43 protein-coding genes, 1 pseudogene and 3 riboswitches (2 of these 47 cut by a window edge) are annotated in these 57,671 nt (G+C 41.3%); of the genes and pseudogenes, 37 read left to right on the top strand and 7 right to left on the bottom strand.

Features of this window, described 5'->3' with window-relative positions:
• From HNQ41_RS03645 to HNQ41_RS03630, 4 genes are all read left to right on the top strand, one after another.
• On the top strand, positions 1–927 hold the 3' portion of the coding sequence (locus HNQ41_RS03645; RefSeq protein WP_184663048.1) for a CobW family GTP-binding protein. The gene continues 57 nt to the left of window position 1, outside the view; 927 of the gene's 984 nt are visible here — the last part of the coding sequence; its start codon lies off the left edge, out of view; its stop codon occupies positions 925–927.
• 133 nt (positions 928–1,060) lie between these two features.
• On the top strand, positions 1,061–2,062 hold the full coding sequence (locus tag HNQ41_RS03640) for a permease (protein WP_184663047.1): 1,002 nt from the start codon (positions 1,061–1,063) through the stop codon (positions 2,060–2,062).
• A 12-nt stretch (positions 2,063–2,074) separates the two neighbouring features.
• Positions 2,075–2,887 (top strand): TIGR03943 family putative permease subunit, encoded by an 813-nt coding sequence (locus tag HNQ41_RS03635; RefSeq protein ID WP_184663046.1) that lies wholly within the window; start codon positions 2,075–2,077, stop codon positions 2,885–2,887.
• A gap of 223 nt (positions 2,888–3,110) precedes the next feature.
• On the top strand, positions 3,111–4,283 hold the full coding sequence (locus tag HNQ41_RS03630; RefSeq protein WP_221301834.1) for an FAD/NAD(P)-binding protein: 1,173 nt from the start codon (positions 3,111–3,113) through the stop codon (positions 4,281–4,283).
• 206 nt (positions 4,284–4,489) lie between these two features.
• Here the strand turns inward: HNQ41_RS03630 and katG are convergent, their stop codons facing one another.
• Positions 4,490–6,709, bottom strand: a complete 2,220-nt coding sequence (gene katG, locus HNQ41_RS03625; protein WP_184663045.1) for a catalase/peroxidase HPI — start codon at positions 6,707–6,709, stop codon at positions 4,490–4,492.
• A 688-nt stretch (positions 6,710–7,397) separates the two neighbouring features.
• Between katG and HNQ41_RS03620 the strand changes: the two genes are divergently transcribed.
• Entirely contained in the window at positions 7,398–7,904 is a 507-nt protein-coding gene (locus HNQ41_RS03620; RefSeq protein ID WP_184663044.1) for a polysaccharide pyruvyl transferase family protein, read from the top strand.
• 199 nt (positions 7,905–8,103) lie between these two features.
• Here HNQ41_RS03620 and HNQ41_RS03615 read toward each other — a convergent pair whose 3' ends face one another.
• Entirely contained in the window at positions 8,104–9,666 is a 1,563-nt protein-coding gene (locus HNQ41_RS03615) for a BCCT family transporter (protein WP_184663043.1), read from the bottom strand.
• A gap of 279 nt (positions 9,667–9,945) precedes the next feature.
• Here HNQ41_RS03615 and HNQ41_RS03610 point away from each other — a divergent pair, with 279 nt between their 5' ends.
• The 3 genes from HNQ41_RS03610 to HNQ41_RS03600 all read left to right on the top strand — a co-directional run bounded on the left by HNQ41_RS03610 (position 9,946) and on the right by HNQ41_RS03600 (position 12,957).
• The gene (locus HNQ41_RS03610) at positions 9,946–10,506 is read left to right on the top strand and encodes a DoxX family protein (protein WP_184663042.1); all 561 of its coding nucleotides are present in this window, start codon (positions 9,946–9,948) and stop codon (positions 10,504–10,506) included.
• A gap of 165 nt (positions 10,507–10,671) precedes the next feature.
• Positions 10,672–12,366 (top strand): dihydroxy-acid dehydratase, encoded by a 1,695-nt coding sequence (gene ilvD, locus HNQ41_RS03605; RefSeq protein WP_184663041.1) that lies wholly within the window; start codon positions 10,672–10,674, stop codon positions 12,364–12,366.
• Positions 12,367–12,522: 156 nt separating this feature from the next.
• Positions 12,523–12,957 carry a DUF2500 domain-containing protein gene (locus tag HNQ41_RS03600; RefSeq protein ID WP_184663040.1) on the top strand — a complete coding sequence of 145 codons (435 nt, stop codon included), beginning with the start codon at positions 12,523–12,525 and terminating at the stop codon, positions 12,955–12,957.
• Between the two features lie 168 nt (positions 12,958–13,125).
• Here the strand turns inward: HNQ41_RS03600 and HNQ41_RS03595 are convergent, their stop codons facing one another.
• Positions 13,126–14,802 (bottom strand): SLC13 family permease, encoded by a 1,677-nt coding sequence (locus HNQ41_RS03595; RefSeq protein WP_425506949.1) that lies wholly within the window; start codon positions 14,800–14,802, stop codon positions 13,126–13,128.
• Between the two features lie 326 nt (positions 14,803–15,128).
• Between HNQ41_RS03595 and HNQ41_RS03590 the strand changes: the two genes are divergently transcribed.
• Complete coding sequence (locus HNQ41_RS03590) at positions 15,129–16,262, top strand: YeiH family protein (protein ID WP_343043317.1); 1,134 nt, start codon at positions 15,129–15,131, stop codon at positions 16,260–16,262.
• A 76-nt stretch (positions 16,263–16,338) separates the two neighbouring features.
• Entirely contained in the window at positions 16,339–16,575 is a 237-nt protein-coding gene (locus HNQ41_RS03585; RefSeq protein ID WP_184663039.1) for a LysR family transcriptional regulator, read from the top strand.
• Positions 16,576–16,965: 390 nt separating this feature from the next.
• Here the strand turns inward: HNQ41_RS03585 and HNQ41_RS03580 are convergent, their stop codons facing one another.
• Positions 16,966–18,378 carry an alanine/glycine:cation symporter family protein gene (locus HNQ41_RS03580; RefSeq protein WP_184663038.1) on the bottom strand — a complete coding sequence of 471 codons (1,413 nt, stop codon included), beginning with the start codon at positions 18,376–18,378 and terminating at the stop codon, positions 16,966–16,968.
• A gap of 210 nt (positions 18,379–18,588) precedes the next feature.
• On the opposite strand from HNQ41_RS03580, the gene HNQ41_RS03575 reads away from it, so the two are divergent.
• From HNQ41_RS03575 to HNQ41_RS03545, 7 genes and pseudogenes are all read left to right on the top strand, one after another.
• Positions 18,589–19,833 carry a PucR family transcriptional regulator gene (locus HNQ41_RS03575; RefSeq protein ID WP_184663037.1) on the top strand — a complete coding sequence of 415 codons (1,245 nt, stop codon included), beginning with the start codon at positions 18,589–18,591 and terminating at the stop codon, positions 19,831–19,833.
• A gap of 117 nt (positions 19,834–19,950) precedes the next feature.
• On the top strand, positions 19,951–21,081 hold the full coding sequence (ald, locus tag HNQ41_RS03570) for an alanine dehydrogenase (protein ID WP_184663036.1): 1,131 nt from the start codon (positions 19,951–19,953) through the stop codon (positions 21,079–21,081).
• 126 nt (positions 21,082–21,207) lie between these two features.
• Positions 21,208–22,386 (top strand): alanine racemase, encoded by a 1,179-nt coding sequence (gene alr, locus HNQ41_RS03565; RefSeq protein ID WP_184663035.1) that lies wholly within the window; start codon positions 21,208–21,210, stop codon positions 22,384–22,386.
• Positions 22,387–22,543: 157 nt separating this feature from the next.
• Positions 22,544–23,241 (top strand): annotated as a pseudogene (locus HNQ41_RS03560) (YeiH family protein).
• A 77-nt stretch (positions 23,242–23,318) separates the two neighbouring features.
• Positions 23,319–24,212: a selenium metabolism-associated LysR family transcriptional regulator gene (locus tag HNQ41_RS03555; RefSeq protein ID WP_184663034.1), complete on the top strand. Its 894-nt coding sequence runs from the start codon at positions 23,319–23,321 to the stop codon at positions 24,210–24,212.
• A gap of 234 nt (positions 24,213–24,446) precedes the next feature.
• On the top strand, positions 24,447–25,073 hold the full coding sequence (locus tag HNQ41_RS03550; protein ID WP_184663033.1) for a hypothetical protein: 627 nt from the start codon (positions 24,447–24,449) through the stop codon (positions 25,071–25,073).
• Positions 25,066–26,775, top strand: a complete 1,710-nt coding sequence (locus HNQ41_RS03545; RefSeq protein WP_184663032.1) for a GMC family oxidoreductase N-terminal domain-containing protein — start codon at positions 25,066–25,068, stop codon at positions 26,773–26,775. The genes HNQ41_RS03550 and HNQ41_RS03545 overlap by 8 nt, the downstream gene beginning before the upstream one ends.
• Before the next feature lie 65 nt (positions 26,776–26,840).
• Here the strand turns inward: HNQ41_RS03545 and HNQ41_RS03540 are convergent, their stop codons facing one another.
• On the bottom strand, positions 26,841–28,547 hold the full coding sequence (locus HNQ41_RS03540; RefSeq protein ID WP_184663031.1) for a S8 family peptidase: 1,707 nt from the start codon (positions 28,545–28,547) through the stop codon (positions 26,841–26,843).
• A 152-nt stretch (positions 28,548–28,699) separates the two neighbouring features.
• On the opposite strand from HNQ41_RS03540, the gene HNQ41_RS03535 reads away from it, so the two are divergent.
• Positions 28,700–29,062 carry a DUF488 family protein, N3 subclade gene (locus HNQ41_RS03535; RefSeq protein WP_184663030.1) on the top strand — a complete coding sequence of 121 codons (363 nt, stop codon included), beginning with the start codon at positions 28,700–28,702 and terminating at the stop codon, positions 29,060–29,062.
• Between the two features lie 48 nt (positions 29,063–29,110).
• Here the strand turns inward: HNQ41_RS03535 and HNQ41_RS03530 are convergent, their stop codons facing one another.
• Positions 29,111–29,935 carry a squalene/phytoene synthase family protein gene (locus HNQ41_RS03530; protein WP_184663029.1) on the bottom strand — a complete coding sequence of 275 codons (825 nt, stop codon included), beginning with the start codon at positions 29,933–29,935 and terminating at the stop codon, positions 29,111–29,113.
• Positions 29,936–30,533: 598 nt separating this feature from the next.
• Here HNQ41_RS03530 and cydD point away from each other — a divergent pair.
• Positions 30,534–32,267: a thiol reductant ABC exporter subunit CydD gene (gene cydD, locus HNQ41_RS03525; protein ID WP_184663028.1), complete on the top strand. Its 1,734-nt coding sequence runs from the start codon at positions 30,534–30,536 to the stop codon at positions 32,265–32,267.
• A complete protein-coding gene (cydC, locus tag HNQ41_RS03520) occupies positions 32,264–33,985 on the top strand; it encodes a thiol reductant ABC exporter subunit CydC (RefSeq protein ID WP_184663027.1) in 1,722 nt (573 codons plus the stop codon). The genes cydD and cydC overlap by 4 nt, the downstream gene beginning before the upstream one ends.
• 131 nt (positions 33,986–34,116) lie before the next feature.
• On the opposite strand, the gene HNQ41_RS03515 is transcribed toward cydC, so the two are convergent.
• The gene (locus HNQ41_RS03515; RefSeq protein ID WP_184663026.1) at positions 34,117–36,627 is read right to left on the bottom strand and encodes a sensor domain-containing diguanylate cyclase; all 2,511 of its coding nucleotides are present in this window, start codon (positions 36,625–36,627) and stop codon (positions 34,117–34,119) included.
• 210 nt (positions 36,628–36,837) lie between these two features.
• Between HNQ41_RS03515 and HNQ41_RS03510 the strand changes: the two genes are divergently transcribed.
• From HNQ41_RS03510 to purF, 17 genes are all read left to right on the top strand, one after another.
• Positions 36,838–38,331, top strand: a complete 1,494-nt coding sequence (locus tag HNQ41_RS03510; RefSeq protein ID WP_184663025.1) for an amidase — start codon at positions 36,838–36,840, stop codon at positions 38,329–38,331.
• A 211-nt stretch (positions 38,332–38,542) separates the two neighbouring features.
• The gene (locus HNQ41_RS03505) at positions 38,543–39,493 is read left to right on the top strand and encodes an AAA family ATPase (RefSeq protein WP_184663098.1); all 951 of its coding nucleotides are present in this window, start codon (positions 38,543–38,545) and stop codon (positions 39,491–39,493) included.
• Entirely contained in the window at positions 39,493–40,737 is a 1,245-nt protein-coding gene (locus HNQ41_RS03500) for a DUF58 domain-containing protein (protein WP_184663024.1), read from the top strand. Before HNQ41_RS03505 ends, HNQ41_RS03500 begins: the two co-directional genes overlap by 1 nt.
• Positions 40,721–43,003 carry a transglutaminase TgpA family protein gene (locus HNQ41_RS03495; RefSeq protein WP_184663023.1) on the top strand — a complete coding sequence of 761 codons (2,283 nt, stop codon included), beginning with the start codon at positions 40,721–40,723 and terminating at the stop codon, positions 43,001–43,003. The genes HNQ41_RS03500 and HNQ41_RS03495 overlap by 17 nt, the downstream gene beginning before the upstream one ends.
• Positions 43,004–43,040: 37 nt before the next feature.
• A riboswitch (purine riboswitch) is annotated at positions 43,041–43,142 on the top strand.
• A 146-nt stretch (positions 43,143–43,288) separates the two neighbouring features.
• Positions 43,289–44,827 (top strand): glutamine-hydrolyzing GMP synthase, encoded by a 1,539-nt coding sequence (guaA, locus tag HNQ41_RS03490; RefSeq protein ID WP_184663022.1) that lies wholly within the window; start codon positions 43,289–43,291, stop codon positions 44,825–44,827.
• A gap of 1,000 nt (positions 44,828–45,827) precedes the next feature.
• Positions 45,828–45,929, top strand: a riboswitch (purine riboswitch).
• Between the two features lie 214 nt (positions 45,930–46,143).
• The gene (locus HNQ41_RS03485) at positions 46,144–47,451 is read left to right on the top strand and encodes an NCS2 family permease (protein WP_184663021.1); all 1,308 of its coding nucleotides are present in this window, start codon (positions 46,144–46,146) and stop codon (positions 47,449–47,451) included.
• A 189-nt stretch (positions 47,452–47,640) separates the two neighbouring features.
• Entirely contained in the window at positions 47,641–48,738 is a 1,098-nt protein-coding gene (locus tag HNQ41_RS03480; protein ID WP_184663020.1) for a type III polyketide synthase, read from the top strand.
• Complete coding sequence (locus HNQ41_RS03475) at positions 48,735–49,295, top strand: isoprenylcysteine carboxyl methyltransferase family protein (RefSeq protein WP_184663019.1); 561 nt, start codon at positions 48,735–48,737, stop codon at positions 49,293–49,295. The genes HNQ41_RS03480 and HNQ41_RS03475 overlap by 4 nt, the downstream gene beginning before the upstream one ends.
• A gap of 108 nt (positions 49,296–49,403) precedes the next feature.
• Positions 49,404–49,607, top strand: coding sequence for an NETI motif-containing protein (locus HNQ41_RS03470; RefSeq protein WP_184663018.1), 204 nt, complete (start codon positions 49,404–49,406; stop codon positions 49,605–49,607).
• A gap of 112 nt (positions 49,608–49,719) precedes the next feature.
• A riboswitch (purine riboswitch) is annotated at positions 49,720–49,821 on the top strand.
• 201 nt (positions 49,822–50,022) lie between these two features.
• The gene (purE, locus tag HNQ41_RS03465; protein ID WP_184663017.1) at positions 50,023–50,511 is read left to right on the top strand and encodes a 5-(carboxyamino)imidazole ribonucleotide mutase; all 489 of its coding nucleotides are present in this window, start codon (positions 50,023–50,025) and stop codon (positions 50,509–50,511) included.
• The gene (purK, locus tag HNQ41_RS03460; RefSeq protein ID WP_184663016.1) at positions 50,508–51,668 is read left to right on the top strand and encodes a 5-(carboxyamino)imidazole ribonucleotide synthase; all 1,161 of its coding nucleotides are present in this window, start codon (positions 50,508–50,510) and stop codon (positions 51,666–51,668) included. The genes purE and purK overlap by 4 nt, the downstream gene beginning before the upstream one ends.
• Positions 51,665–52,960, top strand: a complete 1,296-nt coding sequence (gene purB, locus HNQ41_RS03455; RefSeq protein ID WP_184663015.1) for an adenylosuccinate lyase — start codon at positions 51,665–51,667, stop codon at positions 52,958–52,960. Before purK ends, purB begins: the two co-directional genes overlap by 4 nt.
• 77 nt (positions 52,961–53,037) lie before the next feature.
• Positions 53,038–53,748 carry a phosphoribosylaminoimidazolesuccinocarboxamide synthase gene (gene purC / locus HNQ41_RS03450; protein WP_184663014.1) on the top strand — a complete coding sequence of 237 codons (711 nt, stop codon included), beginning with the start codon at positions 53,038–53,040 and terminating at the stop codon, positions 53,746–53,748.
• A complete protein-coding gene (purS, locus tag HNQ41_RS03445) occupies positions 53,745–54,005 on the top strand; it encodes a phosphoribosylformylglycinamidine synthase subunit PurS (protein WP_184663013.1) in 261 nt (86 codons plus the stop codon). The genes purC and purS overlap by 4 nt, the downstream gene beginning before the upstream one ends.
• Complete coding sequence (purQ, locus tag HNQ41_RS03440; RefSeq protein ID WP_184663012.1) at positions 54,002–54,685, top strand: phosphoribosylformylglycinamidine synthase subunit PurQ; 684 nt, start codon at positions 54,002–54,004, stop codon at positions 54,683–54,685. Before purS ends, purQ begins: the two co-directional genes overlap by 4 nt.
• Entirely contained in the window at positions 54,669–56,897 is a 2,229-nt protein-coding gene (purL, locus tag HNQ41_RS03435; RefSeq protein WP_184663011.1) for a phosphoribosylformylglycinamidine synthase subunit PurL, read from the top strand. Before purQ ends, purL begins: the two co-directional genes overlap by 17 nt.
• Positions 56,873–57,671: the 5' portion of an amidophosphoribosyltransferase gene (gene purF / locus HNQ41_RS03430; protein WP_184663010.1), read on the top strand. It continues 614 nt past the right edge of the window; the window shows 799 of its 1,413 coding nt (coding positions 1–799); it begins with the start codon at positions 56,873–56,875; its stop codon lies off the right edge, out of view. Before purL ends, purF begins: the two co-directional genes overlap by 25 nt.

The following is a 57,671-nucleotide window of genomic DNA, read 5'->3' as shown; positions in this document are numbered from 1 at the left end:
CTTTTAAAGCAATTACTCAGAAGATGTGATGAGAAGGGAGTTGCTCCTGCTGTCTTAATGAATGAGATAGGGGAGGCAGATATGGATGGAGAGATTATTCTCGAAAAAAATCAACAACAAATCATGGAAAAGTTATTGGATGGTTGTATTTGCTGCAGTAAAAAAAGTGAAGTTTCCGATTCGATCAAAAAGCTCCTTGAAAATAAGCCAGATGTAATTTTTATTGAATTGACCGGAGTGGCAAATCCGGAAGAAGTAGTAGATTCTTTGACTGAACCAGAACTAATCGATTGCCTTTATTTAGAAAAAGTAATAACTGTCCTAGATGGCGAGAATATTCTTGAGTATAACAGTATTTTTGAGTCCGTTCGAGAACTAGTTCAAACAACCCGAAGACAAATAGAAGTTGCTGATATATTAATATTGAATAAAGTAGATTTGATTTCAGCGTCTCATAAGGAGAAAGTAAAGAAAGTAATTAAGAAACAAAATGCAGAATCACCTGTTTATTTTACTTCTTATAGTGAAGTCGATTTAGACATCTTGTTAGAAAATGTAAATGTGATCGATAATAAAATATCATTACACAAAAATAACTATACACATTCTCAACGCGAAAATAAGCATCATCACAACCATGAACATAAACATCACCGATCCTATTCACGAATAAATACCATTATATTGGAATTTAATCAACACACGAAACAAGCTAAAGTGGATAAATTCTTAAAGAAGTGGCAACCAAATTTGTTAAGGGCAAAAGGATACATCCCTTTAAAGGATAGGTGCTACTTACTACAACACGTAATGAAAAGAACTTACTTGGAACCGGCAGAATATAAAGGAAGACATTACTTAGTGATGATTGGTATAGACTTAGATACTAATGAAGTAGAAAGTGAATGGGCAAAATTGAATGTATAAGAATAGAAGACAACAAAAGAATTTTCTTTTGTTGTTTTTTATCGGAGGTAAACCGTAATTATTTCGATTTAATGTCATAGCCGTTGCTTGTCTTCCATATGTTTTCAGTAAATATAAAAAGTTGGAGGATCAAATGATACGGCGTATTGAACAAAACTTAGCAGAAATAACAGGTTTTATGATTTTAGTTTCCGTATTTTATCTTGTGGTTGTCAATGAACGTTGGACGATAAAAATGATATTATTGCCAGATTCTCTGTTAGCCTTTAATACGATTTTTCTTAGTATATTAATTGAGGCTATTCCCTTTGTTTTGATTGGTGTTTTTATAGCGGGTATTATACAAGTTTTTGTTACAGAAGAGCATATTAAAAAGCTAATTCCTAAAAATAGAATTATGGCTGTAGGGATGAGTTGTATGTTGGGAGCGTTATTTCCAGCATGTGAATGTGGCATCGTTCCTATTGTAAGAAGACTCGTATACAAGGGAGTTCCTATATTTGCAGGGGTAGGATTTCTGTTGACTGGCCCTCTTATTAACCCTATCGTTATTGCGTCCACCTATATGGCTTTCGGTCAGGATTTAAGAATAGCATTATTGAGAATGGGAGTTGGACTACTAATTGCGCTTGTTATTTCCGCGATCATTAGTTATCTCTTTAAGGAAAATCAATTGAAAAAATCAACTAGTACGCTTGAATTGGATCAATCTACATACCGTTTTCCCCTTTCATTAAGAATAAAAGCCATGTTTATCCATTCTGTAGATGAGTTTTTCGATGTGGCTAAGTATCTAATAATCGGGGCCATGTTAGCTGCATTTGTTCAAACATATGTATCAACAAATTACTTAGTAGGGTTAGGGGACGGGATTATATTTTCTACAGCAATGATGATGGGGCTTGCTTATCTTTTATCCCTTTGCTCGGAAGCTGATGCCTTTATCGGCGCTTCCTTTCGTCATGTGTTTCCTGAGACTTCTTTATTAGGGTTTCTTATTTATGGTCCTATGCTTGATTTGAAAAATACAATGATGATGCTGTCTGTGTTTAAGCTTCGTTTTGTATTAGTTTTAATGATTATTATCACATTAAGTGTCTTTGGTGTACTGATGTTTGTTCACCCTTGGATATAAGGAGGTATGACGTTGTATTTTCATGCTCAGGAAGCAATTAAAGCAATCATTTTATTAATGTTTTCCGGGTTTATTTTTATGCTCCATCATACAGGAGAGATTATTAAATTTATTAATCTTGAATATACAGGATTTAGCCAGGTTGCCTCAGTTATTTTCTTAATTCTATTTTTTATTCAAGTTCCTAGGATCTTTATCTCAAGAGAGCAAGCAGAGGATCATAATTACTGTATGATTTTAGGGTGTAATCATGAAATGGATAAAGCAAGAAAGGTGCCCTTGAAAAGTGTTGTAGTATACGCAATTATTATTCTTCCACTAGTAACAGGTATGTTTCTACCATATAAAGATCTAGGTGCAGCAGAGGCTGTTAAGAGGGGAATATGTTATACGCCAAACGAGCAGGATTTAAGTCATTCTGATGAATTAGTTAAACCTAATAAAGATCTTCAAGAAATGTTGGAAAGTCCTGATCTTATTTTGGATCATGTGAATTTCTCGACATATGTGAGCAATATTCTTACGTATCCAGAGTTTTTAAAGGGGAAATCTATAGAATTAGAGGGATTTATTTTAGCGGCTGATTCAAACTCACATGATCATCCAATTTTGGGAAGGCTTTTAGTTACGCACTGCGTTGCTGACGCTCATGTCATAGGGTTGCTGTTATCCAGCGATGATAACAGACTGGGAAATGTTAATGATTGGGTGAAAGTTAACGGAGAAATCAATATTATGGAAGATGATGGTCAATCATTGCCGGTTATTGAAGTGAAAGAATGGAAAGAAACGAATCAGCCGGAAGCGCCATATATTTATCCATGAAGTTATATATAGAAAAAAGGTCGTTGTTTTGAAAGTTTTAACTAGGATTTGTACCACCTAAAGAATTAACCACTGTTCTTTACGTTTGTAATGTAATGTAGACGTACCACGATTGACTGCTCGTTAAACAAGCAACGATAAGTTATATTTGCATTTATTTATGGCTTAATATACACTTCAAAACGTAATGATTACGATTTGTTGACTGGAGGTAGAATAGATCTTGTTTGAATGGATAATTATAGGTGGGGGCATACATGGGTGTACGATTGCCAATTATTTAATTAAAAGTGGTAAAACAAAAAGCGATAACTTGAGAATAGTAGATCCAAATCCAGAGCCTTTATTTGAATGGAAGCGTAAAACTGAATTAATTGGAATGGAATTTCTACGATCCCCATCTGTCCACCATATTGATATAGATCCATTTTCTTTGAAAAAATATGCTAAATATCGTGATAAGAAAAGTTTTTATGGCCCATATGATAGACCTTCCTTACACTTATTTAAAGAACATTGTAACAATACGATAAACGAGGTAGATTTACACAATTCTTGGGTTCAAGGGAAAGTGAATAATGTAACAAAAGAAACGAAGAGTTGGAGGGTACAAACGACAAACGACAAAGAAATTTATGGTGAAAATATTGTTATTGCTATTAGTATGAATCATCAACTTCATTTACCTGATTGGGTAGAGTCATTAAATACCGAAACGGAACAAGAACAAATTTACCATGTTTTTGATGAAAGATTGACAGACATAAACAAACTTTCACCGCCTGTAACGGTTGTAGGCGGGGGAATAACGGCTGCACACACAACCATTAAATTGTCGAGTTTATACCCTGGTCAAGTTACATTACTTAAAAGGCATCCGTTTCGAATTAATTCATTCGATAGTGATCCAGGATGGTTAGGACCAAAATATATGTCATCTTTTCAAAAAGTAAAGGATTTTGACAAACGTCGCCAATTAATAAATCAAGCAAGAAATAAAGGGTCTTTACCTCGAGAACTATATCGTAAGTTAATACGATTAGAGAAAAACAAACTTATCTCTATTATAGATAGAGAAGTTGTATCAGGAAACGTAATAAATGGTGAAGGAGTAAAATTAGATTTAAAAGGTGGTAATATTCTTTTTACTCAATCAGTTTTATTAGCTACTGGGTTTATTGCATCATTACCGAAAGAAAAATGGCTGACTAAACTTATAGATGAAAAAGGTCTACAATGTGCAAAATGTGGATACCCAATTGTAAAACCGTCTTTAGAGTGGTGTAATCATTTATATGTTTCAGGGCCATTAAGTGAATTAGAAATAGGACCAGTTGCGAGAAATATATCAGGTGCAAGGAAAGTTGCTGAGCGAATAGTATCAAATTTAAATTAAAAAGGACGATGGTTGAAATAAATCTGAAACAACGGCGAGAATTGAAGGTTGGATCGGTCTTAAAAACGAATAAAAGGTAACGGACCAAGCCAAAGTAGGTGAAAGTAGTTGAAGCAGGAGCCCAATTGAGGAGTCCTGCTTCATGTTATTCTATTTATAGAGTGGAGAACAGATCGTGAGTTTTAATTCGAATGTGTCTGTTACACTTATTTGCTTGCGACTTGAGTTTTTGTAAGGTCTTGCGCCTTAAGGTCGAAGCGGTCTGCATTCATTACCTTGACCCATACATTGATGAAGTCACGCACAAACTTTTCTTTGTTATCATCTTGCGCATACACTTCTGAAAGGGCACGTAGAACGGAGTTTGAACCAAACACTAAGTCAACTCTTGTTGCTGTGCGGACGACTTCACCAGTTTTGCGATCACGACCAACATAGTAACCTTCGTCTTCAACAGGCTTCCATTCAATACCCATGTCAAGTAAGTTTACAAAGAAGTCGTTTGTGAGTGTGCCTACTTGCTCGGTGAATACACCGTGTTGTGTGCCGCCATGGTTTGTACCCAGAGCACGCATACCGCCAATAAGTGCAGTCATTTCTGGCGCAGTAAGGTTTAAGAGCTGTGCCTTGTCAATGAGGAGCTCTTCTGAACTTACAGCATACTGCTTCTTCTGATAGTTACGGAACCCATCAGAGACAGGCTCTAATACTTCAAAGTTTTCAACATCTGTTTGCTCTTGTGTTGCATCGCCACGTCCTGGAGCAAATGGAACAGTAACATTGAAGCCTGCATCTTGTGCAGCTTTTTCTACTGCGGCACTACCACCTAATACGATTAAGTCAGCAAGGCTGATGTCTTGTTCTAGATTACTTTGAATGTTTTCTAATACATTTAGTACTTTTTCAAGTTGTTCCGGCTCGTTCGCTTCCCAATCTTTCTGTGGAGCTAGACGGATGCGGGCACCATTTGCACCACCACGATGGTCTGATCCGCGGTAAGTACTTGCAGAATCCCAAGCCGTTGAAACGAGCTCGCTTATAGTAAGTCCTGAGTTTAGGATCTTTTCTTTAATCTCTGCAATTTCTGCTTCTGTTAAATCATAATTGCCAGCTGGTACTGGGTCTTGCCAAATAAACTCTTCTTCTGGAACCTCTGGACCTAGATATCTTGCTTTTGGACCCATGTCACGGTGTAATAATTTGAACCATGCACGAGCAAAGACATCAGCGAATTCATCTGGGTTCTCATGGAAACGGCGTGAAATCTTCTCGTATGCTGGATCATGACGTAAAGCGAGGTCCGAAGTCATCATCATCGTTTCTACACGTTTTGATGGATCTTCTGCATCTGGAGCGAGATCCTCCTCTTTAGGGTCTACAGCAAGCCACTGCCACGCACCTGCAGGACTCTTTGTGAGCCACCATTCATATCCAAACAACAGGTCAAAGTATCCGTTATCCCACTGTGTCGGATTAGCGGTCCATGCACCTTCAATACCGCTCGTGATTGTGTCACGACCTTTACCACTACCGTATGAACTTTGCCAGCCTAAGCCTTGTTGTTCAATAGGAGCAGCCTCAGGATCTGGTCCAACATGAGATGCATCACCAGCACCGTGTGACTTACCGAAAGTATGGCCGCCCGCTATGAGTGCCACGGTTTCTTCATCGTTCATGCCCATACGTGCAAAGGTTTCGCGAATGTCGTGAGCACTCTTAAGTGGATCTGGTTTACCATCTGGACCTTCTGGGTTCACATAGATGAGTCCCATTTGAACAGCAGCAAGTGGATTCTCGAGCTCACGGTCACCGGAGTAACGATTGTCACCAAGCCATTCTGTTTCCGTTCCCCAATAGATGTCTTCCTCTGGATGCCAAATGTCTGGACGTCCTGCGCCAAAGCCAATTGTTGGACCGCCCATGTCTTCAATCGCAACATTACCTGCCATAACGAGTAAGTCTGCCCAGGAGATTTTGTTACCGTACTTTTGCTTAATAGGCCATAGGAGCCGTCGAGCTTTATCCAAGCTAGCGTTGTCCGGCCAGCTGTTAAGGGGCGCAAAACGTTGGTTACCAGTATTGCCACCTCCACGACCATCGCCTACACGGTATGTACCTGCAGCGTGCCAAGACATACGAATAAAGAATGGACCATAATGTCCATAGTCAGCAGGCCACCAATCTTGACTATCTGTCATAAGGTCACGAAGGTCTTGCTTAAGCGCATCGTAGTCTAGCTTTTGAAATTCTTCAGCATAATCAAAGTCTTCTTCCATAGGATTAGATTTCGTGTCATGCTGACGTAAAATATTCAGATTTAATGCGTTTGGCCACCAGTCTTGATTATTCGTGCCACTGGATTTGTTACTCGTCGCCCCACCATGAAACGGGCATCCTTCGATGTTACCATTATGTTTAGTGTCCATATTTGTTCTCCCCTTCCGTAAAATGAAGTATCAATGAGATATGTTGATTATGACTCTAGCTGTGAGGCTTTAAAAACTAAAAGCCATCATTATTAATGAAGTGTAAATAAGTAGATCTAGAGATTATCTGATTATTACTTACCCGTTCGAAGGAGGAAAGAAACTTTAATCGTTAAATCGATTTTCCACTAGATCTCGTATAGCCTACAGTGAGATTTCTGAAAAGACGGGATCGCCAATGTCATCATCTCCTAGAGGGTAGTTACAACAAATCGGTGATAACGATTATCATTATCGCTTTGTAATTAATATAATAAAAGGTCTTAGCAAGGAAGTCAACAGTTCTTCATGAACGTGTATAAAGAGGTGAAGGAAAACATCAATCTTGTAAAAGATCTCCATTTTATGTTGACATAATTTTTTCGTAAGTGGCTGTGCTTCATGTGAAAAATTATCGAAAATTAATGATTTGAGCAAAAGTAAGTTAAGCAGTGTTTTTTTAGGGGTTTTAGTTGTGGTTGTGATGAAAAAAGTATGGATTTTCATTGTTATAGTACTTGGTGTAACAATTTTTCAACTCACCTTATATCTGATTAGCTAACTTAATATTTAGGGCTTACAAACATTTTATTTAGAACTTCGCTTGATTATGTCTGTTGCAATACGTGAACCTAAGCGTTTATCTATAATGAAGAAATTAGGCGTGAAAGCGCCAGGAAGTTTTGATTCATTGCCTGTTTACATTCAAGGGCGTTTTCCTGAAGGGATGAGAAAGGATACAAAAAGGGTTGTATTTTCAGGATCTGCGTTCGGTAAAAGTAGACGTAAAGATCGTATTGTGAATCAACAAGTTCATTACATTCAATTTTTGCAAGATCAAGGTTATGAAGTCGTTTTCTTAACAGGTGCAAAAAGTAATCCGGCAAAAGATGATGAGGAGTTTATTGACTTATTAAGGGAGCAGTTACCGAACCTCCCAGTGGTAGAAGCTAAGTCTCTTGATGAATGGTTAACGGTCATTGGCCGAGCAGGGTTACTTGTCTCTGCACGTTTTCATCATACGATTGCAGCGGCTTGTTTGGGAACGCCATTTATTACTTTAAATAGTAATACGCCAAAAATTAATGGCATTATGGAAATGTTTCAGGAGCACAAACCAATCAAGTATGATGTCCCCGACCTTGAAGGTCAATAAAAAGAAAGAACCATGGAAGTATTGAATGAGGAGATGATGAGTGAAGTTTCCGTAAGAAAAGGTTAAATGAACTTTGTCAGTTAGCGATGAAGAACTTTGAACGATTAGGTAGGAAAGATCGTGTTTAAAAACGTTGTTATGAAAATTCAGCCGTACATAGCATGTTTAGCTAGTGTACGGCTTTTTATGCTAAGACGGGTCATTCACTATCTTCAGGATAAATATAATATTTCGTTCCAAATGTTTTAGGCATATCTTGTTTAATCGCTCGTTTAAAAGACACCCCTAGCATAATCATGATAAAAATAAGTGGAAATCCACCAACAATACTGGCTGTTTGTAAAGTTTCTAGTCCGCCGAGATACATTAAAATCAAAGATGGAGCGGCCAGAATAATTGCCCAAAACATCCGGTTCCAACGAAGCGGTTCATCGCCAACTTCTTTTTGCGTTACAGAGGCGAGAATGTACGAACCTGAGTCAAATGTTGTTGCTAGGAACACAAGTGCAAGAATGACAAAGATCGTCACGAATATTGGACTAGCAGGTAGTTGATCGATCGTTCCAATGATGGCGGCTTCGGGGCTGACATTGTTCATCGTATCAATCACAGAATATTGTCCGCTAAGTTCTAAATATAAGCCGAAGTTCCCGAGAATACCGAAGAACAATAAACAACCTACCGTACCGTAAACAAGGGTGCCGACAACCATTTCACGAAGAGTTCTTCCTTTAGAAATCCGGGCAACAAAAAGGCCGACAAATGGTGCATACACGAGCCACCAAGCCCAATAGAAAATCGTCCAATCTTCTACGAATCCTGTTTGCTCAAATGGACCTAAATCACTAAAAGGCTCGGTCCACATGCTCATTCGAAAGAAGTTATCAATTAACAAACCGATACTGTTCAGCATTGTGCGACTTAAAAACATCGTAGGTCCGACAATAAATACAAATGCCAATAAGACAACCGAGAGTACTAAGTTGACATTACTTAATATTTTAATCCCTTTCTTAAGGCCTGTATAAGAACTGATCGCAAAAATGACTGTAGCGATCACGACGACGATTGTATATAAAACCATACCTGGTTCAATTCCTGTGAAATGGCTGACACCTTGTCCAATTAACGGTGTAGCAAGGGCCATTGTTGTGCCAGCTCCACCAAGCAAGCCGAACATAAATAAGATATCAACAATCGTTCCTACAGGTCCGTCTGAATATTTTTTTAAGACCGGTCTACATGCTTCACTAACTTTGAGAACAGGTCTTTTTCTTACATAGAAAAAATAAGAAATTGGTAAGGCTGGCAAGCAGTATATGGCCCAAGCGATGGGACCCCAATGGAAAATACCGTATGTAACAGTCCATTCAATGGCTTCTGTTGAACCTGGCTCGGCATTAAAGGGAGGCCATTGGTAGTAATATGCCCATTCAATCGTCCCCCAATAAAGGACGCTAGACCCAATGCCTGCAGCGAAAAGCATCGCTGCCCACGTGATGGTATTAAATTCTGGCTTCGCTCCTCTATTTCCAAGAACGATTCGTCCATATTGACTAAAAGCGATTGTAACTAAGAAGATAAATAGACCAATACCAGCTAGTAAGTAAAGGACACCGAAGTTATATGTAATGAACTCGTTTGCAGCAGACACAGCCAACTCACCAAATTCGGGTACGATAATAAGAGGAAGTGAAACGGCTAACAAGATAATTAGAGCGCCAATAAATGTAGGCCAATCAATGAAATTTTTGTTATTCATAAACAACCTCCTTGGGTATGGTTCTTTTTATTTAAATGGATATTAGTCGTACGTTTATCTTGCGTAGACTGTATTATGTATGATGAGAGAATTATCTATTCAAAATGTAGATAATGAAATGAGGTTGTTGGAAACGTAAAAATGAGTAGGCTTGCTGAGGAAAGTTTACATAAATCATTAATTTCTAACATTCAAAATGATGTTTAGTTATTATTCGTTTTTGGAAAATACATAGTGTGATTGCTTTTGTATATATTAATAATGAAATGAGGTGTTTTTATGACAAATGTGAATCGTGGAGACAAAGGAAATGAAATTATTGTTGAAGAAAATCCCGTTTCCAGGTTTTTATTTTCTAATACAAGATCGGCATGGATTTGGTTGATTTTACGCCTTTACCTTGGGTATTCGTGGTTAGAAGCTGGATGGGGAAAAGTTGGTGCTGAGGGTTGGACAGGTGAAAATGCAGGCGCAGCGATCGAGGGCTATATGGGTGGAGCTTTAGCAAGGGCGGCCGAAGGAGATGTAGCCACTTGGTATGCATGGTTCCTTGAACAGGTAGTCATTCCAAATGCAACGCCTTTTGCTTATATGGTTGCATGGGGAGAAGTACTAGTAGGTCTAGGCTTAATTGTTGGTTTTCTAACTGGTATTGCTGCATTCTTCGGAGCTTTAATGAATATGTCGTTTTTGCTTGCGGGGACGGTTAGTACTAACCCTGTTATGCTTATGATCGCAATCTTTCTTATATTAGCTTGGAAAGTTGCAGGGTGGTATGGTGTTGATAGATGGGCACTTCCATACTTAGGAACACCATGGAAACGAAAACAAAAGGAATAATGGTAAAAGACGTTGGTTCAGTAATGATGAACCAGCGTCTTTTACATTCTACTAGGACTAAGTTTAGCGTGAGCTTTGCGTCAACTCCTTTCTCCTAGTATTATAATTAATAGAAAGACTAGTTTTAAATTTCAGATAAATAAATTGCTGAGGAAGGGTGTAAATATGGGAACCAACGAAAAAGATTTGCGAATCCGCAGTAAAGTGATCAGTGAAAGTGCAAACCGTGCCCCAAACCGAGCGATGCTTCGTGCAGTCGGCTTTGAAGATGAGGATTTCAAAAAGCCGATGATTGGTGTGGCAAGTACGTGGAGTGAAGTGACACCGTGTAATATACATATAGACCAACTGGCTCGTGAAGCCAAAACAGGTGCCTCAGAAAATGGTGGCGCACCAATGATTTTTAATACGATCACTGTTGCCGACGGAATCGCAATGGGCCATGAAGGGATGAATTATTCCTTGCCGAGCCGTGAAGTCATTGCTGATTCAATCGAAACCGTAGTCGGTGCTGAACGCTTAGATGGTTATGTAGCCATCGGTGGCTGTGATAAAACGACCCCAGGGTGTCTAATGACAATAGGAAGAATGAACCTACCTTCTGTTTACATATATGGTGGAACGATACAACCAGGTAAATTAGACGGTCAGGACATTGACATCGTTTCTTCGTTTGAAGCTGTAGGAAAACATCAGCAAGGAGAAATGAATGATGAGGGTCTTCATAAAGTAGAATGTAACGCTTGTCCTGGTCCTGGTGCTTGCGGTGGTATGTATACAGCCAACACGATGGCGGCTGCTGTAGAAGCGCTAGGGATGAGTATTCCTGGCTCGTCATCTACGCCAGCGATTTATGATTACAAAGAGGAAGAATGTCGTCAGGCTGGGGCGATGGTTTTGGAATTATTGAAAAAAGACATCTATCCTCGTGATATTATGACGAAGGAAGCTTTTGAAAATGCAATCACAGTCGTGATGGCATTAGGAGGTTCCACAAATGCGTTTTTACACCTATTAGCCATTGCCCAAAGTGCAGAAGTTGATTTATCTTATGATGACTTCGAAAGAGTTCGTCAGAATGTTCCACATATTGCAGACTTAAAGCCGAGTGGAAAATATGTGATGCAAGACCTTTATGAGGTTGGTGGGGTACCGGCAGTCATGAAAACATTGCTTGAAGAAGGCCTACTTCACGGTGATTGCCTTACTGTAACGGGCAAAACCCTTGCTGAAAATCTAGCAGAAGCACCTGATTTAAAAGAAGGACAAGAGATTATAAAGCCATTAAGTGAACCGATCAAAGAAAGTGGTCCACTTGTCGTTCTTAAAGGAAATCTTGCTCCTGAGGGAGCGGTTGCGAAAATGTCCGGTCAAAAAATCAGTCGTTTTGAAGGGCCGGCGAAAGTTTATGATAGTGAAGCAGAAGCAACAACAGCAATCGAAGGTGGAGAAATCCAAGAAGGAGATGTTTTAGTCATTCGTAATGTTGGTCCAAAAGGTGGACCAGGAATGCCTGAAATGCTTTCGATCACAGCAATGATTGTTGGCCGTGGCTTAGGAGGAAAAGTGGCACTTATTACAGATGGTCGTTTTTCTGGCGGTTCGCACGGCTTTGTGATTGGTCACCTTGCTCCAGAAGCTGCCGCTGGTGGTCCGATTTCACTATTAAAAACAGGAGATAAGATCACAATCGATAGTGATACACAAGAAATTAACTTCGACGTATCCAGTGAAGAATTAGATAAACGAGCAGAAGAGCATCAGCCATTTGAACCTCGTTATAAAAAGGGGTCACTCGCAAAGTATGCCAAGCTCGTTTCGTCCAGTGCAAAAGGGGCAGTGACAGACGATTTATCATAAAAAGTAAGAGAAGGGGATGGTCACTTAGGTTCGAAAGGTGAGACCGTCCCTTTTTCGTTTTCACTACCAAAAAGTATATTAGTGTATTTCACATGTTCCCCGCCCGTTTTATAATTAGGTAGTGTTAGTCGGTCTCGTAGAATAGGAGGGTTTGTGATGCAGCTGTTCGAAATCATCACGTTCATTGTTCCGGTTATTTTCATGATAATCTTAGGATTCACGTTATTTTCGATGGTTCGAAGTCTTTTAGAATGGATTGAAAACAATAATAAAGCCGTTCAGACAGATAAAGCAAAGGTGACATCGAAGCGAGCAGATGTACAAAAGCGGCGAACAGGTAAAGTCGGCCAACAAAGAGTTGGCGGAGTAAATGTTGGAGGTGTCAACGTCGGAGGTGTAAGAACAAGGGGCGTACAATTAGGTCCAAACCATAAGACGAAATATTTCGTCACATTCGAATTTGAAAATGGTGACCGCCATGAATTTAAGGTCAAAGGAAATGAATACGGAATGCTTACTGAAGGCGACGTTGGTCACATTACATTTCAGGGAACTCGTTATAAAGGGTTTGAACGTGTGGGAACAGTTTAAGCGTAGGATCTTGGAGCATGCGCGCTTTATAGTTTAAAGCAATAAAAAATGTCCCTATCCATGTTGCACATGATGGGGACATTTTTCAGAAGTTTGTTAAACGGGTTAAACGTTTTCGAAATCATGTTATATGATCGACTTATTTTTAGGCTTTCCAACTACCTACAATTAAAACCTCAAACTCTCTGGAAACGTTGTTAAGTCGATGTTAAACACTAATGGTAAGAGCAACATAACAAACGATACCAGGGCGATAATAGCAAATACATTCATCCAAAAACCTGCTTTGACCATGTCGGACATCCGTAAATAACCAGATCCGAAAACAACCGCGTTCGGTGGCGTCGCGACAGGAAGCATGAAGGCACATGAAGCTGCAACCGCTGCAGGGACCATCATCGCAAATGGGTGTACGTCAATTGCGTAAGCTAGTGAAGCCATGATCGGCATGAGCATTGTTGCAGATGCTGTATTGGATGTAATTTCAGTTAAGAAGACGACAAGTAAGGAAACGGCAATAACGATTACGATGAATTCAATGCCAACAAGGACTGCAAGTTGTTCCCCGATCCAAATATCGAGACCGGTCTCTTGGAAAGAACCTGCAATGGCAAGTCCACCACCAAACAAGATTAATATGCCCCAAGGTACATTTTTTGCGGTATCCCAATTCATTAATTTTACACCTTGATACTTAAAAGATGGAATTAGAAAGAGCAAGAATGCGCCAGTAATCGCAATTAATGTATCATCAATGTTCGGGTGTACATATTCCTGAAGAATGTGAGAGCGACTGACCCAGGCGAGGGCTGTAAGAGTAAAAATGGTCATGACCATTTTTTCATCTGGACTCATAGCTCCTAGTGCTTGTTGTTCTTCTCGAATAACCTTTTGTCCTCCAGGGAGTTCTTTTAATTGCATAGGAAAAGCAAAATTGACCAAGTAGAACCAGGATAAAAGTAATAATACTAAAGCTAATGGGACACCGAAAAGCATCCAATCAAGAAACGAAAGGTCAATCCCAAAAAGTTCGTTTAATTGACCAGCTAATATTGTGTTCGGGGGTGTCCCGATGATTGTCCCGAGTCCACCTATTGAAGCTGAGAATGCAATGGCAATCATTAAACCTTTCGCAAATTGCTCTTCTTGATGTTTTGCATTTGGCACAGAGTCTTCATCAATCAGATGTGATAATTGATAAATAATAGCGCTTCCGATTGGGACCATCATCATAGCTGTTGCTGTATTTGAAATCCACATGGAAAGGAATCCAGTTGCAACCATAAAACCAAGAAAAATCCGCTTCGTGCTTGTACCGATTGCATTGATAATAAATAAAGCGATTCGTTTGTGCAAATTCCACCGTTCGAGTGCGAGTGCAATGATGAACCCGCCAAGAAAGAGAAAAACGATATTGTCACCATAGTTTGGGGTAACTTCGCCAACTCCCATATTCGTAACGAGTGGAAATAGAATAACCGGTAAAAGAGAGGTAACTGGAATGGGGATGGCTTCGGTAATCCACCATGTAGCAATCCATGTCGTTCCGGCAAGAACCCCTCTGGCTTCAGGCGAGAGGCCTTCTACCTGAAAGAAAAACAATATAAAAACGAAAAGTAGAGGACCGAGAATTAAGCCAATCCATTGTTTACGAGAGAAGTCTTTTTTGTCAGGTGACGGTTGACGGTAAGTACCTGTCATTTTTCCTGACGCAGTTGCCATACGGTTGTTGTACTGATTTGGTGGCTGTCCCTCCCGTTTTGCAACAAAAAATGAGAATAAATCTTTGACGCGATGATGGCTTTCCCATGCTTTATTCCACCACTTTTTCATTATGGTTTCCAAAATGACCATCCCCTTCCCTTTTTAAAGTGTTATACTTTATACAAATTGTGACATAATATATTAAAGTTTTGAAAGTTTAATATAGTGAAATTAACTTTCAATTTCTTTAATTCCCTTTCAAATACTTCCACAAACTCCTTTTTAATAATATTTTTAAAAAATAGAAAAATGTGAAATGTTAGCGTTTTTTGTTGTGGGGGTAAAAGTGCTTACCTGTAATGATTAAGTTTTGTAATCGTTCGTTTCTGAAATTTCGATAACTGGACTTGGATGGATTCTCTTATAATGAAGGAGGTAAATATGATAGACGTTCGGAGGTTATTTAGGTGGAAAAAGGAAAATATATAAATGTAATTCCAGGGATATTTCTCTGTTTTGTCGTGATGATCGCGGCAATGTATATAGCTGATTGGTTAGGTGTGTGGGTGAACCAACTACAAGGTCTACCGAAAGAAAGTGGTAGTCCGATTTCCTCGATTTTTATTGCGATTGTGGTAGGGTTAATCATTCGTAATTTTTTGGGGTTGAAAGAGGCGTTTGTAGATGGTGTTCATTTTTCAGTAAAAGTGATTTTAAAAGCGGGAATTATTTTATTAGGTATTCGTCTCAGTTTTTTGGATGTAGTGACATTAGGTGCATGGGGCATACCAATTATTTTTATTTGTGTAACGACAGGCTTAATCGTCACATTATGGTTTACGACAAAAATGCAACAGTCTCATCGTCTCGGTACATTAACAGCTGTTGGAACAGGAATTTGTGGTGTGACAGCAATTGTCGGGACAGCACCAGGTATAAAAGCTAATGATGAAGAGGTTGCCTATGCGGTAGGGAATATCACGTTATTTGGTATTTTGGCAATGTTTATCTATCCTTATTTAGCAAACTTCCTTTTTGCTGGGGATCCTATTCGTGCCGGTTTATTTTTAGGTACGTCCATTCATGAAACGGCCCAAGTAGCCGGTGCTGCATTGATTTACGATCAATTATACCAAATTAATAAAGTTGTCGATGTGGCAACGATTACAAAACTAACAAGAAACACGCTTTTAATTGCCGTCGTCCCAGTTATGTCTTACTTTTATTTAAAAAATAAGCATGGTGGCGATGGTGAAAGTGTTCAAGCGAAGAAATGGTATCAACTCATCCCTTTATTTGTGGTTGGTTTTTTAATCATGGCCGGTGTACGCACAATAGGGGATTCTGGTATCGAAAGTAGAGAGAGAGCTCTTGGTCTTTTTTCTCCCGAGCAGTGGAACGCGCTCACCGAATCACTCAATACTTTAGGTTCGACATACTTTTTAGGCATTGCCATGGCCGCTGTGGGATTATCGACCAATCTTAGATTATTTAAAAACCAAGGTATCAAACCTTTTTATATTGGTATGATTGCGGCTCTCACTGTTACGGTAGTGAGTTTAGGCATGGTATATTTGCTAGGTGGTTTGATCGAATATTAGTATAGCTACAGTGTTGATTCCTGCCCATATTTGTGGGGCATTTACTAAACGGGGTTAATAGGAAAAGGGTGGGACTATGAATCAAGACCATTTAAAAACGTTCGTTACTGTAGCAAATAACAGAAGCTTTTCAGAGGCTGCAAGGATTCTGTTCTTGTCGCAACCAACGATTACCTCGCAAATTAAATCATTGGAAAGGTCGTTAAATGTTTCTTTACTAAATAGAACAAGCAAGTACGTTGAATTGACACCTGCCGGGAACATTTTGTACTCATACGCTAAAGACATTCTCGATTTAAGTCGCACATCATAATTATTTCCCTTCTGATCAGCGTACGGTGAAGCTAGACGAGCTAACCTCGCTTCCTATTGTGCTACGAGAACGGGGGTCCGGTACAAGAACCGTCACTCATCAGCACTTAGGTAAGCAAGATATTGATCCAGCGTCTTTGAACATTGTACAACTGAAAAATTCGCAAAATTGATCATGAATCAAAATTGGATGGATTAAGTAATTTTGAAAGTGTATATGTCAAATGGTAAGCAACCTCATCTCTCGTTGTATCAATTGGATTGAGTGTGATAAATGTATTACTATGGCCGAGTTTCATGTAACTTTATACTTGAGTTAGAGAATAAAAATTCGGACGGTTAGTTAAAAACCGCCCGAATTTTTATTTTACTTAATGTTAGAAACTGTTTTTTAACTTGTTTTTTTGATGGTTGCAGCAGCTTTGTAGTGGTTTTCAAAATAGTCATTCGTTTCATGCACAACAACCTTACTTAAAAGAACGAGCGCAATAAGGTTTGGAATCATCATTAATGCGTTAGCCATATCCGCAAATGCCCAAACTGTTGTTAGGTTTGCTAGAGCACCTATAGCACACGCAGAAATGTATATAAGTCTATAAGTAGTTTGTCCTTTTGTACCTACGAGATACTCAAAACATTTTGAACCATAAACGTACCATCCAATAATGGTGGAAAAGCCGAAGAAAATGACAGAGATGGATACGATATACTCTCCGATAGAGCCTAATGCTGAGCCAAATGCAGCACTAGTTAGTGCTCCTCCATCGAGGGTTGCGTCATGAGTTACACCAGAAATTTGACCACCCGATGGATCCCAAAATCCAGTGATGACAAGAACAAGACCAGTCATTGTACAAACGATGATTGTAACGATGAAGGTACCAGTCATCGCAACAAGAGCTTGTTTAACAGGGTGATCTGTTTTTGCATTTCCTGCGATCAAAGCTGCAGTACCTAAACCTGATTCGTTGGTGAAAACACCGCGTGCCACACCGTTTCGTATGACTTCGGAAACGACGATTCCAACAAAGCCACCTGTAGCAGCAACTGGGTTAAATGCATAATAGAAAATCATTTCAAAAGCAGGGATAATCTGATCATAATTAATAAAAAGAATAAGAAGAGAACCAAAAATGTAAAGCATAGCCATAAGAGGCACGAAAAAACTTGTTACTGTACTAATTCTTTGCAGCCCACCAAAAATAATAATACCAGCTAAGAGTGATAGAACAATAGCAGTTACAATATTAGGCGTACCAAAGGAAGTATCCATGACATCGGCTACGGTGTTAGATTGAACACTATTTCCAATCCCTAATGCAGCGAATGCTCCAAAAATGGCGAATGCTATTGCTAACCATTTGAAATTTTTCCCCAAACCCCGTTCAATGTAATACATTGGGCCACTTGAGTACTCACCTAGGTCGTTTTTCACTCGATACTTCATTGCTAAAAGTGCTTCGGCATATTTTGTAGCCATTCCCAATAGGCCAACGATCCACATCCAAAAGAGTGCTCCAGGACCTCCTAATGTAATAGCTGTTGCAACCCCTGCAACATTACCGTTACCTATCGTTCCAGCTAATGTTGTCATTAAGGCTTTAAAATTACTAACGTCCCCCTCATCGTTCGATTCAGCTTGTCCTTCTTTTGTAAATGCAAGTTTGAAAGCATAAATTAATCTTCTAAATTGAAGACCTTTCAACATGATCGTAAGAAGCACCCCGGTACCAAATAAAAGAAATAAACTAGGCCAACCCCAAAGTACTTTGTTGATGCTTTCCAATATTGGTAGTACGTCCATATTTCCTCCCCCTTTGAATTGTTAGCGCTTTCATGTTACTTTTAAATTGTAACATTTTTACGAACAAATACTTTTGTGAAATTACAAAAATGTGAACTTCTAGTTTTGTTGATTAGGCCAAATGTGCAGAAAATTAAGAAAAGTTAGTGCGTTATATTAAAATACTAATTTTGGAACATTGTTTTCACACGCTTTATAGGGGGAGTTTTGATGGGAGTAACGATGTTAAATGAGAACCCTTTCCGATCTTCGGCAAACAGTTTGGAAAGTTTAGTTGATGAGATGAACGAAATGCTTGGGTATCCTATCACGATAGAGGATGCGAACCATCGTTTGTTAGCTTATAGTTCTCATGATGATCAAACGGACCCGGCTAGAGTTGCGACGATTATGAGAAGAGGGGTACCAGAAAAAATTGTCAATTGTTTATGGAAAGAAGGAGTCATGTTAAAGATAAACCAAAGTGATCACCCGGTACATATATCAGGTATTCAAGAAATTGGTTTAGGTAGTCGTACAGTAATGGCAATTAGTACAAAAAAAGAAATACTAGGTTATATATGGATCCATGGAAACGGCGATCGACTTTCAGATGATGAGTTGGAACTTTTAAAAAAAGCATCTCATGTAGCAAAAAATCAATTATTATCATTAAACAGCCAAAAGAAACAGAGGGAGAAATGCCGAAAGGAAATGTTTTGGCAAATACTAACGGGTGCTTTGCAATCTCATGAAGATATTAAAAAGCATTTTGAATACGCCAATGTTTCGGTACCGTCATTTGTGTCAGTTGTAGTATTTCAGTTCGAAAAAGACATCACTTCAAGTATTGAGCGAGAAGCATCATACATGATTAAAACGTTAGAAGAGGTTAGCGGCGTTTTTTATGTTGTTGATGAAAGAAAACTCATTTTATTATGCAACATACCGACAAGTGAAAAGGCTGAGTCGCTACTTTCTAAGTTTATAGGTCAATTTATTGCACATATGAATGCTCGCATTAAAGAAGGAGAGGTAATTGGGGGATTCGGAAATATTTATAAAAGATATTGCCAGATTATATCGAGTTATCAAGAAGCATTAACAGTTTTACAATTAAAACATCAGTTTCCGGGAAAAATAAAAGACATTTGTGGATATAAACAACTAGGAATCTATCGGTATTTGAATCTTATTCACGAAAAAAATGAAGCAGATGGATACGAAAATGTTTCATTACAAAAGCTGCTAGAGTATGATCAAATTCAAAATACCGATTTAGTTGATACACTTGAGGCTTTTCTAAATAACGATTGTAATGTAAACGAAGCAGCTAAGGAAATTCATGTACACACAAACACAATGAATTATCGTCTTAAAAGAATTTCAGAAATAGGAGACATCAACTTGAGATGTATGAATGAAAAATTAACTTTGTTTCTCGATATAAAATCTAAGAAATTAAAACAAGAATGACTTTTGTAAAATTCCACAAATAGACTTACATCCTTTTTCTCTTTCAAACAAAGAAAAACTTTTATTTTATGGTTATACTTCAATTGTGAGCTTATAGAGACAAAGGAGGAGATTATTATGATGATCGGGGTACCTAAAGAAATTAAAAATAATGAAAATCGCGTTGCGCTTACACCAGCAGGGGTAGATGCTTTAGTACAGGCAGGACACAATGTATATGTTGAAACAACGGCTGGATTTGGAAGCGGTTTCTCGGATGAGGATTATATTCATGCAGGTGCAAAAATTGTTAATACACCAGCAGAAGCTTGGGCAAGTGAAATGGTCATGAAAGTGAAAGAACCTTTGTCTGAAGAGTACGATTACTTTAGAGAAGGACTCATTTTGTTTACATATTTACACTTAGCAGCAGAGCCAGAGTTAGCTAAAGCGCTAACTGAAAAAGGCGTTACGGCGATTGCTTATGAGACCATTGAATCGAATGGCACATTACCACTATTAACACCGATGAGTGAAGTGGCAGGTCGAATGTCAACACAAATGGGTGCTCAGTTTCTACAAAAGACAAATGGTGGAAAAGGGGTATTGTTAGCTGGAATTCCTGGTGTGCAACGAGGTAAAGTAACCGTTATTGGCGGTGGTGTTGTTGGTACGAATGCTGCCAAAATGGCTATGGGTCTTGGTGCGCAAGTGACAATGATCGACTTAAGTGCTCAGCGACTTCGTGAATTAGATGATATTTTTGGTGACAGAGTCCAAACGTTAATGTCCAATCCTTCAAATATTGCAGAAGCAGTTGCAGATTCTGATTTGGTAGTCGGCGCTGTTCTAATACCAGGAGCTAAAGCACCTAAGCTTGTTACCGATGAAATGATTCAAAATATGTCACCAGGGTCGGTCGTTGTAGATGTAGCAATTGACCAAGGTGGAATTTTTGAGACGGTTGATCATATTACCACACATGATAACCCAACTTACGAAAGACACGGTGTTGTTCACTACGCAGTAGCGAATATGCCAGGAGCTGTTCCGCGTACTTCAACGATTGGTCTAACAAATGTGACTGTTCCGTATGCATTACAAATCGCCAATAAGGGCGTAAAAAAGGCGGTTTCTGATAACCCAACACTTCAACCAGGTGTAAATACGCTTGCAGGGGCGGTTACTTATGAAGCTGTAGCCAAAGACTTAGGTTATGATTATGTTTCTGTAGATGAAGCGCTTGAAAAAGAACATCATTTAGTATAAAAACTCAAATGAGTATCCCCTCATCGATTCAAGCTTTGAGGGGATGTTTTTTTCTAATATTTGTTGAATTTGACGCTTTTTAAAAAGGTAGCGGGTTTCACTTTTTATTTGATAAGGGGAATCAGTATGAATACAATCAGTTACCGACACACATGGGCAGAGATCGATCTTGACGCCATTTACCATAATACACAAGTATTTAAAAAACATCTTTCGCACCAAACCAAGCTTATGACGGTTGTTAAAGCAGATGGGTACGGACATGGTGCCTATGAAGTCGCCCAAAGTGCTATTGAAGCAGGGGCCGATTACTTAGGTGTAGCATTTTTAGATGAGGCACTTGATTTAAGACAAAAAGGGATTCAAGGTCCCATCCTTGTGCTGGGTTATACACCACCTGAATCAGTTCAGGAAGCTGTGAAAAATGATATTGCGTTAACGGTTTGTTCAGAAGATGTGATTGATCGTATCATTGAAGTTACGGAACGTCATCAAAAGAGTGCGACTGTTCACTTAAAAATCGATACAGGAATGGGTAGATTAGGCGTTCGGTCGAGAGAAGATGCGCTACATCAATCTCAAAAACTGTCGTCATCTTCATTTATTTTTCTCGAAGGTGTATTTACGCACTTTGCTAATGCTGATACACAAGATCCAACTTTAACGAAAGAGCAGTTTCAAAAGTTTAATGTGATTGTAGATCATCTTTTAAATCATGGAATCCATATCTCCATCAAGCATTGTTGTAACAGTGCAGGAACGATAAATTATCCAGATATGCATCTAGACATGGTTCGTGTAGGCATTAGTCTATATGGTTTACAACCATCACATGAGGTAGATATTTCTTGCTTGGGCTTAAAGCAAGCAATGCACTTTAAAACGAAATTATCTGCTTTAAAAGAAGTTGAACCAGGTGAGGGAATTAGTTATGGCTATACTTTCCATACAGAAAAAACAACTTCGATTGGGACAATTCCTGTCGGATATGCAGATGGCTTTTCGCGATTATTATCTAATAAAGGAGATGTGTTAATTAGAGGAATACGTGTTCCAATCATTGGGAATATTTGCATGGATCAATCAATGATTGACTTAACTGGATTAGAAAACGTCCATATAGGTGAAGAAGTCACACTTTTTGGTAGGGATAATCAGGCGTTCCTATCAGTTGCGGAATTTGCTGGCTTCATGGGTAAAGTTAATTATGAAGTGGTTTGCCTTATTGGAAAAAGGGTGCCTCGAGTTTATATAAAGAATCAGGAAATAAGAGCTTATCGAAATTGTCTGGTAGAAACGTGCTAAATGAAAAAGAGAGGGGAGAGCTTTCGTGCTCTCCCCTAAAAACTACGTTATTCAAAATAAGGTGCTGCCCGTTCTAACATGACGCTCATCTGTGCACGTGTAATCGCGCCAGTAGGGTCAAATGTCGTTGGGCTGACACCCGGCTGTTGGAACGGGAATTTGTGGTGTAACAGCCATTATCGGGACAGCGCCTGGTATAAAAGCTAATGATGAAGAGGTTGCCTATGCAGTTGGAAATATAACGGTATTCGGTATATTAGCGATGTTTATGTACCCTTACTTAGCTATGTCGCTGTTTGCAGAGGATCCTGTTCGAGCAGGATTATTTTTGGTACACCTATACATGAAACGGCCCAAGTAGCCGGTGCTGTATTGATTTACGATCAATTATATCAAGCGAACCATGTTGTCGATGTAGCAACAATTACAAAATTAACGAGAAATACCCTCATGATCGCTGTCGTACCGATCGTGTCATACTATTATTTAAAGAGTAAGGGTGGAGAGGAACGCGTTCAAACGAAGAAATGGTATCAATTGATCCCTCTATTTGTCGTAGGTTTTCTTATCATGGCAGGGGTAAGAACAATTGGCGATTCAGGTATGGAAAACACACAAACAGCATTCGGGCTTTTTTCACCAGAACAATGGAAATTTGTCACGGAATCATTGAATACATTCGGTTCTACGTACTTATTAGGGATTGCTATGGCAGATGTAGGTTTGTCAACGAATCTGAAACTATTTAAAAACCATGGTTTAAAGCCGTTTTGTATTGGTATGATCGCGGCCGTGACCGTTACGTTGGTGAGTTTGGTTATGGTTTATTTACTTGGGGGGATGATTAAATATTAAGGCAGCTGCAAACTTGATTCCCTTTCAGCATTGTGCGACAGTAAATAAGACACTGTTTACAAGAAAAGGGTGGGACCATGAACCATGAACATTTAAAAACATTCGTTACTGTTGCAAATCACAAAAGCTTTTCAGAAGCTGCCCGAATTCTTTTCTTGTCACAACCAACGATCACTTCACAAATAAAGTCACTAGAAAGGTCATTGAATACTTCGCTATTCAATAGAACGAGTAAATACGTGGAGATGACCCCTGCAGCTAAAATATTATATTCATATGCACAAGAAATTCTCGACTTACAAGTTAAAGCGCAAAATGAAATAGATGAATTGTTAGAGGATTTACATGGAAAACTTATCGTCGCCAGCAGTTTAACGATTGGTGAGCATCTACTTCCTATGTTTTTATACGATTTTAAAAAGAAGTATCCAAAGGTAGACTTAAGCACAGATATTACCAATAGTCAGCATATTGTAGATATGGTGAAAAGTGATGAATTAGAGATTGGTTTAATTGAAGCAGCGTTAGATGATCCACTGTTACATGTAGTTCCATTCATGTCGGATGAGCTTGTTTTAGTTGCATACCGTGACTTTTTTTCGTCAGACCGACAAGAGGTTAAATTAACAGAATTACGTTCGCTTCCGATCGTCTTACGTGAGCGTGGGTCCGGTACGAGAACGGTTGCTCACCAACACTTAGGCGAACATGATGTTCATCCGGATTCATTGAATGTGGTTTTAGAATTAGGTAGTACAGAATCAGTGAAAACAGCTGTTGAGGCAGGGCTAGGTGTGTCCATTTTATCGAAGAGTGCTATTCGAAAGGAACTAGACGCTGGGTTATTCAAAACCTATCCGATTGAAAATGTCGAGTTAAAGCGATCTTTTTATGTAGTGTATAAAAAGAAAAAGACGTTGTCGTTAATTTCTCAAAAATTCACATCGTTAATATTGGAGAAGAATGATTGAATGATCCGCTAGTTTTAAGTGAGAAGTCTCTTCGCTTGTTTTCGATTTTCTCATGGATACGAGCAACTTTTTGCTTGTAGCTCTAACTTGAACCAATCACGTGCCTTCACAAGTTTTTAACTTGTTGAGGGCTTTTTATTGGCAGAATCAGAAATCAAGGCCTTCGGAACATAATAGTATCAGTGTCTGAATAGGGATGCGGTAGATACAGCAAACAGAAGGGGGGATTGACACTTGCAGACATATTATACAAGGGCGACATTTCAGTCTTTGTTAGATGCCATGATTCCTCCAACTTTTACAACAGATACATGTGGTATCACCCGATCTCTTGGCGCTGTTGATATAAGGTTAGAAGACTATGTTCTTTGGGTTTTAGATGATAAGCTTGCCCCCCGCTTAGGGCTGAATGAAATGCCTTTTAACTTGTCTGATTCAACTGCATACGTCCTAGATATTGCCGCAAATCAACTTATACAAAACAACCAAGCAATCATGGTTCATAATGACCCTATTTTTCCTGGTGGATGGTTCACGACGTTATCAAGAAGAGATCGATTAAAAGCGGTTATGATATTGGAAGGCCTGAAAGTGAATGTTGAAAATTTACCCTTTCCATATACGAATAACCCTGGTTTTTTATTAAATATGATGGATGGGTTGAATCGCCTCATTTTATTTGGGTTCTATTCAGAGTGGATAGGATATGGTGAGGCACGATTTCATCCAACGACTTATCAATTAGCGTTTCTTCCACCAAGCTGGCTACAGGTTGGGTATCCTGGCCCTTCGTTTGGCTATCGTGATTTTCGTGGCTATTTATTAAAAATGGATCATCAAGGAGGCGTTTCTTATGCCTAACCCTGATGTCATTGTGATTGGAGCTGGTGGAGGCGGCCCTGTCATTGCGAAAGAACTAGGAGAATTAGGGTTAAAGGTAACTGTTCTCGAGGCAGGCCCTTGGTATGGCAATAAACAATGGCCGATGCCTAATAAAGATCGCGGCTCGCTGAGTAGTTCAAATGTAGATGATTTAGACATTGGTTTATATAGAGCGCAATTTAATAAATATGAAAATGATATGAACGATTTAACAAATGGGAAGTTACGGTGGGGGCCAGCAAATCGTGAAACTCCTCCTTGGGTTAGAAACATCCAACATCGGGGATTGGCTTGGCAAAATGCAGGCGTTGGTGGTACAACGCTTCATTACCTTGCGAATTCACCTAGAGCCTTTCCTTCAGCGATCGATGGAATTTGGCCCCTTTCTTATCGTGAGTTGATCCCATACTACGAGAAAGTAGAAGCTACTTTACCCGTTCAGTTTGCTCCAACAACAACTAAAGAAGAGTTATTTTACTATGGTGCCCAAAAGGCAGGCTGGCCGTTAATTCCAACTTTGGATGTTACGACTTCAGGGTATCGGCCACAACCGAATGCCATTTTACCTGTAAATGAACACATAAAGAATCCTTATGTTTCTTTGGAGCAATTATCGTGGATGGAAGGTTGTACGCTTTGCGGACATTGCGTAAAGGGTTGCCCTCATGGCCCTTCGGTGGATAAAGTAGCGAAACGTTCTACAGATGTAAGTTATGTTCCGTTAGCCTTAAAAACGGGAAATGTTACGATTCGGCCAAATGCTTTTGTGATAAAAGTTTTAACGGAAGAGGATCCTGCTGAAGGAATAAGAACAACAGGGGTTAGGATACGAGATACTTGGACAGGGGAAATTGAGGAATTAAAAGCTCAATGCGTTGTAATGGCTGCAGGGTGCGTAGAAACCCCACGACTTTGGTTAAACTCTGGGTTACCGACCAACCCGTGGGTCGGTCGTGGACTTGTCAATCATTATATAGATTGGGTTTCTGGCGTCTTTGATGAACAAGATTTACAGAGCATTTTAGGTACTGGTGATGTTCATCCATTTGTCGGTCATTCATCAGGAGCGAGGCTGGACGACCCAGGAACAGGTTTTATTCAAGTAACGGGTATGAGTCCTGGATTAATGGCTTCGTTGACGTACGGCTTTAGTGAATCGGGGTATCATTTTACGAATGAATCTGACCCTCATAGAAAGTGGGATGCGAAAGGCCGAATTGTAGGTGAGGAATTGAAGTCGTTGATGGGGGACTACCGAAGGACATTAAACCTTTTACTCCTTGCTAACGACCAAGTTGACCAGCGAAACGGGATTACGGTTGATCCGACTATTGAAGATGAGCATGGTCCAATACCGCTTATAAAATATAACCCAACAGCTCTGGCGAGGCGTAATCGTAAGCGGTTGCTTAACATTTCTTCAAATTTACTAAAAAAAGCAGGGGCAAAAAACGTGGTATGGTCAGATTGGCCAGCTACTCTTATGATTCATATGGAAAGTACGATGAGGATGGGGTACGTTGTAGATACAGACTGCGAAGCCTATCAAGTAAAGCGGCTCTATATTGCAGATAATAGCGTTCATGTTAATGGGATAGGTGGAGCGAACCCTACCTTAACTACTCAAGCTTTAGCAACAAGAACCGCGGAAAAACTAGCAAATCAATACTTCCGATCTTAAAGTGTAAAGTTAGAATAGGGTCTAGTTCCTATTTTTTAGGTGAGTGTGGTGATGGAAGATGGGGCTCACTCAAAGTGCGGAGCAGCCCGTTCTAACATCACACTCATTTGCGCGCGCGTAATCGCGCCAGTAGGGTCAAATGTCGTTGGGCTGATGCCTCGTACAATGTCTAGTTCACGTAACGCGGTGATGGCATCATATGACCAACGATCTGCAGGTACATCATGAAAGGGGGCCGTCTCTTCGCTATGGTCAACACTTAATACGCGGTACAGCATTGTAGCCATCTGTTCTCTTGTTAAAGGAGCGTTTGGAGAAAAAGAATGTCCGGATCCAATCATGATCCCGTGCTGGGCGACGAGTTCAATTTTTTCGCTTGCCCAAAAAGAGTCAGCTACATCTGTAAAAGTTGGGGGTGTTTCACCGGTATCCTCAAGTTGTAAAATCCTTGAGAAGACTGTTGCGGCTTCAGCTCGGGTTAAGTTATTTTCTGGTCGAAATAACCCGTCTGATCCGATCATCCACCCACGTTCATAAACCGAAATAACTTCTTCCTCTGCCCAATGACCGTGAATGTCTGTAAATGGCATGGTCACTGTCCCTAACTTTGGTTCTGGTTCTGGGGCTTGGACTAGGCCAAATCCATACCACGTATCACGTCCTTCATTACCTAAATCAATGCTATCGTTTTGTAGTCTTTCCCGAATTTGGCGGTTAGAAGCGTTGGGTTCTTCTTCCATTAATAGCGCGGCTACCCCTGTAACATAAGGAGCGGCAAAGCTAGTTCCGTCCATACTGATATACTGATTATTTAAATAAGTACTATTTATTGCAACGCCTGGTGCAGATAATTCGACTGCAGGTCCAGTAGAAGAAAAAGTTGCGCGATTGCGCCTATGATCTACAGCTCCAACAGCAATAGAACTTTGATAACGAGCTGGATAATTGACGGTATTCTCTGTTCCAGATCTTGTACCACTATTTCCTGCTGCCGAAACGACGACGATTCCTTCGTCATTAGCTTTATCGGTCATTTGTTGTAGCATGGACGAGTGATCAGCAGACCCTAGGCTAAGATTAATGATATCCATATCATGACGGATAGACCAATCAATACCTGTTATGATGTGTGACATAAAGCCGAGGTTTTCTTCATTCAGGACTTTCACTGCGTACAATTCACTGTCTGGAGCAACCCCAGTGATGCCGATGTCATTATCGAGTGCAGCGATGATGCCTGCAACGTGAGTACCGTGGCCATTGTCATCTTCGTATGAGTCTGTATAGTTTGTAAAAGCGACACCACCTTTGATGTTTAAATCTTCATGGTTAGCAATGCCTGAATCTAACACCCCGATCTTTTTGCCTTTCCCTGTTAGCCCTTGAGACCAAGCGCGAGGTGCCTGAATCATATTTGTTGGCCAGTCGGCCTCGAGCTCTGGTTTAAGTTCCACAATTTTGTCATATTCTATTTCTTCCACTCGTTCATCGTGCCCCAAGTCAAGCAGCTGATCCGTTGGGATGTAACTCGTGACACCATTTAATTCTTCGAAGGGTTGTTCGACCGTTCCTCCATAGTCGGTGGCGATAGCTTCAGGAGATTCTCCGTTCTTAGCAAGGATCATGATACGTTTGTGGTTGGTGCCTTCTTTAAGGATTTCTGTTTCTAAACTTTGATATTTAGGCCCAAAACGGTCGTTTTCTGCATCTTGTGCATCGAAGGTATTGCAACAAGTGAGTACAATGAAAAGGAATATGATGAGTAAACGCATGGGAGTCCCCCTTTTTTTATCATCGAAGTTAGCTTTTCGCATACGTGAACAAAGTATGTTTGTAACTTTCGATGAAAGCTAAAAGGAATTTGTTCATTCTTTTAGAAGGAGTTTTATGAAGGAACAGACACGAACGTTTAGGAGGGTTAAAAGTGGGAGTGAAAATAAAGCGAGCATACGAGCAGGAGGCAAATGAAGACGGAGTAAGAATCTTAGTTGACCGTGTTTGGCCAAGAGGTCTGTCAAAAGAAAAGTTGCAAATTGACGAGTGGATGAAAGAGGTTGCACCATCAAAAGAGTTGCGCAAATGGTTTGGTCATGACCCTGAAAAGTTTGAGCAGTTTAAAACACGCTATTTAGATGAGTTAAACACAGATCCATTGAAGCAAGAGTGTTTAGAAAAAATCAGGAGATTAAAATCAAATCAAGTTGTCACATTAGTTCAAGGCGCTAGAGATGAAAAACATAATCAAGCGGTTGTTTTAAAGAAAGTATTGGATGAGGGGGCAGAATAAAAAGAAACCTTGTCACAAGAACAAGTCTGTTCAGACAAGGTTTTGAACTTATTGCTGTGCGCTTGTGATTTCTTCGACAGTGGCTTCCACTTCAGAGCGGGTCATTTTTTCACGGCCGTTTTTCATGGCTTTTAACGTCTTTTTGGCTAGCTCTAGTGGTATTTGGCAAAATAGTATCATGTCTCTGCGGTCGAGGTCTTTCATATACTCTTCAGCAAGTGCGAGGTTTTTCTCTGCGTAACTGAAAGTTTCATCAAGCGTCCAACCTTCTGGGATAAATGAAACACCACGTTCGTCATCTTCTTCTTGGTTACGCAAAATATTGACGAGTTGTAAACCTCGTCCATAAGCGATCGCTAACTCACGGTCGGTTTTTGTACCGTTATTCCATTCCCAAAGGTCTGATAACATAACGCCGACTAACCCTGCTACGTAATACGTGTAGTCATCTAGGTCCTCTTTCGTTTTGATCGTCCAGTCGTTTTCTGCCCATTTCGCCATTCCTTCAGCCATTTCGCTCGTTGATGCTTGGACTTTTTCTACAATGTCAGTTGGACAAAAAGCAATCCAGTCACCTAAGCGTAAAGTAACTTCAGGAAGAAGGTGTTTGTATGGTTCAACTAATTGTTGATACCTTTTATGGTCAAAAGTCGTTTTCAATAATGCACTTGTTTCTGTAAGTAATTGACTTTTCGTTTCATTGTTCAGTTGTTCATGGTCTTCTATTTCATCAATGGCGCGCATACATAAATAAGCCGAAGCGACGGTCATTTTTAACGTCGGTTTTAAAAAGGTAATCGGTATGTAGAAAGTTCTGCTTGTTTTTTTTAACATTTTCATGGCTTCTTTTTGTAACTGTTTGTCGTTACTCAAACCGAATCTCCTCCTCAAATTACTTCCGTTTATGGCGTGTAACAAACCTCCAGTTGATCAGCCAATGGCAGTTGGACCCACTTTAGGAGGGACTTGTTCAATATATTTGACATAAATTATAACAGGTCAACCTTTCAGCAACAAATCATAGCCATTAAAAAAGCCATTCTATGAAAGGGTATCCAAAAGAGAACGTCCCTCATATGAGCTTATTCTTTTATCACTGTTCAATGGCTATAACAAACGTGATCTTCATGTATAGTTAAGGAGGAAGGTGTGATAGCTCAACGTCACAGCCCTATATTTACGAGACCATCTGATGAGATTGATTCAGGTGGTTTTCTTGTATTCAGTAAGGAAGGGTGTAAGATTGCTTTTTAATAGGTGTTGTGTTTCACTTGCTGTAGATGACGAAAAAATGTCAAGCTTACATAATGAAAGTGATGAAGAGATCGTTTAAAATAAATGTAGATTACTTATGTTTTAACGGTGTTAATGTAACTAATTAGACAGAGGTATCAAAAGGTGAAGGTAGTACGACAATGTTAGAAGGGAAAGTATCATTAGATTAAAATTTGTTGTTTGAGGGGATTGAAGGATGAAGTCTTTAAAAGAAATAGCCTCTATGCAAAGAAATCGAGTTGTATTCATTTATTTAATTTCTATTTTACTCGGGGCAGTGATTATTGGACAAGCGTATTTTATTGTTACAGTCGTTGATGGCGTTTTCCTACAAGATGCGTCATTTCAAATGATATGGCCAGCGCTGATCGGGTTAATCATCGTATTTATCCTCCGTGCAATGGTCACTTATGCCCATGGGCGAACAGGAATGAAAATGGCTGCAAAAGCGAAGCAAGATTTTCGCCAGTCATTGGTGAAGCAATATGTGAAAAACCCTGTTCAAGCTTCTTTAAAAGGACAGTCAGGTGAAAAGGTTAGTATCATGATGGATTCAGTTGATGAGGTTGATAGTTATTTTAGTCACTTCTACCCGCAAAAGATCCAGTCAATGATTGTGCCAATCATGATATTGATTGCTGTTTATTCACAGAACGTATTATCAGGGCTAATCATGACGGTTACTGCTCCGTTTATACCGTTTGCAATGGCGATTATCGGTATGAAAACGCAAAAGAAATCAGAAGAACAGATGGAGAAGTTAGCTGTATTTTCTGGTCGTTTTCTTGATACACTTCAAGGGTTAGCGACGCTTAAGTTTTTTGGGCGCGCAAAACAGCAGCAACGGGAGATTCAAGATAGCAGTCTGAATTATCGTGACGCAACGATGGATGTATTGAAAATTGCTTTTGTCTCTTCGTTGTTGCTTGAATTTATTTCGATGTTAGGGATTGGCTTAGTGGCAATTGAGGTTGGTCTACGCCTTCTCATTTATGAGCAATTAACGTTCTTTACCGCGTTCTTTGTGCTAATCTTAGCCCCTGAATTTTACTCATCATTAAAAGAATTAGGGAGTGCTTTCCATACAGGGCGAGGTAGTATGGGAGCGGCGAAGAAAGTGACAGCAGAGTTAGAAGATCACGAACAAGAGATGGAGTGGGGAAGCGAAACACTGACTGTTCGTGAGGAACCACCAACAGTTGCTTTAGATCATGTTAGTTTCAGTTATGGTGAAGATCGTTTTACATTAAAAAACATCGATGCGACGTTTTCTCCATACAACCAAATCGCCATTGTAGGTCGTAGCGGTGCGGGGAAAACGACATTATTAAATTTACTCTCTGGCCTTGCCGCTCCTTCAGAAGGGGATATTAAGGTTAATGGTCAGTCTTTATATTCGTATAAGGAAAAAGACTGGTTTGATCAGCTAAGTTATATTTCGCAAAACCCTTATTTATTTGCTGGGACGATCGCAGAAAATGTTGCGATTGGCGCGAGAGGTGAAGTTTCTCGTGAAGAGGTTGAAGCAGCTTGCGAAAAAGCAGGGGTCGCTGAGATGGTCGAGCGCCTTGAAAAGGGGTATGACACGCCAGTTGGTGAAGCGGGGCGCGGCCTCTCTGGAGGAGAAAAACAGCGCGTTGCTTTAGCTCGAGCGTTTCTTAAGCGACCGGCGATCATCTTATTTGACGAACCGACAGTGGGACTGGATTTAAAAACGGAGCAAATTTTGCAAGCGTCCATTCACGAATTGGCACAATCAGCAACGATGATTACAGTGGCTCACCGCCTTCATACAGTCATGGAAGCTGATCAGATTCTTTATTTAGAAGCGGGAGAACTAGTAGCGAAAGGGACGCATAGTGAATTAATAGAGCACGTCCATGATTATAGGGAGATGGTTTCGACCCAGCGAGGAGGCGATGCAGGATGAAAGACTTGTCTCTTGTCATAAAACTGATGATGGCAGAAAAAAAGGATATTTTTTATTCGGTACTCCTCGGGGTGCTCGCTGGAATCGGGGCTGTTGGTTTATTTGCGGCGAGCGGTTATTTAATATCGATCTCAGCACTGACACCGCCTTTGTATATCTTAACGATAATGATTGCCGTGTTACAGCTATTTAGCATTTCAAGGGCAGTGAGCCGTTACGGAGAACGTTATTTTTCACATCGGGCGACGTTTACGATGTTAAGCAATTTGCGCGTTCATTTTTATAACAAACTTGAGCCACTTGCACCGCGTATTTTTCATAAATACCAAAGTGGTGACTTGCTTTCGCGTATTGTCGGTGACGTGGAAAGTTTACAAAACTTCTTTTTGCGCGTGTTTTATCCTCCGATTGTGATGGTGATCGTCTTTTTAAGTACGATTGTCTTTACGGCTTGGTTTTCTTTCTCTGTAGCGATCGTATTGATTTTAGGACTCGTGCTAACAGGTTTTTTAATCCCGGCATTTTTCGCGTTGAGAAGGCGCCGTTTAGCAAGTGAGATGCGTGAAAAGCGTGGGGAGCTATCCACGGAAGTTACAGAGTTTCTATATGGTTTTCGTGATTTGAAAATTCATCAGCAACTTGCAAGTCAAGAAGAGGCGCTAACGACATCTTCTGAAAAATATATCCAAGAGCAAGAACAAAGTGGTATTCACACGCTTTACAGCCAATCGCTCAACCAAATGGTTTCATTCATTGTCACGTGGTCTATCGTCGCCATTGGTGCTTACCTTGTGACCGAAGGAAGTATGGAAGGCGTATTTTTAGCGATGCTTATTATGATTTCATTGACGGTGTTTGAAGATTCTACACCGATGGCTGCGTTTCCGAGTCATTATGAAGATAGCCGCCGTGCGACTTCACGTTTGTTATCCGTGGTCGATGACCCAGCTGAGGCTGTCCAAGCTGAAGAAACAAAGCGAAACCTCGATACAGAAGGTGCGTTTCCTATTGAGATAAATAACGTCTCATTTGCTTATGAGCGTGAAGGGCGAAACATGCTTGAAGATGTTTCGCTGTCGTTACCAGCTGGTTCAAAAACGGCGATTGTTGGTCCGAGCGGTTCAGGAAAATCGACATTAATACAATTGTTATTAAAGGTCTATCCTGTCCAGGAAGGTGACATCTTGATCGACGGTGTACCTCTTAATGATGTTTCTGAAGAGTCGATGTGGCAAGGTGCAAATGCTGTCCTGCAAGATAACCACTTTTTCTATGGAACGATTCGTGACAATTTGCAACTGGCAGGCGATGAGTTGACGGATGAAGATATGGAAGCTGTTCTTGAGAAAGTCAAACTTCATTCATTTTCCGTGATAGATTCGGTTTTAGAAAAAGGTGAAAATCTTTCGGGTGGAGAAAAGCAGCGTTTAGCGATGGCGCGTGCGATGTTAAAGGGGGCGCCGCTTTGGTTGTTAGATGAGCCGACGTCTTCGTTAGATACATTAACGGAACAGGACATTTATGATCAGTTGTTCGCTCAAGCCGAAGATGACACGGTTGTTCTTGTAAGTCACCGTCTAACCGGGCTTGAGAGGATGGATCAAATCATCGTGATGGATCGTGGGAAGATTATTGAATCTGGTACGTATGAAGAGTTGATGGAACGACGAGGGTATTTTTATGAATTGAAACAGATTGAGAAAAGTGTCCTTATGTAAAAGCATTTACATGGTCATACAAAAACGCTTGGATAATAAAATCCAAGCGTTTTGTTTGTGAGATTGTTTTGTTAAACGAAGCCAATCTTAAATGTTTGAATCATTAATTTGCAGGTTTTGTTACTGCTTTTTTAGGGTCTTATGTCATAATATTTATTCCATACTTGTACACGGTTACGTCCTAGGTTCTTGGCTTTGTATAATGCTTCATCAGCCTTTTTAATGATTTCATCAGAAGAATCATCTTTTTCTGGCTTCATTGTAGCTACCCCAGCACTTACTGTAAGCACAGGTGATACGGCTGAATGAATGTTTTCAATTTGTAAGGCTTCAATATTTTTTCTGATCACTTCAGCCACTTGAATAGCACCCTCCAGGTCTGTTTCAGGCAGAATAACGGAAAATTCTTCACCACCATACCTTGCGACAAAATCTGTTGAACGAAGAATTGAAGATTTTAAACACGCTGAGACCTTCTTTAAGCATTCATCCCCTTGAAGGTGACCATACGTATCGTTGTACACTTTAAAATGGTCAATATCGATCATGATTAAAGAAATGTAGCCTGAACTTCTTTTTGCGCGTTTCCACTCTTTTTCTAATACTTCGTCGTAGTAGCGCCGGTTTGGGATGTTCGTTAATCCGTCAATTTGTGAAGATTGCTTTAAAATTTCATTTGCTTGTTTCAATTTTTCTTGTTCCATTTTTTGTTCGGTTACATCACGTAATACCCCTAATATTGCAAGTTTATCATTGTAAGTGATAAGTGTGGTGTTTGCTTCTACTTCGATTTTCGTCCCGTCTAATCGTATTAAAACAAACTCCTGTTTTTTAAATAATGTGTCCTTACGATCTAATACACGTCGAATGGTATAATCCAAATCCTTCTGATAATCTGGGTGGACAAAATCGATGTAATGCTTACCGATAATATCTTGATACGATTCAGCTCCAAGAATTTCGGCAGTTTGATTATTTAAAAATAAAAACGTCTCTTTATCGTGTACATAAATCCCTTCAGGGTATAATTCTATTAAACTTTTATACCGTTGCTCACTATCTCTTAGCTCTTTTTCAGCCTGAAGTTGTTGTGTAATGTCTTGTGCCACGCCGATGATTCCAGTAATTTCCCCTTTGACGATAATGGGAACGGTGCTGACATTGACATCAATGATATAGCCATATTTATGCACAAATTGGGTTCGAAACGTTATAGAATCACCTTTTAACGATTGGTTATAATGATCAACCGTTGCTTCCAAGTATGGCTTATTTAATAATGGAATAAAGGATGAGTGAAGGAGTTCCCCCTTCGTGTAGCCTAGCATATCAGTTGCTGATTGATTCACCATTGTAAAATTACTATTTTTATCGACTGCAAAGCTTGCACCTTGGTTAAATTCAAACAAAGATTGATAGAGTTGCTTATTCTCTTCAAGCTGCCATTCCATTTGTTTACGATCACTAACATCGCGAACAACTGTCATAATGGCTTTTTTATTCTCGTACATAGTGGTAACGCCTGTAACTTCGACATCTTTAACCTCACCATTTTGTAGTACATACTTTCGATGAGAAGGAGGTAAAAAGCTATCTGTCTCATATAATTGTTGGAGTTCTTGAATCACTTTCGTTCGATATTCAGGATGAATAATTTGTTCAATTGAAGTTCCTATTAACTGTTTTGGATTTTTCACTTTCATCATTTCAGCAAAAACTTGGTTACAAAATAGAATTTTATTATTTGAATGAACTAAAATGGCATCAGGTAATACTTCTATTAACTTTTGATACCGTTCTTTACTTTCTTTTAATTTTATTTCTGCTTGCTCCTTGTCTTCAAATGGCTGTTCAAGTGTGGAAACATAGACGCTCTTAAAAAGATAATAATAACCAATGACTTTAAAAATATGCCCAAGAAAATTTAAAATGTCATGTACACTTACATAAAAGGTGAATACAACTCCAGCAAAAATTAGACTGAACGATGCAAGGATGATGTATAAACTGGCATCATTTTTATTTTTGCGATATTCATCAAAGACGATTTTAATAATATACAGATGAATGGCAATGACAATATATTCAAATGAATTTTTTAACAATGTTGTCCCTTCGCCTTCAATCACTAACACCGGAAGTCTATCGATTTGAGTATCAACAATGGTTCCGAGTGCGATGACAAAAATGAGCGGGATAAGGAACATATAATTTCGATTTAAATCGTGAATTTGTTTATCCTTTGAAAGTAAAATGAATAATAGAAAAGTAGCCTCGGTCATTCTTCCGAGCACCCAATACCAAGTTGCTCTTTGAATGGAGCTCTCCATGAAAAAGTAAGGCATACCATTATAGGTCAAAGTGTGCAGTAAATCGATTAAACCAACAGCGAGAAACAGCATACCCATAAATAATCGGTAACGTGATAACGTTTGAGGAAAGATAGTCCAGGCTAAAAGTGCAATAGAAAATGCAATTGCAATACTTAAAAATTCAAGGATGATATGAAAAGACAAATGATTTTTTGGATTATAGAAGACAGCTATTTGCTCTTCAAATAACGCAATGATTAGTAGGGAGAGAAATAAAATGAGAATAGACAAGATTGTTCTTTTTTCAGATTTATTCCACATGGAAAGCATGATAAGCACAACCTTTGGGGCGCTCCTTCGATAGAGCGATTATATAGTATGCGGTTTCACACCTTAATTTTACATAAAAATTAATATAACGGCAATTAAATGGGTCGAAATTACTATGATTTTCAGTCTATTAACTTAAGGTGTCATTCTAAACGGAACGACTTACGTTCATATCCGAGCGCTTTCTCATACTAAAAAAGGGGTGAAACGATGGATTTAAAGTTATACCGAAAACTCGATGCGACAGATATTGCGGAGTTGGTTCGAAAAAAAGAGGTTCGTGCTGAAGAAATGATTCGTCTTAGTTTCGAACAGCTCGAACAAGTGAATGGGACGTTAAATGCGGTTGTTTATTCTTGGAAAGAAAAGGCGCTCCGTGATGCAGAGCTTGGATTAACAGATGGGCGTTTTAGTGGTGTTCCACTTTTGCTGAAAAATGCTGGCCAATCGGTGGTTGGTGAACCGATGACTGCAGGGGCGAAACTTTTACAGCAGAATGTGGCGAAAGAAGATGCGCATTTCGTTCGCAAGCTTCGCGAAGCAGGTTGTCATATGGTTGGCCATACGAATAGTCCAGAGTTTGGCTTGAAAAACATTACCGAACCTGAGCAGTATGGGCCGACGAGAAATCCGTGGAATAGTGACTATTCACCTGGAGGGTCCAGTGGTGGAGCAGCGGCTGCGGTTGCTTCGGGCATTGTTCCTGTGGCTGGAGCAAGTGACGGAGGGGGTTCAATTCGAATCCCGGCATCTTTTACAGGTTTAGTAGGTTTAAAACCGACGCGTGGGCGGACACCTGTCGGACCTGGGTCAGGGCGACAATGGCAAGGCGCCGCAATCGGCTTTGTGCTCAGCCGCACTGTGCGTGATAGCGCGGCGATGCTTGACCAGTTGCAAGTGGTGCAACCAGAAGCCGCTTTTCAAACGCCCCTTTTCCCTGGTCGCTATGAAGATGAAGTGCAAAAGCCTTTGGAGAAGAAGTTAAATGTTGCGTATTCGACCGACTCTCCTGTAGGGACACCGGTTTCGGAGGAAGCTCGGGAAGCGGTGTTAAAGACGGTACGTTGGTTAGAGAGACAAGGGCATCACGTCGAGGAAAAGTCTCCTTCGATTGATGGTGTTGCATTGATGGAAAATTATTATTTAATGAATAGTGGGGAAATTTCTGCGCTCGTTTACCGATTAGAACGTTCGTTAGGAAGGTCTGTTACGCCTGAAGATGTAGAAATCGAAACGTGGCTTTTAAACGAAGCGGGTAAATCTGTTTCTGCAGCGAAATTTACGATGAGCATTGCTGCATGGGACACGGCAGCTGAAGAAATGGCTCGCTTTCACGAAACGTATGACGTATTTATTACGCCTACAACGGCTTATTCGGCGCCTAAGGTAGGAGAGCTTACTCATTCACAAGCTTCGCAAGATCGGTTACGAAAACAAATTCAAGGTGTTGGCCCAAAAGAGCAGCAAAGGTTGATCTATGAAATGTTTTTGCCAAGTTTAACGTACACGCCGTTTACGCAATTAGCGAACTTGACAGGGCAGCCAGCCCTTTCACTGCCTCTTCATTTGACAGAAGAGGGTTTACCGCTCGGTGTACAATTTATAACTTCAAAAGGAAGAGAAGATGTGCTCCTCTCACTTGCTACGCAATTAGAAAGCACAGACCTATGGGTAGGGATGAGAGGAAATCGTTTTTTTGAATAGCTATTGAAAAATAACACCGACTTCCCTTTTCGAAAATGCGCCAATGATTGGAATAGCTTCGCAGAAGAGGGGGAACCCCTATCTTTTACCGACGATATTTTCAAATCACCATGGTATCATAGATACTAGAATTGTTAAGAATGATAGAAAACGGAAGTTTTGTATACAGCTTGAAAGGATGATCAATTTGGACCGAGACAAGCGTGATGTCATGGTAGGGCAACCGTTAATCCAAAACATTGTTGAAAATGTCGAGTCTGTCGTCGTTGGGAAACGACGTGAAATAGAGCTAAGTATGATTGCGATGCTTAGTGGGGGTCACGTGTTATTAGAAGATGTTCCTGGTGTTGGGAAAACGATGATGGTGCGGGCGATTGCGAAGTCGCTTGGTGCGGAGTTCAAGCGTATTCAGTTCACGCCAGACTTGCTGCCATCTGATGTAACAGGGGTGTCGGTTTTTAACCAGAAGTCGATGGAATTTCAATTTCGCCCTGGACCTGTGATGGCGAATATCGTGTTAGCTGATGAGATTAATAGAACATCACCGAAGACACAATCTGCTCTCTTGGAAGCGTTGGAGGAAGGGAGTGTCACAATCGATGGCGAGACGCGAAACTTACAAGATCCGTTTTTCGTCTTAGCTACGCAAAACCCGATTGAATACGGTGGGACGTACCCGCTTCCTGAAGCACAATTAGATCGGTTTTTATTTAAGTTTGCTATTGGTTACCCTTCGGATATAGAAGAGTTGGACGTTTTAAACCGTGTTGAAAAAAGGCATCCAATTGAGGAAGTCACTCCTGTGACAACATTAGATGAACTCGTCGTGATGCAGCGGGAAGTGTTAGATGTATATGTGGACGAAATCGTAAAGCGTTACATCGTGAGCCTCGTGAATGCGTCGCGAAAACATGCTGCTGTTTCGCTCGGGGCGAGCCCGCGTGCGTCAATCATGCTTATGAAAGCTTCGCAAGCGTATGCGTACATGCAAGGTAGGGGTTATGTTCTCCCGGATGATGTGAAGTTTTTAGCGCCTTATGCGTTAACGCATCGTTTACTGCTTACATCTGATGCGAAGCTAACGAATACGACGGCGGAAACGGTGGTTAGCGAGTTACTCAATCAAGTTGTCGTTCCTACAGGAAAGGAAATGACTCGTTAATGAAAAGGGAAAATCCTCTCGTTGTTGTTTTAAAATGGCTTTTGAAAATGATCTTGCTCGTTGCAATCATTGCTGGGACATTTAGCTATGCGATGTTTCAAGGTGAATTTGTTAGTTGGTTTTTGTTTTATAGTGTTTTGTTGATCATATCTATGAATGTTTTGTATGGACTGATACCGATCGGCGCTTTTCGCGTGATGCGAACGTTTTCCAAGAATGCTTATATTGCTGGGGATAAGTTGCGTGTGCAAGTGACATTAACCCGTCGCTTCCCGCTTCCTTTGTTCTATTTAAAAGTGACCGATGTCATTCCTGGTCGCTTAGCAAAGCAAATAGATGAAGGTGAACTTCGCGGGTTATTTTATCCATTGTTTCAAAGGATGTTTTCTTTTACGTATGAAATCCCGTCTCTTCCTCGTGGTGAGCACACGTTTGAAGGCGTTATATTAGAAACAGATGATATGTTTGGATTGTTTAAGAAACGTCGCAGGCTAAATGCCGAGGATCGATTGATCGTTTACCCGTATTATGAAGAACTACAGCACTGGGGTGCTTACAATGAGCGTGGGTCGGAAGCTGATTTGTCACAGGTGAATGCTGTAGAAGATATGACCGCGGTGGTTGGTGCTCGTGAATACGTACCAGGTGATCGCTTAGCTAGCGTCGATTGGAAATTGACGGCTCGTAAAAATCAATTAATGACGAAAGAGTTTGAAGAGAGTGTAGGTCAATCACTTCTTCTCGTATTCAATGAAAATACGACTGAACGTTCTGAGGATTTTGAACGAGCGGTGGAGCTTGTGGCTTCTTTTGTTATGTACAGTTCGCAAAGACAAGTACCTTATGGTTTGTGGTCGATTGGTGAGCGGGCCGCGATGTACCCATTAGCATATGGGCGTGACCAAGAAAGGGCGATCATGGATCACTTGGCGAAGGTTTCTCCATCGAATCGAGGTCGTTTTGCTGATCAGTTGCGTGCGGGTGAAGAGCAAATTTCGGCAGGTACAAAGGTTGTCATTGTGACAACAGAGCTCGGTGATGCTGAATTAGAAAGGTTGCGTGTTTTGCGGCAACGACGGATGAGTATTGATGTTTGTCTTGTGCGTTCGGATGGTTTGATGTCACAGTGGGAAAAGCGATGTTTTGAAGCTTTACGCCGAAGTGGGGTTAACACATATCTAGTGACGAGGGAAAGTGTGAACGAGGCGATGAAAGAAGGTGTGCGCAATGTCTCTTCTTCATAAACCGAATCAATCGATCTTTCATGGGCTCGTCTATGGGTTGATGTTTTTCTTGTTATGGGAGTGGCTTCGTCCGTTTCCGGTTTTTACGGATACGGGTGAGTTGCATGTTTTTGTTTGGTTTATGTTGGTTTGTTTTGTGGTTGTTTTCTTGCAGTTAGGGTTTGTTTTATCGTTTGTGGTGGTTTTGTTTGCGAGTGTTTATGGTTTGCATGAGATTTTTTATGGTGGGGCTTTTTTTAGTGCTGATGGTGGTTTGTTGACGGTTCAGCATTTGTGGGGAGAGGTTGTTCATAATGTCGGTTTGCTGATGGCGTGGCAATTGTATGAAGTGACGGATCCTTTTCGAACGTTTGTGATGTTTTTGTTGTTGGCGCTTGTGAGTTATTTGCTATATTATTGGTTGTTTTATTCAAGAGGCATTGTTGTTTTTGTTTTGGCGACGGTGGTTTATGTAGCGGTTCTTGATACGTTTACGAATGTCGAGGGGGATGCGGCGATTGTTCGTATTGTCGTCACTAGCTTTTTGTTATTAAGTTTGTTGCATTTGGTTCGTGTTCGAGGACAGGTGTTCAATGCGCAAACGATGAGGAAAGTGCCTGTGACGTGGGTTGTTCTCCTCATTGTGGTCGTTGTTGTATCAACGTCGGTAGGTTTTGCGGCGCCGAAATATGAACCGCAATGGCGTGATCCTGTTCCTGTGATCGAAGAGGCACTGTCAGGTGAACTTTTTGAAATGTCAGACCTTTCATTGTCATCTCCATCAAATGGTGGAGGCGCTCAGCAAGTTGGTTATAGTGATGATGATAGCGAGCTTGGCGGTGGTTTTAGTCAAAATACGCGCACAGTATTTCATGCTGAAACTGATCAAGTTGGTTACTGGCGTGGTGAATCGAAAAATATTTATACCGGTCGTGGTTGGGAAGCTGATGAAGCACTCGTCGATGCTGATCATTTTGATTACCCGATGTTTTCTGATGTTGTTGATGCAACAGAACATAAAGCGAGTGTAACGTTTACAGATGAGGCAGATTTTCATTTGTTTTTTTACCCAGGGCAAATGGTTGAAGTTAATGAAGAGTCGCTCTCTTATGACATTGATGACGGTCTCACCCCAGAATTCCTTACGGATGCTTTACATGGGAGTGTGGGGTTGTATGAAGGTTCGGCAAATGTGCGCTTAAATGAGTATGAGATGACGTTTCAGTCTCCGTCGTTTGACCAGGAAATGTTACGTGAAGCACCTAAAGATGACCCGGACGAGGTAACGCATTATTTTACGGATTTACCTTCTGATTTGCCCGGTCGAGTTGGTGACTTAGCAGAAGAGATTACTGAGGGTACGGATAACCGTTATGATCAAGCAAAGGCGATTGAAGCGTATTTTAAGGAAGAAGACTTCAGCTACGAAACGGACGATGTTCCTGTTCCTGAAAAAGGACAGGATTATGTTGACCAGTTTTTATTTGAGACACGGCGTGGTTACTGTGATAATTTTTCCACTTCGATGGTCGTTTTATTGCGAACGCTTGATGTTCCAGCCCGTTGGGTGAAAGGTTTTACGGAAGGGGATCCGCTTGCGCAATTGGACGATGGTGTACAACGGTATGAAGTGAGTAATGATAATGCCCATTCTTGGGTGGAAGTATTTTTCCCTGAGATTGGGTGGGTACCATTTGAGCCGACGATTGGTTATGACAATGATGTTGAATTTGAAGCAGACAGTGAAGAAGTGAGCTTGGATATTGACCTAGATAATGATGAGAATGAAGAGGATCGTGCAAATGAAGAAGATGCTGATCTAGAAGAAGACCTTGAAAGTTCTCAAGAAGAGGATGAAAGCGAACCGTCTACATCTGATGGAGAAGATGAAAAGGATGAGGGAATCGGTGCTGCGAGTTGGTTTAATGCCCAATCGCTTTTCGCTTCTGTGATCGTGATGGCGTTTGTTGTTGTTGCCTACCGCATGCGTTACCGACTCATTGGCCTATACTTTTTAGTGTATTATCGCAGGTTTGGGCATGATGAACGTTTTGGGCAAGCGTACCAACGTTTGTTGTGGATGCTTGAGTGTAAAGGGGTCCATCGTTATGAAGGGGAAACGTTACGAGAGTATGCTGAGCGTGTTGATGAGTTGTTCAGCAAGCCATCGATGCGTTATTTGACGGAGCAATATGAAAAACTTTGTTATGGTGGATGTGTTGATCACCTTGATTGGAAGCGTGACCAGAAATTGTGGGAAGATTTGCTGAAAGAGGCATCTTCTTGACCCTTATATGTACAATTGATAAAATAAAAAACAATGTTACGACAAAAATCGATTCCTTCATATATCCTTAGAAATAAGGTCTAAGAGTCTCTACCGGGTTACCGTAAACAACCTGACTATGAAGGCAGGATATCCGTTTTGCATAAAAAGGGAATTCTGCCTTCGTATACCTTTTTTTAGGTGGTACGAAGAGCAGAATTCTATTTTTTTATAGGTTTATAGGATAAATATTTTATACTCGTGGAATTGTCGTAAAAAAATCGAAGCACAAAAGGTGGATGGACAATGGAAGAGATTAAAGAAAAAGTCATTGTGCTCGACTTCGGTGGGCAATACAACCAGCTGATTACCCGTCGAATTCGTGATTTAGGTGTTTTTAGTGAGCTTCATTCTCACAAGATCACTGCTGAAGAGATTCGTGAAATGAACCCGACAGGTATTATTTTCTCTGGAGGGCCGAACAGTGCTTATGAAGAAGGGTCTCCGGGCTGTGATGAAAAGATCTTCGAATTAGGGATTCCAATTCTAGGGATTTGTTACGGGATGCAGCTTATGACGCACCATTTTCAAGGAAGTGTCGAAGCGGCAAATCACCGTGAATATGGGAAAGCAACAATTAATGTAGAAGCTGAGAATGCGTTGTACAAGGAATTGCCTAAAGAGCAAACGGTATGGATGAGCCATGGTGATTTAGTTGTCGAGCCTCCTAAAGGTTTTACGGTTGATGTGACAAGCGATTCTTGCCCTGTTGCAGCGATGAGTGATGTTGACCGTGGCTTTTACGGTGTACAATTCCACCCAGAAGTTCGTCATAGTGAGTACGGAGACGATCTATTGCGTAATTTTGTTTATGAAGTTTGCCAATGTGAAGGAAACTGGACGATGGAAAACTTCATTGATATGGAAGTAAGTAAAATTCGCGACGTTGTCGGTGATAGCCAAGTTCTTTGTGCGCTTAGTGGTGGTGTCGACTCTTCCGTTGTTGCGGCTTTAGTTCATAAAGCGATTGGTGATCAATTGACTTGTATGTTTATCGATCACGGTCTATTGCGTAAAGGCGAGGCAGACAGCGTGATGGATACATTCTCAGAAGGCTTTGATATGAATGTCGTCAAAATTGATGCGAAAGATCGTTTCCTAGGTAAACTGGAAGGTGTTTCCGACCCAGAGGAAAAGCGTAAGATCATTGGTAATGAATTTATTTACGTGTTTGAAGAACAAGCATCGAGCTTAAAGGATATGGATTATTTGGCACAAGGGACGCTCTATACGGACATCATTGAAAGTGGAACCGATACAGCGCAAACGATCAAGTCCCACCATAACGTAGGTGGACTACCAGAAGACATGAAATTTGACTTGATCGAGCCATTAAACACGTTATTTAAAGATGAGGTTCGTAAAGTTGGTACGGAGCTAGGGCTTCCAGATGATATTGTATGGCGTCAACCGTTCCCGGGACCTGGTCTTGGTATCCGTGTGCTCGGAGAAATTACTGAGGACAAGCTTGAGATTGTTCGTGAATCTGATGCGATTTTACGTGACGAAATTAAAAAAGCAGGCCTCGATCGTGAAATTTGGCAGTACTTCACGGCGCTTCCTGACATGCGCAGTGTCGGGGTAATGGGCGATGCACGTACGTACGATTACACTGTTGGTGTACGAGCGGTAACATCCGTTGACGGTATGACATCCGATTGGGCCCGTATCCCATACGATGTGCTAGAAAAAATTTCTACGCGTATCGTAAACGAGGTTGCACACGTCAACCGCGTCGTGTACGACATTACATCCAAGCCACCTTCCACCATCGAATGGGAATAGGAAAAGCGTAAGGCGCTTGCCCATCGGCGACAGCGGTTTATCTGCGACGAGCAAACGAAGTGGCGCAGGAGCAAGCACTGCCTCTTCCTCTTCTAGCATAGCTTTGTAGCGTATCCGTCGAGGCAAATCGCAAAAGTAGAACTTCGATTAAATTCCCCGCGTCCTGCGGGAACATCGAAGTCACCACATCCTTGTGGAAGTTCGCCGGTGTAACGCTCTTTGGATTAGCAGGGAAGTTAAGCCGCTTTTTGGCTTCAGAAAAGGCCTGAAGTGACCTCGAGCCGATAGCGACTGAAGCTAGACAGCAGAAAAGCTGAAACGCCTTGAACGCGAGCGACAGCGGTTTATCTGCGACGAGCAAACGAAGTGGCGCAGGAGCAAGTGCTGCCTCTTCCTCTTCTAGCATAGCTTTGTAGTGTATCCGTCGAGGCAAATCGCAAAAGTAGAACTTCGATTAAATTCCCCGCGTCCTGCGGGAACATCGAAGTCACCACATCCTTGTGGAAGTTCGCCGGTGTAACGCTCTTTGGAGTAGCAGGGAAGTTAAGCCGCTTTTTGGCTTCAGAAAAGGCCTGAAGTGACCTCGAGCTCGCAGGCGTTGAAGCTAGACAGAAAGAAAAGCGAAAGGCGCTTGAACGCGAGCTCGAGTTGGTTGCAGTGATACTGGTGCGGACATTCATTCCGTTATTTAGGCGAAAACCGTTATTTTGATTTAGGAAACGGACATATGTTCCGTTATCTCTGCAAAAAAGGTATAAAAACGGATGATTTTTTGCAAATAGCGGAACTCATGTCCGAAAACATGCTAAAAATGGCGATTTTAAGAGGAATAACGGAACCAATGTCCGCAGCAATTCCACGATCTGCACTTACTAGAATTGGAGGCTAGTAACCTCGTCCCACTTTCAGTGAAAAACGAACAAAAATGTTTGTCATGTCATAAATCATTCGTGTTTAGCGTTGACAATGAGGGTGTGTAGCTTTAAACTATTAATTGAGCGATAATATAGGAATCATTGTTCGTATAATTTCGAGGATAAGGCTCGAGAGTCTCTACCAGGTTACCGTAAATAACTTGACTACGAACGATGTGAAGAGAATAAATAGACAGTTTTTATTCTGTGTATATACTCTTGCGTCGTTTGTATACGATTTGTAGAGAAGCCTAATTTTTCGAGTGAACAGGTGTAATAAGATTTCAATCCAATCTTATTGAACCGCTCCGGAGGATTAGGCTTTTTTCGTCTTCTATCTCATCTTCCGAACAAGATTCCATTAAAGATCGCTACAATATTTTGTAGGGGGATACACAAACGATGCAACGCTATTTTCGTTTTAACGAATTAAACACGAATTACAAAAAGGAAACAATCGGTGGCGTGACGACGTTCTTGGCTATGGCGTACATTTTGTTCGTTAACCCGAGTGTCCTTGAACCAACCGGCATGGATACAGGTGCTGTATTTACAGCAACAGCTCTTGCAGCCGCGATTGGAACACTGATTATGGGGATTGTCGCTCGTTATCCTATTGCGCTCGCACCAGGTATGGGGCTAAACGCTTTCTTCACGTTCTCCGTCGTTCTTGGAATGGGGATTCCGTGGGAAACGGCATTATTAGGTGTCTTCATTTCTGGTATCATCTTTATCATTATTTCGTTGTTAGGAATTAGGGAATTAATTATTAATGCGATCCCAGCGGTGCTAAAAAATGCAGCTGCAGCTGGTATTGGTCTTTTCATTGCGTTTGTCGGTTTGCAAAATGCTGAAATCATCATTGCCGAAGAAGCAACCCTTGTGCAAATTGGGGATATGACGAACCCTTACACAGTGCTAGCTGTTTTTGGCTTGTTTGCCACGGTCATTTTTATGGCTATCGGGCTTCGAGGTGGTATTTTTTACGGAATGATCGTAACAGCGATAGCAGGTGTTGTGACAGGGTTAATTGATACGCCTTCAAATATTGTAGGGGCTGTACCGAGTTTAGAGCCAACCTTTGGTGCATTGTTTACCCCGTTCGGTGAAATGCCTTTATCTGAAATTTTTACGTTGAATTTATTTATCGTTATTCTTACGTTCTTGTTTGTAGACTTTTTTGATACATCAGGCACACTTTACGGTGTAGCAAATCAAGCTGGATTTATTAAAAATAACAAGCTTCCGCGTGCTGGTCGTGCGCTTTTAGCGGACTCTTCAGCTTCATCCATCGGTGCGGTCTTAGGTACATCGACGACGACTGCTTATGTGGAGTCTGCTTCAGGAATTGCTGCAGGGGCTCGAACAGGATTTGCGTCGGTAGTCACAGCAGGGTTGTTTTTGGTTGCGTTATTTTTCTCGCCTCTTCTCGTTGTAGTTACGGAGCAAGTCACAGCGCCAGCATTAATTATCGTCGGCGTATTGATGGCGCGTTCTCTTGGGAATATCGATTGGAAGCAATTTGAGATTGCTGTACCGGCGTTTTTAACGGTCGTTTCGATGCCACTTACGTATAGTATTGCAACAGGCATTGCGATGGGCTTTATCATGTATCCAGTCACGATGTTGTGCAAAGGGAGATTTAAAGAAGTACACCCGATTATGTACGTCTTGTTTTTCGTTTTCCTAGCTTATTTCATATTTTTATAGATTTGACGTATAAGGGCTTCCTCAATATGGGGAGGTCCTTTTTTATGTAAATAGCGTTTTGATGAACGTGATATTTTATAGGGTAAACACCACAAATGAATCAAATCGCAAAAATGTCCCAATTCATGAGTAATTAGGAATTTGATGGAACACCCTAACAAAAAACGAAAGAATAGTGAGGGGATATCCATGCCGGCCATTGCATCTGTCGCAAAACAGTGCCCACCATATCACATGACCCAAAAAGAAACCGAAGAAATTATTCGAGATATATTTTATGAGTCCTTTCCAGATATGGATCGTTTACTGCGCGTTTTTGGTAACGGTGGTATTCAAAGCCGCCAGTTCGCAGTCCCGAAACAATGGTTCACACAAGAACATTCATTCAAAGATCGGAATGATTTGTATATAAAAGAAGCGACGAACCTCGCTACAGAAGCCGTTAAATCGTGCTTATCAAACGAGCAGTTTCTAAAAGTTCCCACTGATTATGAAGATATCGATGCGATCATTTTTATTTCTAGCTCAGGAATTGCCACACCTACGATCGAAGCGCGGATGATGAACCGCTTACCTTTTTCTACACAGACGAAACGGATACCGATTTGGGGTCTTGGTTGTGCTGGGGGCGCCGCAGGAATCAGTCGGGCTTATGAATATTGTTTAGCTTATCCAGATGCGAAAGTACTCGTTGTTTCTGTTGAATTATCGAGCTTATCTTTTCAACGCCATGATGACCGTAAAAGTAATTTTGTCGGTACTTCACTTTTTTCTGACGGTGTCGCTTGTGCGCTTGTCATTGGTGATGAAGTCAAGATGACAGAAGACCTTAATCAACGTTCGCTTCCGTTTATTTTAGGAACGAGGTCAGTGTTGATGCGAAATGCGGAAGATGTCATGGGGTGGGATATTCAAAATGACGGATTCCATGTCATTTTTTCAAGAGACATTCCGTCTATTATTCGCGATTGGTTGAAACCGAATGTCGAAGCGTTTTTGCACGAATACGGAATCGATATTGGTGACATCAGCCGTTTGGTTGCGCATCCAGGTGGTAAAAAAGTGCTAAAGGCCTATGAAGATGCGTTAGGCTATGATGAGTCAATGACAGCAAATGCACGGGAGGTTCTCGCACAACACGGAAATATGTCATCTCCAACTGTTCTTTATGTTTTGCAGAAGACGATGCTAGGTGCACCAAACCATGGAGAATATGGTTTAATGATGGCGCTTGGTCCGGGCTTTAGTGCTGAATGTGTCTTACTTGAATGGAGGCAGGTATCATGATGTTTGCGATTGTGCTCATTCTTGCTGTGATCATCTTACGGGTGTTGGAAATGCGTTTGGCGAAACGAAATGAGCGGTGGTTGAAAGCGCGAAATGCAAAGGAAGTTGGCGGTGGACATTATCCGTGGATTGTTGGGCTACACGTCGCTTTCTTTGTATCATTATTGTTTGAAGTCATCACGCGTGGAGGCGCTTCTTGGAGCGTGTGGACAGGGGGATTGTTTGCTTTATTCATGATTGTTCAGGTTCTTAGAGCGTGGACTCTATCAACCTTAGGGCGATATTGGAATACGAAAATCTTCGTCATTCCACAAGAAAATCGCGTTCGTCAAGGGCCCTATCGCTGGTTTAACCATCCGAACTACGTCGTCGTTGCACTAGAAATTCTCTTATTACCATTGATCGTCGGTGCGGTGTGGACAGCGGTGGTGTTTACGATTCTGAATGCTTATATGATCTTATGTGTTCGTCTGCCGACTGAAGAAAAAGCATTAAGAGAAATCATGGAAGAAAGAGAGGAGCCGTCTTCATTCAGTTCGTATTGGCTTCCAGATTAATTGTGGAAATGAAAAAATCCTAACGTATCAAAATCAACACAAGGCATGTCCATCGCCTTGTGTTTTTTGTACAATATAGAAAATGATGAGAGTAAAAGGAGAATGGAAATGGCGGAGAAAAAGAAGCAAAAGTTTTATGTTCAAGAAGGGGAAACAATTGATGCATGTCTAGATCGGATGAAAAAAGAAGGATATCTCCCTGTAAGGCGTATGGAGGAACCGGTATATCAAGAGGTGAAACGAAACGGCAAGACGGAAGTGGAAGTCGTTCGTCAGCAAATTATGTTTGAAGGGAAAAGGCAACAAGAATAGCTTTTATGCAACAAGATTTTTGGATGAAATACGAACATTATAAGATAGTATATATGTAAACGTTCGATATTTGCGTTGACAGATATTCTCATAATTGATAAGATGAACATAACAAAATGATCAAAGATTTCCTCATATAATCTTGGGAATATGGCCCATAAGTTTCTACCTGATGACCGTAAATCATCGGACTATGAGGGAGTGAACGAACGATACGAGTACCAAGGTTGTATGAAACGACCCATGGTGGACTTGTGCGCAAATATGTGACGAGTGTCTCATGCGTGTACGTTTGTACCTCTCTCAGAAGGTAGGCGTACACGCTTTTTTTGATGAAAAAAAGTCGTAAAATTCACATCATATTGTCGATTTTTAAAATCAGGTCATCGTGACGAAAGAGGGAGGAGCAAATCGGATGGTTGAAAAGCGAGTCGGTGTGATCATGGGAAGTACATCTGATTGGGAAACGATGAAACATACTGTTGATACGCTTGAGGAATTTTCTGTTCCGTATGAAAAACGCGTTGTATCTGCGCATCGCACGCCTGATGATATGTTTACATATGCCGAGACCGCACGAGAGCGTGGTATCGCAGTCATTATTGCAGGTGCTGGAGGGGCAGCGCACTTACCGGGCATGGTTGCGGCGAAGACGACTTTACCGGTGATCGGCGTCCCGGTTCAATCGAAAGCACTGGATGGAATGGATTCCCTTCTTTCCATCGTACAAATGCCAGCAGGCGTTCCAGTTGCAACGGTAGCGATTGGAAATGCGGGGGCAAAGAACGCTGGTTTATTAGCAGCGCAAATATTAGCGGTAGAAGACAAAGAGCTTCAAGACAAATTGGTGAAATCACGCGCTGAAAAAGCTGAATATGTGCGAGAAAGTAGTGATCAGTTATGACGAAAACCCTAGCACCAGGCGCAATGATCGGTATTATTGGTGGGGGACAACTTGGACGCATGATGGCACTTGCAGCGAAAGCAATGGGAGATCGTATCGCTGTTCTTGATCCAAATGAGAAGGGACCGTGTGCGCAAGTTGCAGATGACATTTTTGCAAGTCAATACAATGATCAAGAGGCTGCCGTAAAACTGGCGGAGAAAAGTGATGTTGTCACGTATGAATTTGAAAACATTGATACCCCTGTTCTCGAGAAACTAATAACAAAATCGTACGTGCCTCAAGGATCTTTCCCACTTTCAGTGAGTCAACACCGCCTTCGTGAAAAAGAAGCTTTCAAGGAAGTAGGAGCTCAAGTCGTTCCTTATCGACCTGTGTCATCTAGAGCTGATATTGATGAGGCACTTCAAGAATGGCATTCAGCGGCAGTGTTAAAAACATGTTCAGGTGGTTATGACGGCAAAGGGCAGCGAGTCATTAAAACGAAACAAGAGGCGAAACGGGCATGGGAAGATCTTTGTGACAAAGGAGATTTAATCCTTGAAAAGTTTGTTTCGTTGAAAAAAGAATTGTCCGTTGTTGCAACGCGTAACACGCATGGTGAAATGTCGGTTTTTCCGCTGGCTGAAAATGAACATCGAAATAACGTTTTACACTGTACGATTGCACCGGCGCGTGTGTCCGAAAAGATCGCTTTGGAAGCGGAAGAGATTGCGAGAAACGTTGCAAAAGCGTGGGATGTTGTCGGGACGTTTGCGATTGAATTTTTCCTTGATGAAAACGATAGATTGTACGTGAATGAATGGGCGCCGCGCCCGCATAACTCAGGCCACTATACAATTGAAGCGTGTGAAACCTCGCAGTTTGCTCAGCATATTCGTGCAGTAACCGGTCGTCCTTTAGGGAGCCCTCGTTTGCTTCGACCTGCTGTGATGATTAATATATTAGGGGAGCATGTCCCTGGTGTGAATGCGTCATATGAACGGATCGGAAACAAAGGACACATTCATTTTTACGGAAAAGACGAGGCGAAGGTTGGACGTAAAATGGGGCATATCACATTTTTAGGAGAAACAGTCGAAGAAGCGATCCAAAAAAGTGAACCAGCACAACAAATTTGGCAACAGGATGACCGTAAGGAGGAAGTAGGACAATGATTGAACGGTATACAAGACCAGAGATGGGGGCCATTTGGACCGAGGAGAATCGTTTTCGCGCTTGGCTTGAAGTAGAGATAGCTGCTTGTGAAGCGTGGGCTGAGTTAGGGGAAATACCGAAAGAAGATGTTGAAACGATCCGTGAAAACGCATCGTTCGATGTTGAGCGGATTCATGAGATTGAAGCGGAGACGCGTCACGATGTCGTTGCTTTTACGCGAGCAGTTTCAGAAACACTTGGTGAAGAACGAAAATGGGTGCATTACGGACTTACATCGACGGATGTCGTGGACACAGCTTTGTCGTATTTACTTAAACAAGCAAATGAGATTATTGAGCAAGACTTGTCTCATTTCTTAGAGGTATTAAAAGCGAAAGCGCAAGAGCATAAGTACACGATTATGATGGGAAGAACGCATGGCGTACATGCGGAGCCGACGACATTTGGGCTGAAGCTTGCGCTTTGGTATGAAGAGATGAAGCGAAATATTGAACGGTTTAAGCGTGCGGCTGACGGTGTACGTGTTGGGAAATTGTCGGGTGCTGTCGGTACATATGCGAATATTGATCCGAGAATTGAGGAGCACGTATGTAAGCAACTTGGCTTAGAAGCGGCGCCGATCTCTACGCAGACTTTGCAACGTGATCGTCATGCGGATTATGTTTCGGCACTAGCTTTAATTGCGACGTCGATTGAGAAGATGGCTGTGGAAATTCGCGGTTTGCAAAAGAGTGAGACACGTGAAGTCGAAGAGTTTTTTGCGAAGGGGCAAAAAGGGTCTTCGGCGATGCCGCACAAACGTAATCCGATCGGTTCGGAAAACATGACAGGGATTGCGCGCGTGTTGCGTGGCCATATGCAAACAGCGTACGAAAATGTGCCGTTGTGGCATGAGCGAGACATTTCTCATTCTTCAGCAGAGAGAATTATCTTGCCGGATGCGACGATTGCGGTGAACTATATGCTTCGTCGTTTTGCGTCCATCGTTGAAAAGTTAACCGTGTTTCCTGAAAATATGGCGAAGAATATGGATCGCACGTACGGACTTATTTATTCTCAGCGCGTGTTGTTGACACTAATTGATGAAGGAATGACGCGTGAAGAGGCGTACGACCTTGTGCAACCGAAGGCAATGGATGCTTGGGAGCGTGGGGTGTTTTTCCGTGAATTGATCGAAGCAGACGAGAAGATTACTTCACGATTAACGAAAGAACAATTGGATGCTTGTTTTGATCCGAAGCATCATATGACACACGTCGACACGATTTTTCAAAGACTTGGAATTGACTAGTATGGAAGACCAGGGAGCGTCGTCTCCCTGTGAACATAAAGTTGTGCCAATATTCTGTCTGGAAGCGAGGTGTGGCTATGTCGAGTTGTTTATACGAGGGGAAAGCGAAGCGAATCTATTCAACAGATGACCCTGACCGTTTTCGCATTGCTTACAAAGATGAGGCAACCGCATTTGATGGTGAGAAGAAAGCGCAAATTGAAGGAAAAGGAAAACTTAATAATGAGATTAGTTGTCTAATATTTGCTCGTTTAAAAGAGGCAGGGGTTACATCGCATTGGGTTAAGCGTCTTTCTGAAACAGAACAACTTGTCGAGCGTGTCGAGATCATTCCGCTGGAAGTTGTCGTACGAAATATCGCGGCTGGAAGTCTTGTGAGGCATCTCGGGTTTGAAAAAGGAAGGGTTCTCAATTCGCCTATTTTTGAATGGTACTACAAAGATGATGACCTTGGTGACCCATTGATTAATGAGGATCACATTCGGGAGCTTGGTGTAGCAAGTAAACAACAATGTGAGCAAATGCGCACGCAAGCCATTCAGGTTAATCAAGTGTTAAAAGAAATCTTTTTGTCCATGGGCATTACGCTCGTCGACTTCAAACTTGAGTTTGGTCTCAATAGTGAAGGGAAGATCGTCTTAGCTGATGAAATCTCACCAGATACATGTAGGCTCTGGGATAAAGAAACGAATGAGCCGTTTGACAAAGATTTGTTTCGCTTTCAGCTCGGCGATTTACAAACTGGTTATGAAGAAATTTATTACCGCTTACAAGGAGGAAAACAATGATTACTGTTCAAGTTTATGTATCGTTGAAACAAGGAGTTCTTGATCCCCAAGGCAGTGCAGTCAAACAGTCGTTAAATACACTTGGTTTTTCTGAAGTAGAGGACGTTCGTATCGGCAAACATTTGACGTTAACCATTGATGCCGAAGAAGGTGAGGTTGACATCGAAGAGCGAGTGAAGCAAATGTGTGAGAAGTTATTAGCCAATCCTGTCATAGAAGATTACGAGTTTACAATTGAGGAGGTTGTCACATCATGAGATGGGCGGTCATCGTCTTTCCAGGTTCGAATGCCGATACGGAAATGTATCATGCGATTAAAGATGTGCTCGATGGCGATGTCTCGTACGTTTGGCACGAGGAAACGTCGCTTGAAGGCTTTGACGCAGTGTTGTTACCAGGTGGGTTTTCTTATGGTGATTATTTAAGGTCAGGTGCGATTGCACAGTTTTCCCCGATTATGAGTGAAGTCGTTCGTTTTGCTGAAGAAGGGGCACCTGTCCTAGGCGTGTGCAACGGGTTTCAAATTTTACTAGAAATAGGCCTTCTTCCAGGGGCGATGAGACGTAACCAACAGCTCACATTTCTATGTAAGCATGTTGAACTGATCGTTGAAAACAATCAAACAGGTTTTACGTCAGGATACGAAGCTGGTGAAAAAATTACGGTGCCTGTCGCGCACGGTGATGGAAACTATTATTGTGATGATAAGACACTTGGCAAATTAAAAGAGAACGGGCAGATCGTTTTCACGTACGCCAAAAATATCAATGGGTCGATTGAAAACATTGCTGGTATTACAAACGAACGAGGAAATGTTCTTGGTATGATGCCTCACCCTGAACGTGCTGTACACACTTTACTAGGATCAGCAGACGGGGCTAAATTGTTCGAATCGATGGAGCGAGAATGGAGGGAACGCGATGTTATCCGTACATGAACCAACAGCACAACAAATCTATGATGAGTGTATTTATCGTGAGATGGGATTAAGTGATGCAGAATTTGCTGAGGTCGAAACCATTCTCGGGCGTAAACCGAACTACACGGAAACAGGTTTGTTTTCTGTCATGTGGTCGGAACATTGTAGTTATAAACATTCAAAAGCGGTGTTAAAAAACTTCCCAACAGACGGCGAACACGTCTTACAAGGTCCTGGGGAAGGTGCAGGGATCGTCGACATTGGTGATGGGCAAGCGGTCGGTTTCAAAATTGAAAGTCACAACCACCCTTCTGCAGTCGAGCCATATCAAGGGGCGGCGACAGGTGTTGGCGGCATCATTCGTGACGTTTTTTCTATGGGCGCGCGCCCTGTTGCTTTGCTCAATTCGCTTCGCTTTGGTGAACTCGACCAACCGCGCGTTCGTTACTTGTTTGAGCAAGTCGTGGCAGGTATTGCAGGTTACGGAAATTGTATCGGGATTCCAACTGTCGGTGGGGAGGTTCAGTTCGAGCCGTGTTATCAAGAAAACCCACTTGTGAATGCGATGTGTGTCGGGTTAATCGATCATGAAGACATTCAAAAGGGTGTAGCCAAAGGTGTCGGTAACTCCGTCATGTACGTTGGTGCGAGTACAGGTCGCGACGGTATTCATGGTGCAACTTTTGCATCTGAAGAAATTAGCGAAGAATCTGAATCAAAACGCCCATCTGTTCAAGTTGGCGATCCTTTTATGGAAAAATTGTTGCTTGAAGCATGCTTGGAAGTAACCAAACACGATGCACTTGTGGGTATTCAAGACATGGGTGCTGCGGGTCTTACGTCTTCAGCTTCGGAAATGGCCAGTAAAGCTGGGATGGGCATGATCATGAATTTAGATGATGTTCCTCAACGAGAAGAAAACATGTCCGCCTACGAAATGATGCTTTCTGAATCGCAAGAACGAATGCTTCTCGTCGTTCAAAAGGGACGTGAAGACGAGATTAAAAAGATCTTTGATCACTGGGGATTGGCAGCCGTTGTGATCGGTGAAGTCACTGATGATCAACGTTTTCGTGTATACCACAAAGGTGAGCAAGTGGCAGATGTACCAGCCGATGCATTAGCTGAAGATGCGCCGACATATTATCCGCCTTCTAAGAAGCCATCCTACTATGAAACGTTCCAATCACAAGAGGCGTATCAACCAAAAGTTGAAAATATGAAAGAAGCGTGGCTTTCTCTATTAAGTCAACCAACGATTTCTGATAAGTCTTGGGTTTATCAGCAGTACGATCATATGGTCCGTGCGAATACCGTTGTTCAACCTGGTTCTGATGCAGCAGTGGTTCGAATTCGTGATACGGAGAAGTCGTTGGCAATGACGACAGACGGTAATTCGCGCTATGTGTATCTCGATCCGTATATCGGAGGGCAGATGGTCGTTGCAGAAGCTACACGTAACTTGGTTTGTTCTGGGGCAAAACCATTAGCGCTTACCGATTGCTTAAATTATGGTAGTCCTGAAAAACCAGAGATATATTGGCAATTAGAACGTTCCACAGAAGGTATGAGTGAGGCGTGTCATGTATTGAATACGCCTGTGATTAGTGGAAATGTGTCTCTTTATAATGAAACGCAAAATGGCGCGATCTATCCAACACCAGTTGTTGGTATGGTCGGACTCGTTGAAAAACAAGAACATATAACGACCCAGCAAGTGAAACGAAGTGGCGACGTGTTATATGTGATTGGCGAAGCTGACGCCAACTTTTCTGGCAGTGAGCTACAAAAAATGATCGAAGGGGACGTATTCGGTCCTGTTTCTCCTATTGATATGAAACAAGAAGCGAGCCGTCAACAAGCCCTTCTTGAAGCGATTCGTGCAGGGTACATTTCTTCTGCGCACGACATTTCTGAGGGTGGACTTCTCGTTACGATAGCTGAGAAGTTAATTGGAACAGGACTTGGAGCGGATGTGACGCTTAAAGGCGATCTTTTAGCGGAAGCCTTTTCCGAAACACCATCGCGCTTTGTTGTGTCTGTGCCAACAGAGATGACGGAATCATTCGAAAATATTGTTCCTGAAGCACGTATCATCGGACGTGTCACCGATCAAAGCACTGTGACAGTCAGTGATGCTGCAGGAGAACGACAAGCAACAGCAACAATAGAAGAGTTGACGGAAGCGTGGGAAGGAGCGATTGAATGCTACCTGAAGTCCGAAGTTTAAACGAAGAATGTGGCGTTTTTGCCATTTGGGGTCATGAAGACGCGGCGACGATCAGTTATTACGGTTTACATGCCTTACAACACCGTGGACAAGAAGGAGCGGGTATCGTTTCAACAGATGGTACGACGATGCGTGCCCATAAAGGGATGGGACTTGTAACAGAGGTGTTCAGTCGCGGGGAGCTAGAGCCATTAATCGGACACGGTGCAATTGGTCACGTTCGTTATTCTACTGCAGGGGAAAGTGACTTCATCAACTGCCAACCACTCTTGTTTCGTTCGCAAACAGGCGGCCTTGCGCTTGCTCATAATGGAAACTTAGTCAATGCCGTCGATTTAAAACATATGCTCGAGCGGCAAGGGAGTATTTTTCAAACGTCTTCTGACACAGAAGTGCTCGCTCATTTGGAAAAGAAAAGCGGGTATGAGCGCCCAGAAGATCGTTTAAAAAATGCATTATCAATGGTTAAAGGAGCTTATGCATTTGTACAAATGACTGAAGACGGGATTATGGCCGCGCTTGACCCGCACGGCTTACGTCCGCTTTCCATCGGTCGACTTGGCGATGCGTACGTAGTTTCATCGGAAACGTGTGCGTTCGATATTATCGGCGCAACGCATGAACGGGAAGTGAACCCAGGTGAGTTAGTCATTATCGACAATCAAGGACTTCGAAGCGAACAATTTTCGTATCCGTCAAATCGTGCGATCTGTAGTATGGAATACGTTTATTTTTCTCGTCCTGATAGTTTAGTAGATGAGATTAATGTGCATA

The organism is Texcoconibacillus texcoconensis (assembly GCF_014202575.1).
GTDB lineage: Bacteria > Bacillota > Bacilli > Bacillales > Salisediminibacteriaceae > Texcoconibacillus > Texcoconibacillus texcoconensis.
Note: the sequence above shows the minus strand (reverse complement) of the source record. Positions and strands in the feature narration are given on the sequence as shown.

Coding starts and splice junctions, on each gene's coding strand:
- ald (WP_184663036.1), top strand. CDS start 19,951: ATGATGATCGGGGTACCTAAAGAAATTAAAAATAATGAAAATCGCGTT.
- HNQ41_RS03580 (WP_184663038.1), bottom strand. CDS start 18,378: ATGGACGTACTACCAATATTGGAAAGCATCAACAAAGTACTTTGGGGT.
- HNQ41_RS03495 (WP_184663023.1), top strand. CDS start 40,721: ATGTCTCTTCTTCATAAACCGAATCAATCGATCTTTCATGGGCTCGTC.
- cydC (WP_184663027.1), top strand. CDS start 32,264: ATGAAAGACTTGTCTCTTGTCATAAAACTGATGATGGCAGAAAAAAAG.
- HNQ41_RS03555 (WP_184663034.1), top strand. CDS start 23,319: ATGAACCATGAACATTTAAAAACATTCGTTACTGTTGCAAATCACAAA.
- HNQ41_RS03470 (WP_184663018.1), top strand. CDS start 49,404: ATGGCGGAGAAAAAGAAGCAAAAGTTTTATGTTCAAGAAGGGGAAACA.
- HNQ41_RS03540 (WP_184663031.1), bottom strand. CDS start 28,547: ATGCGTTTACTCATCATATTCCTTTTCATTGTACTCACTTGTTGCAAT.
- guaA (WP_184663022.1), top strand. CDS start 43,289: ATGGAAGAGATTAAAGAAAAAGTCATTGTGCTCGACTTCGGTGGGCAA.
- HNQ41_RS03510 (WP_184663025.1), top strand. CDS start 36,838: ATGGATTTAAAGTTATACCGAAAACTCGATGCGACAGATATTGCGGAG.
- purL (WP_184663011.1), top strand. CDS start 54,669: ATGTTATCCGTACATGAACCAACAGCACAACAAATCTATGATGAGTGT.
- HNQ41_RS03480 (WP_184663020.1), top strand. CDS start 47,641: ATGCCGGCCATTGCATCTGTCGCAAAACAGTGCCCACCATATCACATG.
- HNQ41_RS03600 (WP_184663040.1), top strand. CDS start 12,523: ATGCAGCTGTTCGAAATCATCACGTTCATTGTTCCGGTTATTTTCATG.
- purE (WP_184663017.1), top strand. CDS start 50,023: ATGGTTGAAAAGCGAGTCGGTGTGATCATGGGAAGTACATCTGATTGG.
- HNQ41_RS03575 (WP_184663037.1), top strand. CDS start 18,589: ATGGGAGTAACGATGTTAAATGAGAACCCTTTCCGATCTTCGGCAAAC.
- cydD (WP_184663028.1), top strand. CDS start 30,534: ATGAAGTCTTTAAAAGAAATAGCCTCTATGCAAAGAAATCGAGTTGTA.
- purQ (WP_184663012.1), top strand. CDS start 54,002: ATGAGATGGGCGGTCATCGTCTTTCCAGGTTCGAATGCCGATACGGAA.
- HNQ41_RS03640 (WP_184663047.1), top strand. CDS start 1,061: ATGATACGGCGTATTGAACAAAACTTAGCAGAAATAACAGGTTTTATG.
- HNQ41_RS03610 (WP_184663042.1), top strand. CDS start 9,946: ATGACAAATGTGAATCGTGGAGACAAAGGAAATGAAATTATTGTTGAA.
- HNQ41_RS03505 (WP_184663098.1), top strand. CDS start 38,543: ATGGTAGGGCAACCGTTAATCCAAAACATTGTTGAAAATGTCGAGTCT.
- alr (WP_184663035.1), top strand. CDS start 21,208: ATGAATACAATCAGTTACCGACACACATGGGCAGAGATCGATCTTGAC.
- HNQ41_RS03545 (WP_184663032.1), top strand. CDS start 25,066: ATGCCTAACCCTGATGTCATTGTGATTGGAGCTGGTGGAGGCGGCCCT.
- ilvD (WP_184663041.1), top strand. CDS start 10,672: ATGGGAACCAACGAAAAAGATTTGCGAATCCGCAGTAAAGTGATCAGT.
- HNQ41_RS03475 (WP_184663019.1), top strand. CDS start 48,735: ATGATGTTTGCGATTGTGCTCATTCTTGCTGTGATCATCTTACGGGTG.
- katG (WP_184663045.1), bottom strand. CDS start 6,709: ATGGACACTAAACATAATGGTAACATCGAAGGATGCCCGTTTCATGGT.
- HNQ41_RS03515 (WP_184663026.1), bottom strand. CDS start 36,627: ATGCTTTCCATGTGGAATAAATCTGAAAAAAGAACAATCTTGTCTATT.
- purK (WP_184663016.1), top strand. CDS start 50,508: ATGACGAAAACCCTAGCACCAGGCGCAATGATCGGTATTATTGGTGGG.
- purS (WP_184663013.1), top strand. CDS start 53,745: ATGATTACTGTTCAAGTTTATGTATCGTTGAAACAAGGAGTTCTTGAT.
- HNQ41_RS03485 (WP_184663021.1), top strand. CDS start 46,144: ATGCAACGCTATTTTCGTTTTAACGAATTAAACACGAATTACAAAAAG.
- HNQ41_RS03585 (WP_184663039.1), top strand. CDS start 16,339: ATGAATCAAGACCATTTAAAAACGTTCGTTACTGTAGCAAATAACAGA.
- purB (WP_184663015.1), top strand. CDS start 51,665: ATGATTGAACGGTATACAAGACCAGAGATGGGGGCCATTTGGACCGAG.
- HNQ41_RS03500 (WP_184663024.1), top strand. CDS start 39,493: ATGAAAAGGGAAAATCCTCTCGTTGTTGTTTTAAAATGGCTTTTGAAA.
- purC (WP_184663014.1), top strand. CDS start 53,038: ATGTCGAGTTGTTTATACGAGGGGAAAGCGAAGCGAATCTATTCAACA.
- HNQ41_RS03620 (WP_184663044.1), top strand. CDS start 7,398: ATGAAGAAATTAGGCGTGAAAGCGCCAGGAAGTTTTGATTCATTGCCT.
- HNQ41_RS03615 (WP_184663043.1), bottom strand. CDS start 9,666: ATGAATAACAAAAATTTCATTGATTGGCCTACATTTATTGGCGCTCTA.